Below are 57671 nucleotides of genomic sequence, written 5' to 3' on the forward strand. Positions count from 1 at the left end.
GGGATATGCGTTTTCGTGGCTACGCTCAGGAAGACCTCACGCGCTGGGTGACTACCGGCGTCGTAGAGGATGACGAGACTCCTAAAGACGAGCGGCAGGGCTACAAGCCAGTGAAACTGCTGCTCACCGAAGGTACTTTATTGGTTACGCTTATCGATAATAAAACTAATCGTGCCGTTTGGAATGGCTACGCCTCGGGCGTAACGGTGCCCCCAGGAGTACAGGGCGAAGTAGTGTTAAAGCGCTCCGTGCGGTCTATCTTCGACCGTTACCAGATCTTTACGGAAGGCTATCTGGAAAATAACGGGCAATAGCTGCCTTTATACTTTCCGCTGCTCCGTGGTTTCGGCCCAGCGTGGATTGTAGCGGATAAAGCCAAATAAATACAGCATTAGTGCCCGCGAATAGCGAAAGACCAGCGGCATGGTCAGTACCGTAGCGATGGCTACGGTCAGCACATATACCCACGCTGGCGGGTCGCCGGCCAGGTAGTACAGGCCCACGCCGCTGAGCGCAAAAATTGCGACCGAGAAGCCGTAGCTCATAAACATTGCCCCCCAGTAAAAGCCCGGCTCCGGCTCGTAGCCCTGCCCGCAAACCGGACACGAGTCCGGCATCTGGGAGAACTTGGTAATGCGATGGGTCGGGTACGAAAACAATGGGCCCTGATGGCAGCGCGGACAGCGCAAAGCCAGCATTGCGAAGAAGGAAGAGCGAACCGGTTTCATTGGATAAGCTAATATTTGCCCTCCATGCCTGATCGGCAAAGTCTGGGTATGACCAGCCGTAAGCGTAAAGTGCTGATCTTACTTTATGCTTACGAGACAAAAAAGCCGGGGTTGGAGCTAGCCCGTCCCGCTGCTGAGTTAACGACGGCTACTGGGTATGCGAAATTGCAGGCCGATAGAAGGCACGATAGTCACTCCTTTCAGCGTAGTTGAGCGGTTATTCAGCAACTGATATGTGCCGTAGTTTTGGTAGAACACCGACACGGCCGGAATAACGTAGGCGTAGCGGTAGCCGATTTTGGCATTGATAAAACCGCCGAAAGCGCCATAATCCTGCTTCTGACTTAAGCCTGCCAACAGGTTGTTGGTACCAATCTGATATACTTTATTGGAGTCGAAGCCATAGCGTACGAACGTGTGCGTATACACCACACCGAACGATAACGCGCCAATTTCCTCTTCCGGCCCAAACGATTTGCTGAACACCAGCGGCACGATTAGGTCGTTGCGGTTGGCCCGAAAGCTTAGCACATCCGCGATATTGTCGAGGAAAGGAATGTTGGGAAGCTTCGCGCGCTGGGTGGCAAACTGCAATCCGATGCTGCCGTACATGGCACCCGCTTGGCCACCAGGGCTTTCCGGCGTGCCTGTTGGACCCAAAAATTGGTACATAGCATCAAAAACGTGTGAGCCGAAAGCGTACTTGTAGCCTGCATCCACGCGGTCGGTGATGCCGTAGCGCACGTACAGGTCGGCGGTGGGCTGTACGGGGTCGAGCACATAGGCCAGGGCCGCAGACTGTAATCGGTCGACGGCAGCGCTATACTGCACCGTGTCTTTGCGGGCGGCAGCCGAAGCGGCATCCTTCAGCGTAGAGCCAGCCTGGTCGAGGGTTGAGGTAGCTACGTTGAAGGCCGTATTGCCGCCCACCCGAAACTCGCCGCGGGGCGTAACCTTGCCCGAGCTGGTGAAGGTGCGCGGCGCGGTGCAAGCCGTAGCCAGCAGCGCTAACAGGGTTAAATAGCGAAGAATGGAAAAGCGGTGCATAGCCATAGGGGAGAGGAATAAAGCGGAGCGAAGGTGGTGAAAAAGCTCCCAGCGCCAAAATCAGGCCGGAAGCCTAACCAATCGAACCATAGTACCATAAGGCTCCTGTCTCCCCCAGATTCAGAGGATCTTGCTGGTTTATCATCGCATCCTGGCATATTTGCCCCCCAATGCTGACTTTATTGCTTTCCTGGGTAATAACAGCCATCGTCACGACGACGGTGGGCCGGGCTGCGTGGGCTTGGCTGCGGAGCAGGGGCCTGCCCGGCACCGAGAACCCCTTGCCATTGGAATGGCTTAGTCTGTTGGGCCTATGTGTGCTGGCACCCATCGTGGGGGGCATTTCGCTGAGTTGGGCCATCAGTCCAAATATTCAGTTGATAGTAATAGTCAGTGTATTAGCTCTGATGCTGGCGCAACGAAAAGAAATAGCTACTGATTTCCGCCAAAGCTGCCGGGCGTTTTTACAGCCACCTAATCGATACTTATTCCTTACTGGCCTAGTGATTCTGGGCGTACTCGGCATTCGACTGCTCCACCAAAGTACTTTGGTGCCCGCCAATTTTGACTCAGGGCTGTATCATTTTCAGACGTTAAAATGGCTGAATGAATACCCAACGGTGCCGGGGCTGGGCAATCTGCATGGGCGGCTGGCCTTCAATTCTAGCTGGTTTCCGCTCCTTTCCTTATTTCGCTACGATAGTCCGCTGGGGCCGGTGTATGGGCTGGGGGGCTTTTTGTATGGGTTACTGCTGGTCGCATTGGTGCGGGCAACGACAGGGGCAAGGTGTGGTTCGCGGGAGGCCTGGGCACTGCCGCTGCTGTTCTTTCTGCTGCTCTGGAGCTTTCAGATCTGGCTGTCGTCGCCGGCCCCCGACTGCGTGCTGCCGGTGCTCTTGATTTTTGCCTTTCTGCGCTATGCCCGCAAGTGGGAGCTAGGCCACGGCCACCGCTTCGATACCGATACCGTGGTGGTCGGGCTGGTTATTTTGCTCGCTGTTACCATAAAGCTCTCGGCGCTGCCCGCCTTGCTACTGCCTCTGCACAGCCTGTGGGCCAGCCGCCGTGCTATGGTCAGTCGCCACTGGAGTGTAGTGGTGGGGCTCGTATTCTGTATGCTTACGCCCTGGCTGGTGCGCGGTATCCTGTTGTCCGGCTACCTGCTTTATCCCGTCGCCGCCCTCGACTGGATCAGTGTAGACTGGAAAATTCCGCTGGCCTCCGTTCAAAAGGAGCAGTACATGATTATGAACATAGGCCAATGGACAACGCACTACACCTGCCTGCCGCCTTACCAAACGGTAGTCGAATGGGTGCCTCACTGGTGGCTTACCCAAAGCAGCTTCATGCGGGGCGTTATGCTGCTGGCCGCTGGCTCGGTGGTGCCGGCGGTGGTGCGCTGGCGCAAATTGCCTTCCCACGAGTTGGGTAGTGCGGCTGGCTGGCTAACGGCGTGGCTGGGGTGCTTTTTTTGGTTCTGGGCCGCGCCTGACTACCGTTTTGGGGTAGGTTTTCTGCTGGTGGCTGGCTTGTGGCCCTGGCTGGGGCTTGCTCCAACGCAGCCGCGTAGCAGGACCGTCGCGTGGTTGCCGGTATTGCTCACATTGGCCTGGGGCCTTCATGCCCTGTGTGATCCACTGTACCAGTTGCGCACGCAGCCGCAGTCGTTCGCACGCCGCCTGCTGTGGCCCGCCCCGGCCCCCGCTGTGCCCACGCTTCTCCTGAAACCGAGCAAGGGCCTGGTGGTGCGCGTTCCGCAGGTCGGTATTCAGTGCTGGAATGCCCCTTTGCCCTGCGCTACCTGCCCGGAAATTGAGTTAGAAATGCGCGGTGCCACGTTGGCCCAGGGCTTTCGGCCGCCGCCGACCCCAACTGGTCGTATGTGCTGCTTAGAAGCACCGGATTAGGCGTGCCCAAAGCCTGACAGTTAGAAGTAAACCGCCGCCAGCGAACCTTGCACCTGCCAGCTGCCTGTTCCTAGCCATGAGCCTGATGATTCTGTTGCCAAAGCGCATAGCAAGCGAAAGGCGTATGACTCGTATCAAATGGAAGCTAGCACAGCTGCTTGCTTTAGTGGGCTTTGTATTCAACGCACCGCTAGTATCTAGTCAGAATCAGAGTCCAAAGCAGGGGGCTACGGTTTATGTATTTCTGGCCGAAACCTGTCCAACCAGCCAACAGGCCATGCTGGCGCTGCGCGACCTGAATGCGACGCGCTGGCCGCTATTACGGTTGGCAAACCGGTGGCCGTAGTTCGCACCGAAGCGATAGGCTGCTTTATGGCGGAATAAGGCAGCGAAGTAATTAGTTGAAGCGTCAATAGCACCTATTTTGATAAGTAGCTTTGCTTATCATCAATCACTTAGCGCGCACGCTAGTGTCAGCGTCATATTTTGGCTATTTTGGACAACAATGACCCATCCTCCCTTCCTTTCCCGCCTCACCAAACTGCTCGCCTTTGGCTGCCTGAGCTGTTGGCTGGGAGCTTGCACCACGCCGCGTACCAGTGCGCCAGGTACCGTTTCTAGTAATGCCATTAATAAATTTGCGGCTGACTCAGCCCTGCGACGCATTGCGACCGCGCAGGATGCCCGCCAGACGGCGTTGCTGCTGCCTTACCTCCGTCGGCCCGAAGCTGCTTATCGGCGCGAGGCAGCCTTAGCCTTTGCTTCGGTGCAGGACAAAGCCGCGACATCAGCCTTGGTTACCTGCCTTAGTGATACCGACCCCGGCGTGCGGCAGGCGGCGGCGTATGCCCTCGGCCAGACTGCCGATAGCACCGCTGCCCCAATGTTGCGGCAGCGCATGGCTACCGAGCCTGATCCGGGGGCGCGGCGGGCAGTCCTGGAAGCTTTCGGTCGCTGCTTCACCCGCGGCGAGCTGAACGCCCTGCTGCGTTTGCCCCCCGGCCTTGCCTTCGATACGGCTGCTTTAGCTGGCCAAGCCTGGGGACTGTATCGGGCCGGCTTGCGCGGCGTGACCTCGGAGGCGGCCGTGGCGCGGCTGATGCAGCTGCTGGAGCTTCCGAATCCGCATGGCGCGCGCCTGGCGGCGGCCAATGCCCTGGCGCGTACCCGCGGCCTTGATCTGGCCATCTACGCCGGTGCGCTTGAAAGAACAGCTCAGGCCGATCCGGCTTATGCCGTGCGTAGTGCCGCCGCCGCCGCGCTGGCCAAGGCCGCCGAAGCGCCATCCGTGCCCGGCGTGCTGGCAGCCATCACGCGCCGCGACCCGGAGTATCAGGTGCGCGTGAGTGCTTTGCGGGCAATGAACGCGGCGATGTACGTGCCGGTGAAAGAGGCGGCCTGGGCTGCCCTAATGGATAAAAATGATCAGGTAGCGCTTACGGCAGCCGAGTTTTTTCTGACGTACGCTACCGAGGAGCCCGGCACGTTATTTCTGGAAAAAGCCAACAAGCTAAAGCAGTGGCGGGTGCGGGCTACCTTGCTGGCAGCGGCACTCAAGCAGCGGGGCGAAGGCCGGGAAGCCATTCGGCGAGACGTACAGGCGCGCTACACCGCCGCAACCGATCCTTACGAAAAAGGCTACTTGCTGAAGGCCCTGGGTGAAGACCCTGACGCTTACGAGTTCGTTTCTACGGCCACATTTGCCCCCCGGCAGTCGGTCGTAGTCGGGACGTACGGCATGGAGGCGCTGGTAGCCATGCGGCGCGTGTCAGACTTTCCGGAAGCCCAATATCCCGCTTTCGTGCTGTTGTTGCAGCGAGCCGTAGGAAGTGGCGACGTGGCTGTTATGGGTATTGCCGCCGAGGCCATCCGCAACCCCAAGCTGAGTGTGCCGCCGTTGCTGGCCTCGGCGGATTTCCTGGTTCAGGCCCGCGACAAGCTCACGATGCCCCGCGACCTCGAAGCTTGGCAATCGTTGCAGCAGACAATCGATTACCTCAATAAAATGCCCCCCACGCCGCTGGTAACCTCTTCCATCGTAGCGCACCCGATTAATTGGACGACGGTAAACAGAATCCCAACCGGACAGCGGGCAATGGTGCGCACAAGTAAGGGTGATATCGTTTTTCAGCTGCTGGTAGAGGCCGCGCCGGGCTCAGTGGCTAACTTCGTGGAGCTGGTTGAGCAGGGTTTTTACAACGGCAAGAACTTTCATCGGGTAGTGCCCAACTTCGTGGCCCAGGGTGGCTGCCCCCGCGGCGATGGCTGGGGCAGCACCGAGTACAACCTGCGCTCCGAATTCGCCGATCTGCGCTATGGCGCGGGGGCCGTTGGGCTGGCTTCGGCTGGCAAAGACACCGAAAGCTGCCAGTGGTTTATCACCCACGCCCCCACGCCCCACCTCGATGGCCGCTACACTATTTTCGCTCAGGTCGTTAGCGGACTGGAGGTAGTAAGTCGCCTGGATATTGGAGACAAGATTGATCGGATTGAACTGGTGCGCTAGCGTCCAAAAAAAGCCCCCCAGAAAGATTCTGGGGGGCTTTTTGTAGTTCAGAAAAACATTCCTAAACCTGCTTGTCCTCGCGGCCATGGACCTGGGCCGGTGGAGTAGTAGCTTCAACAGCCGTGAAGCCTTCCAGAATTTTGTAGGTGTGCGCGGCGCCTTTGGGCACTACCCACGAGTTGCCGGGCTCTAGAACGACGACCTGGCCTTCTGAGTGAAGCTCAGCGCGGCCGCTGATTACGTAGCCCACGGTCTCATAGGGCCTGGATACGGGCTCCTTGTCATCGCTGGGCTGCTCGTTTTCCCAAAGGCGCATCGATACGTTCTTGCCCGAAGCGAGGTATTTCTCCCCATCATTGCCTTTGGGTGAGTGGTGAGAGTCGATTTTGATGATGGTGGAATCAGACATAGAAGGGGCGTTTTGGAGTGAAGTGTAGAAGATTGTATTTTCATAACGAGCAAGGCCGCGCCGCGGTTGTCCGCGCATAGCTACCCCCAAACCTTCGCCGCTGCCGATTGTTGGTGCTACTTCCACTGACGTTATTTTAGGACTGCCCAGGACCCGATGGCCGCACTAGGATCAAATATTCAGCGCCTTTACGCATATCCTTTATGTCCGAAGAATTTGTTCAGACGCTGGCTTTAGCGCACCATCAAGCCCCCGTGCCGTTGCCGGCGCACGCGTTTTGCCACTGGGCCGATAACTTACTGGCTTTGCTATTTCCGGAGCGCGCTGACCGCCAACTCTCCGGCGCGGATGCCGTGGCGGCTACGTTAAGCCAACTGCGTGCTAACCTGATTGCCCTGCTTCGGCCTGTTCTAACGTTGCATTCTCCCGATGCCGTGGCAGCGGCGTTAGACGCGCGGCTCCCGCACCTGCGACAGCGGCTGCTGCTTGATGCAAACGCCATTGTGGCCGCCGACCCCGCCGCGCAGGGCATCGCCGAGGTCGTATCCACGTATCCGGGCTTCTATGCTATTGCCCTGCACCGGCTGGCGCATGCCCTGCACCAGGCAGCAGTGCCCCGCGTACCACGCCTACTCAGCGAGTATGCTCATGCCCGCACCGGCATTGATATTCACCCAGGGGCCCACATTGGTCCTTCCTTCTGCATCGACCACGGGACCGGCATCGTGGTCGGCGAAACGGCAGTCATTGGGGCCCATGTCAAGCTATTCCAGGGCGTTACGCTCGGTGCTCTGAGCGTCGCTAAGCACCTGCAGGGCATTAAGCGCCATCCTACCATTGAAGACCACGTCGTGATTTATGCCAATGCGACCATCTTGGGGGGCAATACCGTAGTAGGTAGCCACAGCATTATTGGCGGCAACGTCTGGTTGACGGATAGCGTCCCTTCCCATTCCCGCGTTTATCACAAAGCGCAGCTTCACGTCACGCGGAGTGAAGACCCAAACGCAGATATTTCGTTTTCTATTTGAGAACAGAGAAGTGAGATAAGAGGAGCGAGAAATGGGACTTATTACACTACAAATCATCAAACCATACTATCACCTCTCACTTCTCTGTTCTCGCGCCCAAGTACTCACTTCTAAATACTTACTTCTAAATAATGAAAGCTAACACCATTCTCGACACCATCGGCAATACTCCCTTGCTACGCCTGAATCGTCTGTTTGCCGACCGCCCCGACGTGGAGGTCTGGATGAAGCTGGAGCGCGCCAATCCCGGTGGCAGCATTAAAGACCGCATTGCCCTCGCCATGATTGAGCAAGCCGAAAAAGACGGCATCCTCGGCCCTGATAGCCTGATTGTGGAGCCAACCTCCGGCAATACCGGCGTCGGTTTAGCCATGGTGGCCGCCGTAAAAGGCTATAAGCTTACCCTGGTAATGCCCGAATCAATGTCCATTGAGCGCCGCCGCCTCATGGCAGCCTATGGCGCCAGTCTGGAGCTGACGCCCCGTGAGAAAGGCATGAAAGGCGCTATTGAAAAAGCGAATGAAATCGTGCAGGGCACGCCCGGCGCCTGGATGCCCATGCAGTTTGATAACCCCGCCAACATTAAGGTACACGCCGAAACAACCGCCCAGGAAATTCTGCGCGACGCGCCCGAAGGCTTCGACTATCATATCACCGGGGTTGGTACCGGGGGGCATATTACGGCCGTGACGGAGGTGCTCAAGCCCTTATTCCCAAAGATGCTGACCTACGCCGTAGAGCCAGAACTGTCGCCGGTTATTAGCGGCGGCGCACCTGGCCCGCACCCCATTCAGGGCATCGGCGCTGGCTTCATTCCTAACAATCTGCACACTGATATTCTGGATGGCACCATTCAGGTAAGCCAGCAGGCCGCCTTCGATATGACCCGCCGTGCGGCCCGCGAGGAAGGGATTTTTGTGGGTGCCTCGTCGGGGGCTTCTCTGGCCGCCGTAGCCCAAAAGCTGCCCGAAATGCCGCAGGGTAGCCGCGTGCTCACTTTTTGCTACGACACCGGCGAACGGTATCTGTCCGTGGAAGGATTGTTCGTCTGAACCACGGATTGACGCGGATTTCGCAAACATCTTTCGCCCGTATACGCCGATGCAAAAAGCCCCCCAGAAAGATTCTGGGGGGCTTTTTCGTAAAGTAAGCGCGTCGTTTACAAAATCGGTACAATCCAAAAAATCCGCGCCAATCCGTGGTTCAGACAAAAGGCCCAGCTTGATAAGCCGGGCCTTTCGAATAAGTGGAGAATATCGGAGTCGAACCGATGACCTCTTGCATGCCATGCAAGCGCTCTAGCCAGCTGAGCTAATCCCCCATGTTGTATTTTACCATTCACCTTTCGTGTTTGGTGGGACAAAAGTACGGCGCGATTCGGATTCTGCAAGGCTAGGGGGCTTTTTTTGGCAAAATCTTTTCTTCTAATACCCAAAAAAGCGGCCGGAGAATTTCCCCGACCGCTTTTCAAATGAAGTAATCGCTTGGCTTAGTTGAAGATGTAGCGCAAGCCAAACTGCATGTAGTAAGTCGAAGCCAAGGCGTTATTATTTCTGAAAGTAGAAGTGATAGGCTGGCCGCGGTCCGTGGCAAGACGGAAAGTTGGGCGGGTTGTTCCACCTGGGGTAAGAGCAGCCGTGTTCGTTGGCACCAGGACGGATGCGTTGTTGATCGAACGTATGATACCCCAGTTCTCGTTGAGCAGGTTGCCAGCATTGAAGATATCAAGTGTAAACTGTAGGGTATTGCGCTTCTCGCCTAGGTTCAGGAAAATATCCTGAGCAAGCTTCACGTCTACCTGATGACGCCATGGCTGCAGAGCACCATTGCGCTCAGCATACTGACCTTTACGGTTCCGCAGGTAATCATCCTGCTCGATATACTGGAAGAACAAGTCTTTCTGACGAGCTCCGCTAACGACGTTAGGCGCAGCAGTTGTGCCATAGTTGAAATCGGTGAAGTCAATTTCCGACCCATTGGCTGGCACATAAATCAGGTCGTTATTCTGTCCGTCACGGTTAAAATCACCGCCGTACACATAAGAGAAGCGACCTTGTCTGGAACCCTCATAGAATAACGAAATCTGAGTACCTAAGTGCCCGAAATACTCCTTGCGGTAAGATAGCGAAGCAATTACCCGATCTGGTACTACGTAGTTAGCGTAGCTAAGCTCTGGGCTGTTCGAGTTGTTAACGATTTGAGTACCTGACCAAGTGTTCAGCAGCTGGTCGCCGCCACCATCAAACAGAACCTCGGCGGCGCTGCGTACATAAGCTACCGAAGCAAACAGGCCGTTGTCGAAGCGCTTGTCCAGCTTACCGGCCACCGACCAGTAGTAACCTTTATGGGCGTTGTCGAGAACAACTGTGTTGAAAGCCTGGGTGCCTCTTGTGTCGCCAGTAGCCACCGGCTGGTTAGGACCAGGGCTGGTAGCATTAGTAGGAGCGTTAGCCGGCGTCAGCGGATTAATAAACCTGTTAAAAACGGTACTTGGATAAATCGGGCGGCTGTCTGGGTAGCCAGCAACGTTCAGTGGCTGGGCTTCTACCAGGTTAGGGTTGCGACCCAGGGCTATTGTTAGGTCTTTGTTGTAGATACCTTCCAAGCTTCCTACGATACCGAAAGGCAATTGAGCATCAACAGCTAAGCTACTCTTCCAGGTCTGTGGGTTTTTGAAATTGCGATCAGTTGCGCTGAGCGTACCGGGAACTTGGGTGCCGGCAACTGGAGGCGTATCCGGACGGTAAGCGGCTGGATCTGGATTGAACGGACCAGGAGTGCTGGCACCTGATGAAGTGGTAGTGAACTGAATCAAACCAGCATCACCGGACTGAGATACAATCCACACGGTGGGAACACGGCCAGCGAAGATGCCGCTACCACCACGCACTTGCAGCGTGCGGTCACCCTTCACATCGTAGTTGAAGCCTAAGCGCGGCGACAACAACACCCGGTTCTTGGGCAGTACGCCAGTGTCGATTTGTTCGCCGTTAGCAAATGAAAGATTTGCTACTATCGGGTGCGTTTGAATCTCTTGTACATCCAAGTAGGCATTCAGTTCAGCCCGCAAACCGGCGGTTACCCGCAGCTTATCATTAACATTGATTTCGTCCTGAGCATATACTGAGCCCTGGGCTGTTTTGAAGCGAGGAAAAGCTTGCTCAAAACCGGGCAGGAGCGAATACGTGAGGGCAAAATCACGAGGCTTTGCTCCACTTTTAAATTCATCCCACGAGTTGAACGTGTAGTAGCTGGTAGCAAAACGCTGGAAGCCGTTTTTGGTATTCTGCAAGTCAAATTGCAAACCAGCCGTGAGGTTATGAATGCCCAGTGTGAAGTTGGTAAAGTCGACAACCGAATAGGTTTCTACCTCGCGCAGGTTACCAAACGTGAAGGGCTCGTAGCCAAACGAAGTGATTGGATTTACGCCAGCAGTGACAGCACCGGTAGTTGGGTTAACGCTGCCATCCAGAATATCAACGAACGGAAACGGCGCACTGTCGGAGCTGCGTGGGTCGTTCTGCTTGGTGTAGGTGGCTCGCAAGGTATTAAAGAACTTACTCGCGAAGGTAGAGTTCACCTCAGCGGCCAGCGAGTAGAAATTAGCCTCCTGGTAGTAGTTCGAATTCTTGAAAGGAAGAGCGAAGTTACTCGTACGGGCATTTGGGAAAGCGGTTAGCGGACTGCGCGAGGTGCTAACTGAGATTGGGTCTTTGCTTTCTACCTGGTTGTAGCGAACGCTAACGCGGTGATTGGTGCTGATATTCCAGTCCAGACGGCCCAGCATCGTCGTACGATTTCTCTCAAAGGGATAGGCTCCGTAGCCGCCGGTTTCGTAGTTATAGGTGTCGCGCAGGTAAGTGCTGACCTCATCTAGAAACTCAGCTCTAGGCCGTACAATATTAGAAGGGCTGTTAGGCCCGCCGAACGGCAGCGCGTCGGTAGAAGCCAAGTTTTGCTGTCCAGGAGTGGTGGCTTTTCTTTGCTCAGCATTCACAAAAAAGAACAGCTTGTCTTTAATGATCGGACCACCTAAGCGAAAGCCATACTGGTTTTCATCCAGCGTCTGTTTTGGGAAAGTTTCATCACCTACTTTATTTCCCTGCTGTTTGTCACCTCTCCAGTAGCTATAAACCGAACCGGAAAAATCGTTGGTGCCGGAACGGGTTACGGCGTTAACGGCGCTACCAATAAAACCCGACTGGCGTACATCGAAAGGAGTAACGTTTACCGTAATCTCCTGCACGGCATCTAGGGAGATGGGGTTACCGCCAGCCGGCAGGTTGCCGCCGATACCGAAGTTGTTGTTGAAATCGGATCCGTCGATAGTAATGTTGTTCTGACGGAAGTTGCCACCACCAATAGAGCCGGTAGAGGTAGACGAGGCCTGCGGCGTCAAACGGGTGAAGTCGTTCAGGCTTCGGCTGATCGTGGGCAGGCGCTCAATTTCCTGAGTGCTTACGTTGGTGGTAGAGCCAGCCCGGCCGGCGCTGAGCACGGAGCGGGAATCTTCCCCCGTAACAACCACACCAGCCAGTTGGGTAGTAGCCTCGCTCAGGTTCACGTCCAGGCGCAACACCTGGCCTAGGGTCAGAGTGATGTTATTCCGTACAGCCTCTTGGTAGCCAATAAACGTAATACGCACGTTGTAAGGCCCACCTACGCGCATGTTCTGCAGATTAAAGCGTCCTTCTGCGTTGGTAGGCGCTACGTACTGCGTATTGGTGGGGGTGTGAACGGCAATTACCGTAGCCCCTGGTAGCCCGGCGCCAGTCTGGTCGGTAATAATACCGGTCATGGCTGCCGTGGTAACGCCCTGCGCCCAACCCAGCCGCGCTGTGCAAACGCTTAACAGCAGCAACAACAGCAAGTAGCGTAAACGTAACTGTTTCATAAAGAGGAAAAAAGGTGAAAAAAAGAAGAAGCCAGACGACGGCGCTGCAAAAGTACTGATGACTTTCTAGCTATGCATTATCGAATCATTAACTATTCTAACAAAAGTTAATAGGTCCAATTTGCGGCCGCAAAGGTAAAAGGCAATCTCACAATTTAGGTCGCACAGCCTTAATAAATCTACTGAGGTAATAATCAGTATCCAAACTGTTCTCAGTGACTCCTAAAGAGCTGGAAGCGTGGATAAACTGTACACTTTCGGCGGTAGCTTCCGTGACCATGCCTACGTGCGTGATGCGATTGCTGCCCGGCGAAGCACCAAAGAAAACCAGGTCGCCGACTTGGAGCTCTTGGGGGCGAACGGGGGTTCCCCATTCGGCCTGCTCGTTGGAAGAGCGCGGAATATCAACGTTAATAGCACTAAACGAAGTAGCGAGCAGGCCTGAGCAGTCCATGCCGAGGCGAGTGGCGCCGCCCCACTTATAAGGAGTGCCCTCGTAAGAGCGAGCCGTTTGAACAACTGTAGCCAGCTCACGACTTATGTTAGCGGGTAGTTTACGCCGTCTGCCGCGCTTGGCTACTATCTTGGTTTTCCCTCGTGACGATGCGTATTTGCCCTTGGTTTTGGAGCCCCCTCTTCGTCTTTCTTCCGCTTTGATGCGGGCCATCTCACGGGCTGAGTGGTAGCGCCCATCGCGATAGTTTACTTTTTTTGCGCCACCGCAACTGGCTAGCCAAGCCAGCGTTATTAGTAGCAGCATAGCTACCTGGCGGCTATACTGTCTCGAAACATGTACCTTCGTAGGGTGTTTCTGCATTAGCTCAAAGATACGCGAATCAGTCATTTGCTTTCAAATTTCGATGAATTTTCAACCGCTCACCCCCGAATTACTGGTGGCTTTTGAGGCCATCGTGGGCCCCTCGCACCTTCTCACGGCTCAACGCGCTGAAGTGGCTGCTACCGCCGATGCCTACGCCGACTATGGCCGCGACCACACGGAGGACCTGCATTTCGCCCCTGACGTTGTTTTACGCCCTGCTAACGTTGAGGAGATAAGTCAGATTGTGCGATTATGCCACCAGCACCGCATACCTGTCACGCCCAGGGGGGCCGGCACGGGCCTGAGTGGGGGCGCTTTGCCTGTGCATCATGGTGTGGTACTAAGCACCGAGCGCTTCAATAAAATTATTGAAATTGACGAGCGCAACCTGCAGGCGACTGTCGAGCCGGGCGTTATCAACCAGGTATTTCAGGAAGCTGTACAAGCGAAAGGGCTGTTCTATCCGCCCGACCCAGCCAGCAAGGGCAGCTGCTTTCTGGGGGGCAATTTGAGCCAAAGCAGCGGCGGACCAAAGGCTGTTAAATATGGCGTAACCAAAGACTATGTCCTCAATCTGCAGGTTGTGCTGCCCACCGGCGACATTATCTGGACGGGGGCCAACGTGCTCAAAAACGCTACTGGCTACAACCTGACCCAGCTGATGGTCGGCTCAGAAGGTACACTGGGCATCATTACACGCATCGTATTTCGCCTGATACCCCATCCGAAGCAGGACATTGTATTGCTGGTGCCCTTCCGCGACCAGACGCAGGCGGCGGCGGCTGTTTCAGAGATATTCCGGGCTGGCATCGTGCCTTCCGGAATGGAGTTTATGGAGCGCGAGGCCATCGAGTGGTCGGCGCACTACTTGAGTATCCCGTTGAATTTGCCCCCCGACATCACAGCTCACTTACTTATCGAGTTGGATGGCAATGAGCTGGAGCAGTTGTATAAAGATGCTGAGCTGGTGTATGGCGTATTAGAGAAATATGACATCGGCGAAATACTGCTCGCTGACACTGCTACCCAGAAAGATGAGCTGTGGAAAATACGCCGCAATGTGGGTAATGCCGTGCGTTACAACTCCGTGTATAAGGAGGAGGATACCGTAGTTCCCCGCGCCGAATTGCCGACCCTATTAAAAGGAGTAAAGGAAATTGGTCGTCGCTATGGTTTTACCTCCGTGTGCTATGGCCACGCCGGCGACGGTAACCTGCACGTCAACATTATTCGCGGGAACTTGGATGACACAATGTGGCACGACGAATTACCGAAGGCTATTCGGGAGATATTTCAGCTTTGTGTGAAACTGGGTGGCACCATCTCTGGTGAGCACGGCATTGGGCTGGTGCAAAAACCCTACATCGGCATTGCGCTAGGGGAGGTGCAATTGAACTTGATGCGCGGTATAAAAACTGTTTTCGACCCACATGGTATTATGAATCCAGGTAAGATTTTTTAAATCGAATATACGGTCCATCAAAAAGCCCCCCAGACCTGGTCTGGGGGGCTTTTTGATGGATTGAGGCTTAGGGTAGAGTAAGTCAGCACAAAGCTCATTTGTTGAAACCAAGTCTTTAAATAGCCTCTTGGTCACCCTTCAGCTTATCCTCGCCACCATACGGTGAACCAGCCGTGATGTCGCCGCGCAGGCCGCCGGTAGAAACACCGGGTCCGGTACCAGGCTGTTGAGAGGTAGTCGTGTTCTCGGGGTTTACTTGGGAGCCGACTGCTGGCTGACCCGCACCAGTTATAACAGTAGGTTCCTCCCCAACGGGTCCGGCAATCTCGGTTACCTTTTCAATGTACTGGCGCTTTGCGTCGTCCTCACTTACGCCTTTAAATTTGCTCCAGGAATCCCACTGAGCCTGCGACATGCCCGGCGTGCCGCTAGGATTGTCGGGACTATCGTCGCCAACTACTTCGCCTTTGGTATCGTGGTCACCCTCAGTTGCTTGTTTATACAGGCCATAGAGTTCGGTCATGTGCGCGGCAGCCTGATCACCCGGAAGATTATCTACGCGGGAGATGGCGGCTTCAAATTGTTGCTGTAAGTCCATTTGCTGCTGAAGGTTCATGGCAAGAATGTCTGGGGAAGAAAGTTACGCTATGTACTACCGTGGCACGGCTTTGGTTGCGGACGCAGGCGGCTACTTTTTTGGGCACACGTCCTGATAGTTCGTACTTTTGCCCGCCTATTATGTGTGGAATTACTGGAATATTCGCTTTCTCCGACGCTGGCCGCAATTCGCTGGCCGCGTTGCCGGCTTCAACCGATGCTATTATCAGCCGCGGGCCCGACTCGCAGGGGCACTACGTGTACGATAACGTAGGACTGGGCTTCCGCCGGCTGGCCATTCTCGATCTTTCCTGCGATGGCAACCAGCCCATGACCGACGAGTCGGGTCGCTACACGATTGTCTTCAACGGCGAGATCTTCAACTTTCGGGAGCTGCGCCAGCGTCTTATGCGCAAAGGCCACCAGTTTCATTCCCAGACGGACACAGAAGCTATTCTGCGTCTCTACATTACCGAAGGGCGCAGCTGCTTGAAAAAGCTCAATGGCTTCTTCGCCCTGGCTATTTACGATAAAGAGGAAAACTCGCTGTTTATTGCCCGCGACCGGATGGGGGTAAAGCCTTTGCTCGTGTACCGCGACGAGGATAAACTCTTTTTTGCCTCCGAAATGAAGTCGTTACTGACTTTGGGCGTTCCGCGCAAGATGGACTATGTAGCATTGAGCCATTATCTGCAACTCAACTATATTCCCGGTCCGGCCACCATCTTCAAAGGGGTTAAAAAAGTATTGCCCGGCCACTACCTATATATAAAAGGTCGGAAGGTAGTGGGCAAGGCGTGGTATCGTATTCCCTACGATCCTAAAAAGACACAAAAGAATAAGCTTAGCTACGAGCAACAACAGAAAAAGCTAGTGGAGCTAATGGACGAGGCCGTCGCTCGTCGCCTGGTGGCTGACGTGCCACTAGGCTCCTTTCTGAGCGGTGGTATCGACTCTTCCGCCATTACCGCCCTGGCTGCCCGGCACACACCCCACCTGAATACCTTCAGCATAGGCTTTCGGGACGAACCTTTTTTCGACGAAACTAAATACGCCAATCTGGTAGCTAAAATGCACCAGACCAATCATACGGTCTTCTCCCTTACTAATCAGGATCTGTATGATCATATCTTCGACGTATTAGAGTATATCGACGAACCCTTTGCCGATTCGTCGGCCCTGGCAGTCTACATTCTGAGCAAGCGCACCCGCGAAAAAGTAACCGTTGCTCTGTCCGGCGATGGGGCCGACGAGCTGTTTGCCGGCTACAACAAGCACATGGGCGAGTTTCAGGTGCGGCGCGGGGGCTTCAAGGCCGAAGCCGTCACGGGCCTGAACCTGCTCTGGGACATCCTTCCTAAATCGCGCAATTCGTTTTTTGGCAATCGGATACGCCAGTTTCAACGCTTCTCACGCGGCATGCTCAGCGGCCCCAAAGACCGTTATTGGGATTGGGCTTCTTTCGTAAGTGAGCGCGACGCCCGTAACTTGCTAAGCCCTGCGGCGCGGCGTAAAGTGGGAAAGAGACTGGCTGAAAAGCGCCGACGTGATATTCTACAGCATTTACATGCTGACGGCGACCTAAACGAAGTGCTACTTACCGATATGAATCTGGTATTGCCTGGCGATATGCTTACCAAAGTAGACATGATGAGCATGGCGAACTCGCTGGAAGTGCGGACGCCGTTTCTGGATTATAAAGTTGTCAATTTTGCTTTCTCTCTGCCCGTTGAGAGCAAGATCAACGAGAGCATGAAAAAGCGCATTGTGCAGGATGCCTTCCGCCCAATGTTGCCCGAAGAACTCTACAAGCGCCCAAAACAAGGCTTTGAGGTGCCCTTACTCAAGTGGTTCCGCAATGAGCTGCGTCCTTTGATAACCGACGACTTACTTTCGGACGGCTTTATTGAATCCCAGGGCGTTTTTGACGTAGAAGCCGTCCGAGCCCTCAAAACACAGTTATTTTCTCGCAACCCTGGCGACGTTCATGCTCGTATCTGGGCACTCATTGTATTCCAGCATTGGTGGAAAAAATGGATGATGGGCTAATTTTTGCCCCCCAGTACTTACTCAGCATATAAACTCAGCTTTTCCTTACGCTTTCCTATTCATCCCTTATGAAAATTGCAGTAGTAGGCACCGGTTACGTCGGTCTGGTAACGGGTACCTGTTTCGCCGAAGTTGGTATTGATGTTACATGCATTGATATTGACCAGAAAAAAATTGACAACCTCAAGCAAGGTATCCTGCCCATTTATGAGCCTGGCCTGGAAGAGATGGTGTCGCGCAATGCAGAAAAGGGGCGCCTGCAATTTTCTACTAATCTCGCCGAGGGAATCCACGATGCCGATGTGGCCTTTATCGCGGTCGGAACGCCCCCCGGCGAAGATGGCTCAGCTGACTTGAAGTACGTGCTGGCCGTGGCTCGCGGCATCGGTGAGCATATGAATAGCTATGGCGTCATCGTAACAAAGAGCACGGTGCCCGTTGGTACAGCTGCCAAAGTGCGGGCTGAAATTGAGAAAGCGCTCGAAAAGCGTGGTGTTGACATTGAGTTCGACGTCGCTTCCAACCCGGAATTCCTGAAGGAAGGTGCCGCCATCGATGACTTCCTCAAGCCTGATCGGATTGTAGTGGGGGTGGCCTCCGAGCGGGCCGAAGAGGTGATGACCAAGCTATACAAGCCTTTCCTGCTTAATGGTCATCCCATTATCTTTATGGATATCCCATCGGCTGAAATGACGAAATACGCCGCTAATTCCATGCTAGCGACCAAGATATCGTTCATGAACGATATCGCTAATCTATGCGAGATAATGGGTGCCGACGTGAACAAGGTTCGCCAAGGTATTGGCTCCGATGCTCGCATTGGTACCAAGTTTATCTATCCCGGTATTGGCTACGGTGGCTCCTGCTTTCCCAAAGATGTAAAAGCCCTCATCAAAACAGCCGCCGAGAATGGTTATGATATGCAGGTGCTCAAGGCAGTAGAGAACGTAAACGAGGCGCAGAAGTCAGTGCTGTTCGACAAAGTGAATAAGCACTTTGCAGGCGATCTGCAAGGTAAAAAGATGGCTATCTGGGGTCTTTCCTTTAAGCCCAAAACCGACGATATGCGCGAGGCACCATCACTGGTTATTATTGAGCGCTTGCTGGAAGCTGGCTGCAAGGTATCGGCCTACGACCCGGTTGCTATCAAGGAGGCAAAGCATACACTAGGTGACCGAATTACCTATGCCAAGGACCAATTCGAGGCTCTGATTGATGCTGACGCATTGCTTATTGTTACGGAATGGCCTGAATTCCGCTCTCCAAATTTTGAAGTCCTAGGCCGCCTGATGAAGCAGAAAGCCATATTCGATGGTCGTAATATTTATGATGCTAAGGAATTAAGTGAGGTAGGGTTTACTTACCATTGCATTGGCATCCGCGCCGACCACAAGGAACCAGTAGTTCAGGCCTAACACTCATCAACATACATAACCAAGCATTCTCAAGCATCCCGTATGTCTGACAAGAAACGCATACTTATTACCGGCGGCGCCGGCTTTTTGGGTTCCCACCTCTGCGACCGGTTCCTGGCCGAGGGCTACCATGTCATTGCCATGGACAACCTGATTACCGGCAGCCTGGACAATATCGAGCATTTATTCGGCCGCGAAGATTTCGAGTTTCACCACGCCGACGTATCGAAGTTCGTTTTTGTGCCCGGCAAGCTGGATTACATCCTGCACTTTGCTTCGCCGGCTTCCCCCATCGACTACCTCAAAATTCCGATTCAGACGCTGAAAGTTGGCTCGCTGGGCACCCACAATCTGTTGGGATTGGCGCGCGTGAAGGGTGCCCGGGTCCTGATTGCCAGCACCTCCGAGGTATACGGCGACCCCAAAGTGCATCCGCAGGTCGAGGAGTACTTCGGCAACGTGAACCCCGTTGGTCCCCGTGGGTGCTACGATGAAGCCAAGCGTTTCCAAGAAGCCATCACGATGGCCTACCACACCCACCACGGCCTGGAGACGCGCATTATCCGGATCTTCAATACCTACGGTCCCCGGATGCGCCTCAACGACGGCCGGGTACTGCCTGCCTTTCTATCCCAGGCCCTGCGCGGCGAAAACCTGACTGTATTCGGTGATGGCTCGCAGACGCGCTCCTTCTGCTACGTCGACGATCTGGTGGAGGGTATATACCGCCTGCTGCTCTCCGACTACCCATTGCCGGTAAACATCGGCAACCCGTCGGAAATCACCATCAAGGAGTTTGGGGAGGAAATCGCGAAGCTGACGGGCGTCGAGTTCCGGCCGACCTACCAGGCCCTGCCCGAAAATGACCCCATGAAGCGTAAGCCCGACATCACGAAGGCCAAGGAGATTCTGGGCTGGGAACCCAAGGTAGACCGGGCCGAAGGCCTGCGCCGGACGCTGGAGTATTTCAAGGACCGCGTATGAGCCTTATTGCATGACACAACCGTACCTCATAGAATTTCCTAAACTGGGCGATTCTACCATTGGGTTTATTTCCGTAACCGAAGAGCTGCGCTCGATTCCCTTCGAGGTAAAGCGCACGTTCTGGACGTACTATACGCCGGAGAGCATCGTGCGGGGGCGGCACGCGCACCACCTCACGGAGCAGGTGCTGGTAGCGGCCGCCGGCCGCATCATCGTCACGACGGAAATGCCCGATGGTACGGTAAATGTGCATCGTTTGGAGGATCCACACGTGGGCCTGTACGTACCACCATGCACCTGGCACACCATGCAATACTCGCATTCGGCAGTGCAGCTGGTTTTTGCCTCTCACCCCTATGACGAGCAAGATTACATTCGCCGGTATGATCAGTTTCGGGAGGTATGGAAAGCGTAGATTCCGCCCTGCTTGCGCAACGAGCAGCAGCACTGGCTTTCTATTCTCCTTATAATTTCTTGCGGAAGGTAGTTCCGACTGAGCCCCAGCAGGAGCTGTTCGGGGCGGGCAGAGCGGCGCGCTTCGGCACCGGGTCGGCGAATGAAGTGGTGTTTACCCACGAGGCAGGGCAGCTGCTGTACGCGGCCCTGCCCTGGGATTCGGATTTCTTCGCCACGCCTACCTACCGCTTGTTTACCGGGCTTTTTGCGGAGAAATGCCCCCCAGCCGACCGGGTGGCTGCCGTGCGCTCCTTTCAGCGCCAGCTGGCGGCCACAGGCGCGTACTACTGCTTTAGCGAGGTGCCATGCGAGGATACCATGCTGCTCCAGACCCTGACGGCCAGCGGCTGGCGGCTCGTGGAGACGCGCCTGCTCTACTACCGCGACAACCTGCTGGCCTTCGGGCAGCCGCGCTATCCGGTGCGCCTGGCCCGCCCGGAGGAAGCGGCCCATATGGCGCAAATCTCGGCCGCGGCTCGGAATGAGTACGACCGCTTTCACGCTGACCCCTGGTTTGGCGCGGCGCGGGCCGATGCTTTTCTGGCCCGCTACGCCAGTGCCGCGGTGCAAGGCTATTGCGACGCCGTGCTGGTGCCCAATGAGCCCGGCCTGCCCCTCGACTCCTTTCTGGCTATCAGCGACTTGCCCGCTGATTCCGCTGCGCTGGGTGTCGACTTGTCCAGGGTCGTGCTCACCGCCGTGGGGCCAGAGAACCGGGGCTGGCACGTGCGATTGGTGTCCGAAACCGTGCACAGGGCCCGTGAAAGAGGCGCGCAGGCGGTCCTGATGACCACGCAGGCCACCAACCGGGCCGTCGTTCGCACCAGCGAAAAGCTGGGATTTCAGCTGGGGGGTAGCAGTCATGTGTTAGCTTGCCATGGCAACCTGACCGCCACCACCTGACCGCCCTTTTCCCGCACTCTGATGCCTAAGCTTTCCGTTATTATTCCCTGCTACTTCAACGAGGAAAACATCCCGATCACCGTACGGGAGCTGGTAGCCAATGAGGCCCGCTTTCCGGCTGAAGTGGCGTTTGAGTACGTATTAGTCGACGATGGCTCGCGCGACCAGACGCTGCGGGCATTGCTTGCCGCCCGCGCGCAGTACCCCGACCGGATCAGGGTAGTGGAGCTGGTCAGCAATGTGGGTTCGTACAATGCCATCGTGGCTGGCATGGCCCATGCTACCGGCGACTGCATGGCCGTTATTACCGCCGATATGCAGGACCCCCCCGAGCTGATGGTGCCGATGTACGCCCACTGGCTCAACGGCTTTAAGCTGGTCATTGGCAACCGGCAGGACCGAGAGGAAACCGGCCTGGCCAAAACCTTCGCCGAGACGTTTCACTGGCTGATGAAGCACCTGGCGCTAAGCAATATTCCTGACGGGGGCTTCGACTTCGTGTTTTTTGACCGGCAGGTTGCCGATGAGGTCCTGAAAATGCACGAGCGCAACAGCAACGTATTTTATCTGATGATGTGGCTGGGCTACCCCTACGTGAATATCCCGTATGTGCGCCGCAAGCGTACCGTGGGCAAATCGCGCTGGACCCTCCAGAAAAAAATTAAGCTCTTCATCGACTCCCTGCTCTCTTTTTCCTATTTCCCCATTCGCGCTATCTCGGTGGTGGGCCTGCTTTTGGGCCTGGCCGCGCTTCTTTTCGGGCTGTACGTCATCGCCCTGAAAATATTTGCCCCCCAGGGTCCCACCGGCTGGACGACGCTGATGGTCGTGGTGCTGTTCGTGTCCGCTTTTCAGATGATAGCGCTGGGCGTCATCGGCGAATACGTCTGGCGCGGCCTTGATGCCTCCCGTAGCCGGCCCTTGTATGTTGTCAAGCAGACGCACGACGCCACTACCGGGCAATAAAAGACGTGGGTCAGGTCAGCAGCCTTGCCATTGCTGAGCGCTGCGGTATCATTACTTGTCAGAAAAGCAGTTTTCGCCTAATCTATGCGTGTTCCCTTCCTCTCTTTTGCCCCCCAGCATGATCCCCTGCGGGAACAAATACTGGCCGCCATCGCTGCCGTGTATGATAAGCAGTGGTACGTTTTGGGCGACCAGGTAAAGGCCTTTGAGGCAGCCTATGCCGACTTTAACCAGGTGCGTCACTGTGTTGGTGTCGCTAACGGTCTCGATGCGCTGCATTTGTCGCTGGTAGCCTTAAATGCTGGCCCTGGCGATGAAGTACTGGTACCCAGCAACACTTACATCGCTACCTGGCTGGCTATTTCATTTGTTGGTGCTACTCCAGTGCCTGTAGAGCCAAATCCTGCAACCTATAATATAGATCCAGCCCGGTTAGAGGCCGCCATTACCCCACGTACGAAAGGCATAATGCCGGTTCACTTGTATGGGCAGGCCTGCGAGATGGGCCCCATTATGGAAGTAGCCCGACGTCATGGTTTGTGGGTGGTAGAGGATAATGCCCAAGCACAGGGGGCTACTTGGCAGAGAAGCGTTACGGGCAGCTTTGGTGATGTAAATGGCACGAGCTTCTATCCCGGCAAAAATCTGGGCGCACTCGGTGACGCAGGCGCTATAACCACAAATGACGACGCACTGGGGGGCAAAATTCGCACGCTGCGTAATTACGGATCTCAAAAAAAATACTACAATGAAGTCATAGGCTATAATTCCCGTCTCGACGAGTTGCAGGCCGCCGTGCTCAGCGTAAAGCTGCCACACCTGATGGAGTGGACGCAGCAACGCCAGGCCATAGCCGCTCTCTATAATCAACACCTGGCCGGCCTGGGTGACCTCGTGCTGCCCACCGTAGCCCGCGGGGCAACGCACGTCTATCATCTATACGTAGTCCGGACTGCCCACCGCGACGCACTCCAGCAGCACCTGCAGGAGCAGGGTATCGGCACGCTGATTCATTATCCCGTGCCTCCCCACCGCCAGCAGGCTTATGAGCACCTGGGTATCCGCGAGGGCGTGTATCCCATCGCGGAGGCGCTGGCCCGCACCTCCTTAAGCCTGCCTATGTGGCCGGGAATGCAGGGAGAGGAGGTAGCGGCAGTAGCGGCTGCCGTGGGTGGTTTTTTTGAGGGCGTGTAGCTTACACTTGGTTAACAGGCTATTCGGACATGACTTACCCAATTGCACCCGTAAAACCGTTTCAAAAGCACCTGGGGCTTCTTGAAGCTTCCTAAGCTGCCTTTGACACTTCAGCAACTGCTTTATTTCATGATATTTAACATTAATTGCGTAAATCCCGCCTGATAAGCTCTAAGCAAATCACCCAATATCATATAGTGTATGCGGGCAACCTTTCCGCTAAAGACAAAGTAAAACGCGCCTAACTTTGCCCTCTCAGCCTCTGCAATAACGAACTGGCCGCACTTTTGCGGTTCCTCTATCGCATCAAACTGTTGACTAACCAAGGTCTGCGTCAAAATCTACTACACATGAAGCGTGCATTAATTACTGGTATCACCGGTCAGGATGGGGCCTATCTGGCTGAGCTGCTATTGAGCAAAGGCTATGAGGTACACGGCATTAAACGCCGTTCTTCCCTGTTTAATACCGAGCGTATTGACCACCTCTATCAGGACCCACACGAGCGGCACGTTCACTTCAAGCTGCACTACGGCGACCTGACCGACTCGACCAACCTGATTCGCATCGTGCAGGAGGTGCAGCCGGATGAGATTTACAACCTGGGAGCGATGTCGCATGTGAAGGTGTCATTTGATACGCCCGAGTACACAGCAGATGTGGATGGCATCGGCACGCTGCGACTGCTGGAAGCAGTACGCATCCTGGGGCTGACCCAGAAGACCCGCATTTACCAGGCTTCGACCTCGGAGCTGTACGGCTTGGTGCAGCAGGTGCCCCAGTCGGAAACCACGCCTTTTTATCCCCGCTCGCCCTACGCCGTGGCCAAGCTCTACGGCTATTGGATTACGGTTAACTATCGCGAGGCCTACGATATGTATGCCTGTAATGGCATCTTGTTCAACCACGAAAGCCCCCTGCGCGGCGAGACCTTCGTGACGCGCAAGATCACGCGCGCCGTAGCCCGTATCGCACTGGGCCTCCAGGAAAACCTCTATCTGGGCAACCTAGACGCCAAGCGCGACTGGGGTCATGCCAAAGATTACGTGGAGGCTATGTGGCGGATGCTTCAGCAGGAAAAAGCCGAAGACTTTGTCGTTGCTACCGGCATCACGACTACCGTGCGCGAATTTGTGCGATTGGCGTTTGCCGAAGTAGGCATTGAGGTAGCCTTTAAGGGCGAAGGAATTGAGGAAAAAGGCCAAGTAGTAGCCTGTCATAACCCCGACTACCAAGTAGCCATCGGTACTGTCGTGGTGCAGGTCGATCAGCGGTATTTCCGGCCAACGGAAGTAGAACTGCTCATCGGCGACCCCACGAAAGCCAAGCAAAAACTGGGCTGGGTACCGCAGTACGACCTGCAAGGCCTGGTAAAAGAAATGATGCAGTGTGACGTAGAAAGCTCGCGCCGCGATGAGTACCTGCGCGAAGGCGGCCACACCATTCTTAAAAATTACGCCGAGTAGTCCACTAGGGCTACTAACGGTAACATAGTTATGGAACTGAACGCCAAAATTTACGTGGCCGGCCATCGGGGCATGGTCGGTAGCGCCTTAGTGCGCCGCCTGCAGCAAGCCGGCTATCACAACATCGTTACGCGCACCTCCCAGGAGCTCGACTTGCGCGATACCGTAGCCGTGGGGGGCTTTTTTGCCCAGGAAAAGCCGGAATACGTGTTCCTGGCCGCGGCCAAAGTGGGCGGTATTCATGCCAATAACGTCTACCGGGCTGATTTTCTCTACGACAATCTCCAGATTCAGAACAACGTCATTCACGCCAGCTTTGAGCAGCGCGTACAGAAGCTGCTCTTTCTGGGGTCCTCCTGCATCTACCCCAAATTAGCCCCCCAGCCCATTAAAGAAGAGTACCTGCTGACCGGTCCGCTGGAATCTACCAATGAACCCTACGCCCTGGCCAAGATTGCCGGCCTCAAGCTCTGCGAAGCCTACCGCGACCAGCACGGCAGTAACTTCATCTCCGCCATGCCCACTAACCTTTATGGCCCCGGCGACAACTACGACCTGCAGAACTCCCACGTACTACCGGCTCTGTTGCGCAAGTTTCACGAGGCCCACGAAAGCAACGCGCCGGAAGTAGAGGTGTGGGGCACCGGCACGCCCCGCCGCGAGTTTCTGCACGTCGATGACCTAGCTGATGCCTGCCTGCACCTCATGCGCCACTACGATGGCCGTGAGCCCGTGAACGTGGGCACCGGCGAAGACCTGACCATCCGCGAGCTGGTCGAGCTGGTGCGCGACACCATTGGTTACAAAGGCAACATCCGTTTCAACACCGACAAGCCCGATGGCACCCCGCGCAAGCTGCTCGACGTATCGAAGCTGGCGCAGGCTGGCTGGCGGTATAAAATAGCGCTGCCGGAAGGCATCCGGGCGGTTTATCAGGAGGCGTTTCAACCGGCGTCGATAGCCTAGCGTAATTCCCGCGAAAGCTTTGTCCCCTTGTATGCTTACCTTTGCGCCCGCAAGTAGCTGCTTGCGGGCGTATTTTTTATTAACTCACTTAGTGTGGATACCACAAACGTTCTAACCAAACCAGAGCAGCTATCCACTGAAAGCAGTGCCCAGGAGGACAGCTGGACCGAGGTGATCCAGCCCCGCACGGGCCTCCTGGACCTGGGCCTGGCAGATGTGTGGCGCTATCGCGACCTGGTAATGCTATTCGTGCGGCGTGATTTTGTGTCGACGTATAAGCAGACCATACTAGGCCCTATCTGGTTCTTTATTCAGCCTCTGCTTACCACCCTCACGTATGTGGTCATTTTTGGGAATATAGCACAGCTCTCCACCGATGGTATGCCGCAGCTGCTGTTCTACATGGGGGGCATTACCATCTGGAATTACTTTGCCCAAACCCTGACCAGTACTTCCACGGTATTCACGGCTAACGCTCACATTTTCGGCAAGGTCTACTTCCCCCGTCTGACTATGCCCTTATCCATTGTGCTGTCGAATCTGGTGCGCTTTGGGATTCAGTTTGCGCTGTTTCTGATGTTCTGGGTCTACTTTCTGGTAACAACCGAGGTAGTAAGACCCAATGCCTTTATCCTGCTCACCCCGCTACTGGTGGTCCTGATGGGGTTGCTTTCCCTGGGGCTAGGGATGATTTTCAGCTCCCTGACCACTAAGTACCGCGATTTGGCCATGCTGCTCACCTTCGGCGTGCAGCTGCTGATGTATGCTACTCCGGTTATCTACCCCTTGTCCAGCCTTTCCCCCAAATACCAGTGGCTGATTATTGCCAATCCCGTCAGCTCCATTGTTGAGACGTTTCGCTACGCCTTTCTCGGGGCTGGCACCTTCAGCTGGGGTATGCTGGGGTATAGTGCCCTGATGACTCTGCTCATCCTGATGGTGGGAACCATCGTTTTCAACAAGGTTCAAAAGAGTTTTACGGACACCGTATAGCCGCTTCATAACAGCTCGCCGGCACAGAGCATCATCTGGCTCCGGCACTTTAGTAAAGAAGAACAATGAGTAGTTCGCTAGCAATACAAGTAGAAGAGTTGGGTAAGCTCTACCGGCTGGGGGAGATCGGCACGGGCACGCTGAGCCACGATCTGAGCCGCTGGTGGGCGCGGGTGCGAGGCCGGGAAGACCCGTTTGCCACTGTCGGGGAAGCCAACGACCGCACCCAGAAAGGTCAGAGCGACTATGTCTGGTCCTTGAAAGACGTCAACTTCGAAGTAAAGCAGGGCGAGGTGCTGGGCATCATCGGCCGCAACGGGGCGGGCAAGTCCACGCTGCTCAAGATTCTCTCCAAGGTGACGGCCCCCACCACGGGGCGGGTGAAGGTGAAGGGGCGCATTGCCTCGTTGCTGGAAGTGGGCACGGGCTTTCATCCCGAGCTGACGGGCCGCGAGAACATCTTTCTCAACGGGGCCATTCTGGGCATGAGTAAAGCCGAGATCCGTAGTAAATTCGATGAGATCGTGGACTTTTCGGGCGTGGAGCGCTACATCGACACGCCGGTCAAGCGCTACAGCAGCGGCATGTACGTGCGCCTGGCTTTCGCCGTAGCCGCCTTCCTGGAACCTGAGATTCTGATCGTGGACGAGGTGCTGGCCGTGGGCGACGCCGAGTTCCAGAAGAAGTGTATTGGGCGCATGAAGGATGTGAGTATTAACGATGGCAGAACCGTCCTTTTTGTAAGCCATAATATGGGCGCCGTGTCGCAATTATGCACTCGTGGTCTACTTATGAAATTTGGTTCGGTACTAGCTTCAGGACCACTTGATGAGGTAATGAACCGCTACTTGCGTGAAGGAACCATCAGTAGCTCCGAGTACCATACCTTAGACGACCAAGCTAAGCCTGTCCAGATCTTGGATTTCACCATTGAAGATGCTAATAATGAGATCAGTAGCAGCTTTGGTCACGAAGATCAAATTATAGTTGGATTTCGGATTAAAGATATCTCCAATGATATAGGCGTTATATGTTCTTTAGGACTACAGGATATCCATGAGCGCAAAATCTTCACTGAGCAAATAGATTTAGGTAAAGGCTACACCTCGCACATGGTCCAATTACCAGTGGGATTACTGCGACCTAATAGCTTTCGCCTTAGCGTAGCTATTCATATTCCTAATGTTAAGGTGATTGAGATTCTAGACTCTATGAGCTTTGAAATAGTAGATAGAGGTTCAGAGTTTTCGATTTATGGAAACACCGACAACGGCTTCCTTTTCTCGCGACTCGGCTGGAAGATCACAAATGAGTAAGAACATTGTTGTACTCTCAACAAACGATTTTGGGGGAGCAGGTGAGTCAGCTTTTCGAATTACGCGTGGTCTAAGGGATTTAGGTCATCAAGCTCTGCTGCTGGTGCAACACAAGTTGAAAAGCGAAGATTTTGTCACACAAATAAATGAGAAACCTACCCCGCCGCAGCCATTAGCTGTACGGATTTCACGCAAGGTTTATGATAAAGTTCAGCAAAGTGTAGCTCGACTGACTGATAGAGAGCTTGGACCCGCTTTGCGCACCGATTCAGACTATTACTTCTTCAACACCGATGAGGCAATTGGACTACGTAATATCACCAGCCTCATGGAGGCTATACCCTTTCAGCCCGACCTGATTTTAGTTGGTTGGGTAAGCGGTTTTATAAATACCTGCAATATGCAGGATTTAGGCCGGGTAACGCAAGCTCCTGTCTACTGGATAACTACCGATATGGCTCCCCTGACTGGAGGCTGTCATTACGCCTGGGACTGCCCCGGCTACACCCGCGATTGCGCCAACTGCCCTGCAATCCTAACCGAGGAATTTAAGCAGCTCGCCCGGCGAAATTTAGCTCTGAAGACACACCACGTACAGGAAGGAAAAATTAGGGTGATGGCTGGCTCGGAATGGTGTCGCCGTCAGGCTGCAGCTTCTACGCTATTTGGTCACCAGCTAAATATTCCAGTGCTGAATGGGCTGATTGACCAGAAAGTGTTTAACGACCGAAGCCGGTTTATTGCTAAGCAGGTGTTTGGTGTCGCCACTACCGATAAGCTAGTGTTTACAGGGGCTACTTTTACCCACGAAAAACGCAAGGGTATTGAATACTTAGTAACCGCTCTGCAACAATTATATGCCCGTCTGACAACTGCCGAGCAGACTACAACCCGGATTTTAGTAGCTGGGAATAATGTTCTGGAGAATGAGTTAATCAAGCAAATACCGTTTGGGATAGTGCCTATTGATTTTATAAAGGACGACCGATTACTTTCTCTGGCTTACCAAGCTGCCGATTTATTTGTGTGTTCGTCCATTGAAGATTCGGGGCCCATGATGGTGAATGAAGCTCTAGCCTGTGGCACCCCAGTAGTAGGCTTTGAATTAGGCTTTGTAGCTGACATCGTGGAGCACGGACAAAACGGATTTCGGGTGCCGTTAAAGAATACGCAACTTATGGCTGAGTATATGCAGGCTGTGTTGGCGCTATCACCTACGGAGGCAGCGCAATTTTCTCGCCGGGCCATTCGGGCAATTGATGAGAAAGTATCTCTGCAAAAACTACATGAAGTCATTACTCAGCTAACTAACTAAAGCTGTGAAGAAAGTTGTTATACTGCAATCGAATTATATTCCTTGGAAAGGATATTTCGACCTTATTAAGGCCGCTGATGAGTTTATTTTGTATGATGAAGTGCAGTATACTAAAAACGACTGGCGGAACCGAAACAAAATAAAGAGCCCTTCAGGTCTGCACTGGTTAGCCATTCCGGCCAAGCAGGAGTTTCTAGCTCAGCGTATCTTGGATACGAAGGTGATGGATGATAGATGGAGGAAAAAGCACTTTCAGACTATACGGCAGTTTTATGCCAAAGCTAACTGCTTTGCCAGTGAAATCGAGTTTGTAGAAGACCTGTATGCTACCTGCGCGTTTGACTCCATTAGCGAAATTAACTATCATTTTATTTCGCGGATTTCAGACCGCTTAGGTATTACTACCAAGCTTTCTTGGTCACAAGAATACGGCTTAATAGAGGGAAAGACAGAACGGCTAGTAGATTTAGTACAGAAAGCTGGCGGCACCGAATACATATCGGGTCCAGCTGCCAAGGACTACCTCGATGAATCTTTGTTTGACGCAGCTGGCATTAAAGTAACCTGGGCTGATTACTCTGGTTACGCCGAATATACACAGGTACACTCACCATTTGTCCATGGCGTATCCGTGCTCGATCTGTTGATTAATACCGGCCATGAGGCTAAGCAATATTTGAAATCAGTAATCTGATATGCGGGTAGTATTGATTGGCGGCGGCGATTTGGCTCAACAATTAGCCCACTACATTCAAACTTATGACTCCCAGGCGGAAGTAGTAGGCTTTGTTGATGACTTCGCAGTTGAAGGCGAGCAGCGGTTTGGAATACCGTGTTTAGGCCCCATAGCGGCTCTACCAGATTTATACGCACAGCGGCAATTAGACGCAGTGTTGCTAAGCATTGGCTATAACCATCGGGAAACCCGCCAACAGCTATTTGAGGAGCTGCGTCTGATGATTCCATTCTATACCTTCGTTCACCCTACGGCCTTTATCGATGCTTCGGCTACAGTAGGGGAAGGATGTTGCATAGGTCCACATACCGTTCTCGAACAACGTACCATCATTGAGCCCAACGTCTTTTTATATGGCGGCGTCAACGTGTCGCACGATAGTAAAATAGGAGCACATACTTTTGTAGCTCCTTCAGTTGCCATTGCTGGATTCGTCCGAGTTGGTCGTCGTTGCTTCCTAGGACTTCACTCTACTATTGTTGAAAGGGTGAATATTACTGACGATGTAGTGATTGGTGCTGGAGCTTTGGTGCTACGCCACTTGACTAAGCCAGGTCTATATATGGGCGTTCCTGTCTTCAAAAGATAAAACTCTATGATCACCTTCAATAAACCTTTTCTCACGGGTAAGGAAACTGTCTACATTCAGGATGCAGTAGCTAGTGGGAAAATTTCAGGTGACGGTATTTATACCAAAAAGTGCCACGAATTTTTAGAAGCACGTTACGGCTTCAAAAAGGTGTTGCTTACTACCTCTTGCACTGACGCCTTGGAAATGGCGGCTATTCTGCTAAACATTCAGCCTGGCGATGAGGTCATTATGCCAGCCTATACCTTCGTGTCCACAGCCAATGCTTTCGTTTTGCGTGGAGCCCATATCGTATTTGCTGATAGTAGCCCTGATAATCCTAATTTAAACGTAAGCACTTTAGAAGCTCTGATTACGCCTCATACTAAAGCTATCGTTCCTGTACATTATGCGGGTGCCGCTTGCGATATGCCACAACTCATGGCTCTTGCTAAGAAGTACAGCTTGTGGGTGGTAGAAGATGCTGCCCAGGCTATTGAAAGCTACTGCAATGGGCAACCCTTAGGTAGCTTCGGCCACTTGGCAGCTTTCTCATTTCATGAAACTAAAAACATAATTAGTGGTGAAGGGGGGGCACTAGTCATCAATGATGAACAGTTCATACGACGGGCCGAAATTATCCGTGAGAAGGGGACTAATCGGTCAGAGTTTTTTCGAGGCGAAGTGGATAAGTATGGTTGGGTGGACATTGGCTCGTCCTTCCTGCCTTCTGATATCATCGCAGCTTTTCTGTATGCCCAACTTGGAAATATTGATGCTATCCAAGCAAAGCGCGTCAGCCTCTGGGAGCGCTACCACGCTAACTTGGCAGTTCCACTAGCGGCTTATGACGTACATGTGCCGCACCTGCCTCCGTATGCCACCAATAACGCCCATATGTTCTACCTCGTGTGCCAGGATTTAAACCAACGCAGCGAGTTAATTGCTTATTTAAAGGAGCGTAGCATTCAGACGGTGTTCCACTATCTTTCATTGGAAAAAAGCCCTTTTTACGCCGCCAAACATGACGGCCGCCCATTGCCCTGGTCCGACTACTATGCTGACCGGCTCGTACGTCTGCCTATGTATTATGAGCTGACTTTGGCCGATGTCGACATGATTTCAAGAGAAATTCTGAGCTTTTTTGAAAACACTAAGTAGCCATGTTCCTGCTATTTTTTTGTAAATTATAATACTTAATATATGCCGTTTGCTGTACCGAGTCTGTTGCCTAAAACAGCTGATAAATCAGGTTGGCCTTGGAGTGGGCAGCTGCCGGTAATGTATCCATGTACCACATCACTTCCTAAAATCTCAATCATTACCCCAAGCTTTAACCAAGGAATATACCTGGAAGAGACTATTCAATCCATCGTAGCGCAAAACTACCCCAATTACGAGTTGATTATCATTGATGCTGGTAGCACGGACAATACACTAGAGGTAATTCATAAGTATGAACCCTGGATAACTTATTGGGTTAGTGAAAAAGATAGGGGGCAAAGTCACGCTATCAGTAAAGGATTAGATCAAGCTACTGGCGATATTATCAACTGGCTCAATAGTGACGATTTATTAGCTCCCGGAGCTTTTTACGCGCTGGCCGAGGAGTTTGATTTGAATCGTTACGATGTATTGTGTGGCTATTGCGATTACTTCCTTGAGGACTTAAACCACCTTGATAAAAGGAACGAGCGTATGGGTGTGTTTGGTACTGTTGGCGATACCTTATTAAAATGCCACATCAATCAACCGTCTACTTTTTTTAAAGCATCCGTTATAAAGGAACTAAACATTGATGAACAGTTTCATTATACAATGGATGTAGATCTTTGGTATAGATACTTACTACGTGCTGGGCATAACCGGATACAATTGTCAGATAAACTACTAACCTACTTTCGCCTACATGGCACTTCCAAATCGGTTGCGGAGCATACACGCTTTCAGGAAGATCTTCACAAAGTCTTCTATAATGTAATGTATAGTTTGAATCAACCTGCTTCACTTATGCATTATATGAGTTTAAAAATTGCGCATTTTGAGCGCTTTGTGCCTAAACGCTACAAGGTTGGTATTCCTGAGGGTGCCATCAATATTTTTATTCGCACATACGCATGGCAAGCGTTATGCTATTATAATCAAATACGTAATTATCAATCTGCTTATCAATGTTTGGAGATTGCTCGGCGACATGGCAAAACTCTCGATATTGATTTGCTGAGGCAAATTATTAAATTAAGTCTACTTTCAAGAAAAGTACTTAAATAATATTTAAAAAAAGTATTGTAACTAATTGGTGCATGTGAATACGACCACTGAACACACAAAGCTAATGGTATCAATCATCGTCATTGATACTAGTGATGAATTATATGGTCTTGAGTTAACGCTTAAATCAATAATTAATCAGACCTATAAAGGTATCGAGTGTCTTGTTGCTGCTAATAGTATACTTAACCGTTCAGTTATCGATCAATCCTTTATAGTTATTGAGGACGGAGGCGTAACAGCAATTAACCTCGTAGGAGCAGCAATTCAGAGGGCATCTGGAGAATACGTGCTTTTATTGAATAGTGGCGACGTTCTGGCCGACAATGAGGTGTTATCAACTTTGCTCAATAAATTTAGAAATAGTGTAGATTTCATTTATGGAAACATGGTGCGCCTATTTCCGAGCGGTTTCGAAGATATTATCAAAATGCCAAGCAATATCAAAGTGGAAGATTTATTATATAAACCGCTGCCTCTTATTCCAGTTGCACTAATTCGTAAAAGCGCGCTAATTCTTTACGATTTTTGCGACGCTAATTTACGGCATGCAAATGACTGGGCATTTCTTGTTAAGGCTTTATTGCTTGGCACTGCCGATTATATATATGTAGATAAGAATGTCGCTATCGTTAAAGTGGGCAGAAGTGGTGATATAAATAAGCTTTCTGTTGGGCACCTTAGAGCTATTGAGCAAACATGGTTTTTTAATCATTATCTATCACATTCATTAACCATTTTTTTTAAAGAGAAAAAAGAAATCGAAGATTTTTATCATTACTCGCGCGTTGTTCGATTATTTAGGTATATACGCTCAATTCAACAAAAATTCGATGGTTTTGTTGCTCCAATTATAATGGAGGGAAAGTATACATATAATACTTATAAGTCTCGACTTGAATTGCCTTTTTATAAAAAAAGTATTTAGATGAGACGTTTAAAACACCAATTATTATCAATAATCGTAATCACGTTACCTATCTTAAACGGTTGATTTCTTCATTAGAAAAGAGAGGGTACAATAATATTTATATACTTGATAATCAATCGAGTTATCCTGAGCTTTTAGAGTATTATCATACTACTCCTTATAAAGTTTATCACTTAGGCAAAAATGTTGGTTTCTGTGCATTGTGGGATACAAATATTTTTGATGAATTTAAAGGTCAATATTACGTTTATACAGATAGCGATTTGGAACTTGTGGATGAATGTCCACATGATTTTTTGATCGTGTTACGTTATATTCTTGACCGCTATTCATTGGGTAAAGTTGGTCTTTCCCTTCTCACTGATGACCTTCCTGAACATTACGATAGCAAGGATGAGGTAGTAAGCTGGGAAAAAGAGTTTCAAAAAAACCAGGTAGAAGCATTAGCATTTGCTGCTCCGGTTGATACTACATTTGCTTTGTATAAACCAGATAGTTTTGGGCATGCTGGAATGCTGCATGCATTTCGTGCCAGCTTTCCCTATAGTGCGCGTCATTTACCTTGGTATGAAAATTCGAAATCGCTAACATATGAGCAAGATTACTATTATAGGAACTCCAAAACTTCAACTCACTGGAGTAAAAAGGTGATTGTTGAAGAGGGATAAAGCCGTTGTTATTGTTTAAAGCAGTGTAACTGTTTTATTTGATGTTATATATGCTTGATTTAACGTATATGTTCATGATTTCAAATTGTTTTAAATATAAAGAGCGCTTGTATACTAAAACTATTGACTTTATAGCGCTTTCGTATCTAGCTTACCTGTTTTAAGGTAGTTATGCATTGATAATCAGCTATTTGAAATGAATAAAAAGTGTACATCGTTCACGAAACCGCTATAACTAGCTATAAAAAAATAATATATATCAAAATTGTGAGCCAATTCAGTCCACTCTGTTTTAATTATAAATATTAGCTTTTAATCATGTTAGCTTCTTCTGGACTTCCTATCGTCACGGTTATTATTCCGAACTACAACCACGCGCAATACTTGTCGCGGCGCATCGAGAGTGTGTTGCAGCAGACGGTGCGCGAGCTGGAGGTGCTCATCCTGGACGACTGCTCCCCCGATAACAGTCGCGAGGTGATCGAGCACTATGCCCGACTGGATGCCCGGATTCGCACCGTGTATAATGAGCAGAACAGTGGTAGCACGTTCAAACAGTGGAACAAGGGCCTGGCCCTAGCCCGGAGCAAGTACGTGTGGATTGCCGAGAGCGATGACTACGCCGACCCTACCATGCTCGAGACGCTCCTTGCTCGGCTCGACGCGAATCCGGCCCTGGGACTAGCCTATTGTGACTCCTGGATTGTGGATGAACACAATATAACCATTCGTCAGTGTACATATTTAGAAGACGAGCCTGACACGCTCCTCTGGGCAAAGGATTTTGAAATAGATGGCATACATCTTATCAGAAAATACATGTCTTATGAAAATATTATTCCCAATGCCAGTGGCGTTGTAATGCGGCGTGATGTAGTGGCAATGGTAGGTCCCGCCCCCGAGAACTACCGCATGCTGGGCGACTGGCTGTTCTGGGCCAAGATTCTGGCGGTGTCGCAGGTAGCTTATGTTGCCCAGCCGTTGAATTACTTCCGCCAACATACTAACAACGTGCGTAGCAGCGTGCGTACCAACGGGGTAGGGCTGCTCGAGGAAACCTTCATGCTAAAAGCCATGCAGCAATATGGCCCACCCAATGCCCACTTTTACGGCCGGAAAGTAGACTATATCCTTCGCACCTGGTTCAACTCATTGATTTACCATCAGGTGCCCAGAGAAATGTATCGGACGATGGAGCAGAACATGTGCGAAGTCGACCCCCATTTCAGGCAGCTGTTCCGAACCGAGTGGCTTAAGTTTCTGGTGCGCAACAAGTGTAGCGGCCTGCGGCAGCTGGTAGGGGAGGGAGTCCTTTATCCGCTGTTGCGCAGAGTGAAGGGCAACACCGCTCGCCGCTCGTAAGCTGAATGCCGACCGCCGGAGCACCCGCGCCGTAGGAATACTCTTTCCAATACATGTATCCTCTGTGCCTACTTCTTTAGCTGATAATTTGCCCCCCGCCATCGCCGTGCCCTTAGTGACGGTGATTATTCCGAACTACAACCACGCACGGTATCTGCCGCGGCGCATCGAGAGCGTGCTGAGCCAGACGGTGTCAGATATGGAGGTGCTTATCCTCGACGACTGCTCACCCGACCAGAGCCGGACCGTGATTGAGGGCTACGCCCGGCAGGACGCGCGCATCCGCACCATCTACAACGAGCAGAACAGCGGCAGTACCTTTAAACAGTGGAACAAGGGCCTGGCCCTGGCCCGGGGCAAGTACGTGTGGATTGCCGAAAGCGACGACTACGCCGCCCCCACGCTGCTGGCCACGCTGCTGGCCCGCCTGGAGGCCAACCCCGCCCTGGGCCTTGCCTACTGCGACTCCTGGATCGTCGATGAAAAAGACAAGCAGCTAGGCACCTATGAGTATTTGCCGGGTGAGCCGGCTGATGAGCGGTGGCAGACAGATTTCGAGGAAAACGGGCTGACGACAATTCGCGAGTACCTGTCTTATCGCAACGTAATTCCCAATGCCAGCGCCGCGGTGCTGCGCCGGCGGGTGCTGGAGCAGGTAGGTCCGGCCGATGTGTCGCTGCGCTTAATGGGCGATTGGCTCTTCTGGGGCAAAGTGCTGGCTGTATCGGATATGGCCTTCGTCGCCCAGCCGCTGAACTACTTCCGCAAGCACTCCAATAACGTGCGCAGCGCCTCCCTGCTAAATGGCGTCGCGCTGCTGGAAGAAACGCACCTGCTACGCGCGATGCTGGGGTATGGCGCGCCCAATCCGCTGCTCCTTGAGAAGAAGATAACTTTTATCCTACGAAACTGGTACCTGTCGTGGGCATACAATGACGTCCCGGCCGACCGCTACCGGCAGATGCGCCACAACATGCAGGTCGTGGTGCCTGGCTTTCAGGGCAGGTTTGCCAGGGAGCTGGGCAAGTTCCTGGTCAGCAATAGGCTGGGCGGCCTGCGGCAGCTCATTGGCGATGGCTTGATCTACCCCTGGTTGAAGCGCAAACGAGCCTAGCAGTAAGGCCGCATCCTCCTTCCCGGAGCGCGCGTAGAGCAGTGTCGGTTCCGGCAGGTAGGCTCTCCCGAGATTATTTCTAGCTAGTTTTGCCCTCAGCCCGCATCGGGCTGGCATTCACGGCGGCAGTTGCCAAGCCTGTGTCTGCTCTGGAGAGACTCTGGGCTACGGGTAGGCCTGACAGTTGATTTTCAGAGTCCTATCTCTTATTAATGCGCTTGAACCATGGAAAAGACGGTTTTACAAAATAGCTATCGAATCAAGCGGAAGCTGCCCCTGAACTACGACGAGATTGTTGACCGGGACAAATTCATTACCGAGTGCTACGAGTACGGCGAAACCTACCTATACCGGTTGAAAAATGCCTATGTGACGCCCTATGGCGTAGTAATGAGTAACTGGCGGGTAGTAAAGGAGGCTATCTACTCGTATCAGGAGAAAATCAATTTCTATCCGACCTTCTTCAAGAAGATTCTATTTAATAAAGTCAGGAAGGTGCCCGGACTCAGTGTTACGGCCACCCATGTATGGTTTCCCAACTACTATCACTTCACCACGGAGTGCTTGCCACGTCTTTACAGTTTGCGCGAGTGGGCAGATAAAGCCACGCTGCTGCTGCCGGAAGGTACCCCAGCCTTTGTGGATGAATACGTGAAGCTGACCGGCTTCAGCAAAGTCGTAAAGATTCCTATAAATGAGCTGGCTCAGGCCGAAGAGCTGCTGTTGACGACCCATACGGCCACCAGCCTCGACCATAACGATGCGCTGATCCGGGAAATGGCCGGCTGGTACAAAGCCAGGGTCAATGCGGGCAGTTCCAGCTTCAGGGGGTACGAAAACCTTTACATCAGCCGGCAGCGGGCCACGTACCGCAAGCTGTTGAATGAGGACGAGCTTATTGCCGCACTGGCTCCCTACAACTTTAAGGTGGTCAACATGGAGGACTATACCGTGCAGGAGCAGATTGCGCTGCTTAGCCAGGTGCGCAATCTGGTGGCCGTGCACGGGGCTGGTATGACTAATCTGATGTATATGCCTGAGGGTGGACTAATGGTAAATCTTATTCACGAACACCGCTACGATCCGGCCTTCTTTACCTTGGCCAATGCTCTTAATCATGATACTGTTATTATCCAGGGCAAGGCTGCTAATGACGATGCCCGCGGCCCCGCCTTCGATAGCTTCTCCGTAGACGTGCCGAAGATCAGGCACTACCTGGATCTATACCTGAAGAGGTAGCCAGAAGCCGCGCATCAAGCCATACTGCTTCTTACTTCTTGGGGGCCTCATATTTGGGCGCATACCCCATGCCGGGGGGCTTTTTTGTCCTGGACGGAGGACGTAAGGTAAGTATGTATACAACCCTGATTCCTGTCAGCCGCACTGAGGGCAAAGACAAGGGCACTAAGAACGTATCCGAATAGGACGTCATGCTGAGGAATCGAAGCATCTCTACCGCTTCGTTGAACGGTGCTGACGAAGCGGTAGAGATGCCTCGGCAAGCGAACGCCAGATCAATCATGACCGTGCTTATTTAGCCTATTTAGATAGGCTTTAAGAGTAAAAGGTTGATCAGGTAACTTGTCAGCCTGTTTTTTTGGTTCTTAACTTAGGCTATTGGAATATTTTCTGAATACTGACTAATTTTTGTAGGGTATCTTTGTACCCGGTTTTTATTCCCCAGCTGAACAGGCAGTACGGGTAGCTTGCTTCAGGTTAGAAGCTCAGCGTATCAACAGTATACGCCCTGCTAGCCCTGAGGCCCAGAGGGGCAACCGATTGAGGCAGAAGGGTAAAGCAGCTATGTGCATTAGGCATGATCAGTCAATCAAACTATAAGAACATTGTCCGGGAGGCCCTGGATAATGTCATGCATTACCTTTCCCCGGCCGAGAAGCGTCAGTCGATCTGGATGTTCCTGCTATTGCTTCTCGGCTCCTTGCTGGACGTCTTTGGGCTGGCTTCGCTGGTGCCGGTTATTATGGCGGCGTCCAAGCCCGGCTCTGTCTTTGAAAACAGGTATTCTGTGGCCCTGTATCATCTTTTAGGCTTTAGCTCAGAGAAAGCGTTTCTTATATTCCTGATTCTGGCGCTGCTTGGCTTCTTTCTCCTTAAGAATGCTTTTGTTACGCTAATCAACTATCAGCAGGTGCGGTTTACGGCCCGCCTGGCTTTGAATATTGTCAGAAGCCAACTCAATAAGCATAATAATCTGCCCTTCTGGCAATTCAATAAACTAGGGTCTGCGCACCTGATTCATACTACCATTGGAATACCAGGTTCTTTTGTCAACTCCATCATCCGGCAGCTCTTTACACTGTTTTCAGAGGGCCTGATCGTTGTTGTTATCGTATTAGGCATCTTGGTGTATCAACCCGTGCTGTTTTTCATCCTGGCGCTGGTGCTGGTGCCTACGACGCTGCTGACCTACCGCTTTTTGCAGAAGCGGTCTATGAAAATCGGCGCACGATTAGATAGTTTGAAGCCCTTATCATATGCCCTGCTGGGTGATATATTTGCCGGGTTTATAGAACTCAAGCTCGCAAACAGACAAGAGCAGTTCAAAAAACGAGTTCTGGAAAATCAGGAGGAGCATCAGGGTCTCGAGGCAGTCTTGTACCTGTTCTCCTTGCTGCCCCTGAAAGTAATAGAAATGGCCGCTATTCTGGCCGTGGTCACTATTTACCTTTACTCGCTGCTGTTTGCGGGAAGCGCCCAAAACCTGGTGATGATCATCGGGCTGTTTGCCGCCGCTGCGTATCGACTGATGCCTTCAGTAAACCGACTTATCACGGCCCTGGTCGCGATGAAGCAGCACCGCTTTACGTTCGAACATTTAAATAACCTTCGGGAATATGCCAGCTGGCAGCTGCCGGCTCAGGTTCCGCTACGCTTCTCGCACAGTATTACGTTCGAGAACCTTTCTTTTAGCTTTCCGGAATCCGAAAAGCCGGTTCTGCATAACATTAATCTGACCGTGCGCAAAGGCGAGAAAATCGGCTTGATCGGGGCCTCCGGCTCCGGAAAAACTACGCTTATCAATATATTATTACGCTTCTACATAGAGCAAAAAGGCCGGGTGCTGGTTGACAGGCAGCCATTGACCGACGAGAACCTGCTGGAGTGGTATAAGCTGGTGGGTTACGTAAAGCAGGACACGTTTCTGATGGAAACTTCAATTAAGGCCAATATTACCTTAAATGATGAAAGCGTTGACGAAGATCGGCTGAACTATGCTATTGACCAGGCTTCGCTACGGGATTTTATTGACTCCTTGCCGGAAGGCATCAATACCCTGATCGGTGAGCGAGGCTCACGTCTGTCCGGTGGACAGCGCCAGCGCATTGGTATTGCCCGTGCGATGTATAAGAGAACGGAAGTATTATTAATGGATGAAGCTACGAGTGCACTGGACAACCAGACGGAGCGGGAAGTAAACGAGGCTATTGCAAAGCTGGCGCACACCGACATTACTATCTTTATCATCGCACACCGCATCACAACTCTGCGTGACTGTGACCGCATCTACGAGTTGAAGGATGGGAAGCTCTATGCTGAGTACCAGTATGAAGATCTGATAGATAAAAGTCTGATACAATAACTAATTCTGCAACAGCGTTTCCCTCTGCTCTATTCCGTTGTCATGACCGTTTCTATTATTGTCCCAACCTACAATGGAGCACACAAAATTCTTGCTGCACTCCAAGCATTAGAGCAGCAGACATATCCCATTACCGAGGTGATAGTGGTAGTAGATGGGTCCACTGATCAAACTCTTGAGCTACTCAAGAATAATACAACTACCATCCGCAGCTTGCAGATAGTAAAGCAACAGAATCAGGGCCGCGCCGCCACGCGCAACCGCGGGGCCCAGGAGGCTACCTCCGACCTGCTGGTTTTCTGTGATGATGATATGCGCCTGCTACCTGGTTGCATTGCCGCTCATGTAAAGCACCACCAGAAGGAGCTTGATACTATTGGGGTCGGAACCCAAGTGGAAGACTTGGCTAAGGTGACTACTGACTTCTTGCATTACAAAGCGTTAATGAGCAGAAGCTGGATGACAAAGTATAGCGGGGCAGACACGGTTCTGATGCCGGCTACCGAGCCATTCATCACTGCTGCTAACTTCTCAATAAGCAAAAAAAAATTCGTAGCACTAGAAGGCTTTGAGCGTGGCCTTCGGGATGCAGAAGATTTTGACCTGGCCATGCGGGCCGCTGAAGCCCTAGTGCCCATCTACTTTCTTAACAAGGCTGAAGCATGGCACGATGACTTGGTCAATTGTGCCTCTTACATAAACCGGCTTAGAGAATACCAGCAGGCCCAGCAGAAATTGGCTCAGCTTAGGCCCAGCCTTTATGCTAAATACGGACGTTTCGGGACACAGCCACAAAATAAGCTAAAGATGAAAACGTTTTCGATGTTTGCCAACCGAAGTTTAGTAAAGCTAATAGATAGGGGTTCGCTAACGAATCTGCTACCCCAAGCTCTCCGGTATAAGGTATATGACATCGTAATTACGGCTCTGGGAGTCTATTTTCCTGAGCGATGAGTTATATCTTGCTCGATTTCTCCAGTCTAATCAGTATTAAGAAGAAAGTACCGCTGGCTGTTTGAGTGTTTTATTAGGCATTATTCATTGCCCTACGCATTTTAAGCCACTAATTCATTGAGTTCCACGTCTGGTATTGGTAAACAGCCGCGCAATCAGCTGCTAGGATCTGACATTATCTCAGGCCCTTACTCTTCGGAATAGCTTTATATCTGTCGATACCTCTCTTTCAATTAAAATTGTAGGAGATCTATGCAAGTATCCGGTGCTGTGCTTTGTACGTAAATATTCGAATTTTTGACCCAAATCTGGTTGCAGACCAGATCTATATGCACCGCGAATTACTATGAACCTGTTAGTCATCCAGTCATTTGGCCGAGAAAGTGAATATAGGAGAGCCTTATTTTCTGTTTTGAGCTTCATAACATTTTATAGAGGTGATCTTGCACTCTTTGAAATTGTAGTATTCACAGACAGACCTAAATACTTCGAGCCATATTTAAAAGGAGTAAGGGTTCAATATATATGTCTTACTCAAAATAAAATCGCTTCTATGCGTGGTCATATTGATTTCGTCCATAGAATGAAGATTGCAGCTATCGAGGAAGCATTTGGCTTGTATGCAGAGGCAAACATTCTATATGTTGATTCTGACACTTTTTTTTAAAGGATGCTACACCTTTAATTGAAGCAGTGAGCAAAGGATCCATATTCATGCATTTATTTGAGTACAACTTTGAGCATGACACGAGTATTAAAATGCCTACTTATACTAAATTTTTAAGTTTAATAAAGCAAGGGAAGTTCACTACAAGCAAGGGCCTTATTAAAGTAACTTCCAAAGATGAATCGTGGAATGCTGGGGTTATGGCCTTGCCAGCGTATGTAGTCAACCTATTACCTGATGTGTACGCCTTAACAGAACAGTTTTATCCAGCAACCCTCCATAAAACATGTGAGCAATACGCATTCTCATTAGTATTGAAGAATGCCTCAGAACTGCATCCCTGCGATTCATACGTATATCATTATTGGGAGCATGGGCAAAAAATTACGGCTGACTCGTTATTCAATAAGTTATTTACTTCTTCATTTAAGCAACTATCTTTGGTCGAGAAGGAAGCGAAAGTCTGCGTTTTGGCCAAGCAACTACCTGGGCTTTTAGAAGGACACATTTTGTTGTTACGAGATAGAGCGCTCCAAGCCTTCTCTCATGATCAATTCTCGGAGGGATATAGATATGCTTGGAAAGTATTGAAGAAGGAGCCTTTTAATGTTCAGTTCGTAAGAGATCTCTTATATCATGCGAAGCGTCATTTAAAAATTAGATAAAATGAAGCAACAAATAAAAGTAGGAATTTGCGTTGCTTACGATTGGTATTTTTTAGCCCAATCGATTCCTTTGATTTATGACTCGGCAGATATCATCTGCTTAGCTATAGATAAGGATCGTATTAGTTGGGCCGGCAATCCTTTTTCATTCGACGAATCTGGTTTCCGGGATTTGATCAAACGTCTAGATCCAAACAAGAAGATTAATATTTATGAAGATGATTTCCACCTTTCTCACCTTTCTGCTATAGATAATGATACGCGGCAGAGAAACCTTCTGGCCCAATATATGGGTCCTGGTGGCTGGCATATTCAATTAGACTCTGATGAATATTTCTTGGGGTTTAATAAATTTGCTAGTTGGCTTAAAAAACAATATTTCAATCGGTCGGTGAACATCCGCTGTCAGTATATTATGTTGTTTAAGCAATTAGATTCAGGTTTTCTGGTAATTAACAATAATGATTATTTTAAACTTGATGGTAATCCAGTCGCTACAAATGATCCAGCTTATGAGTATGCTCGTGTTAATAGATGGTTTAATATTTATGCGCCTTTTTATATCTTACACCAGTCTTGGGCCCGACCGGAGCGAGAGATAACGGAGAAAGTATACAACTGGGGTCATACCGATGATTTTGACAAAGAGCAATATTTAAGATTCTGGCTCAATTTAAATAAAAATAATTATCATTGTGCCAAAAATTTTAATCCATTACACCCTATCAAATGGCCTTATTTAGAATACGTACCTGCAAAAAACGTTTTGGAACTAATGAATTATTATAACGATAATCCTCCTTTCATGCCTAGCAAATTTAGGTTTGGGATTCAAAATTCTATCTGGGCATCTAGAATGCGTAAGGTGGTAGCAATGATTGTGCAACGATCATAAAGCGCGGCCGTAATTTTTGTTTGTTTTTGCTGAAAAAATTAGCCATGAATATAGTAAGGCTTTTCTATAAATTAAATATATACAAAAAAATGTATAATACTTGGCGTTATACAATTGCGTCATCAATTGATAAGCCAGTACCCTGTGAAAATAAGAAAAATATTATTTTCGAACTTCGAAGCAGAAGGGATGAAAGAATTGCTATTATTCTTTTCTATTTTTTTGATCAATGTTTTGCAAATTCTTATTTAATTAAAAATAATTTGCACCTTTCCTCTTTTCTGAATTTTAAAAGTGATTTAGTAAAGATTAAATCTGTTTTTATTGTCAAGAAGCCAGTAATGCGCATCGATCTGGTATTATGTGATACGGGAAAAATTGCTCACGAATACATGGTTAAATATCCAAACATACCAGTATTGTACTATGATGTCTGTTGCTTTAAGCGTACAATCTCTGGAGTCAGGTTGAAGCAGGACTTCATTGTGATGCCTTATGCTATGCACCCTACTATTTATAAGCTAAACCAAATATCAAAAATTTCATATCTGCGGAAAAGCGATAGATTGTTCAGGATATTTTTTTCTGGCAATAGTATTATGCCTTTATACGATAATTATAATTTGAAATCGTTGTTTGAAATACTAAGTCGCGCACAGATTATATCTAGTCTGCAACAAGAGCTAGACGCTTCTTCTTTAGTGCCATTTGATAAATGTATGTGCCTTACTAAATCTGGGTACATAAATAAATTGGTTTTGCACGTTTGGACTGAGCAAACCAGGCTTGCGCAATCAGAACTCATTAAGTACGATGAGTGGCTTGATACATTAGCAAAAGCTGACTTTTTTTTACATTGTCCGGGAATTGCGGTGCCGCAATGCCATAATCAGATCGAATCTATGGCAGTAGGTTGTATTCCTATTACTGAGTTCCCACATATGTTCGAACCCGCCTTAGAGAATGGGATTAATTGTATATCCTATAAGGGTGAAAGCGGTTTGCTCACTGCCATACAAATGGTTTTATCGATGCCTACAAAAGAAATAACTAACCTTAGAAATAATGTTATTAATTATTACGATAGTTGGCTCTCACCCCAAGCTTTTGTAAGCAGGCTTGAGGCCAAGATACAATACAGTAATTCCGATAGGCAGAAATTCTATATTATAAGTGATTACTCGGTAGAGTATTTGCTACGAGAAATTTAGTTGTTTTTTATGCAAAAGGAGGCATCTCCTAGTTGGACATGAGAAGATGCTAGATTGCCTTATAGTGGTTTCATAGGCAGTGTACACTTTTTAGCGGCGGGCTCGTAACTACGAAGATGCGTGCTCACTCCCTTAATTTACGCGAAAAAATCGCCGCTGCTTACCGACAGCTGGTGCGGCGGCAGTACGTAGTAAAGGTTCAGATCGGGGTGAACCTATCGTGTGTGACCAAGTTGCTGCGCCCGCTAGCGGCACGGTGGCGGCCAAGCCGCCGGGGCGGGCCGCCACCGTGCCAGCACGTCGATCAGGTGGCGACGCGCCGGGACGTGCATCGGTTTTATTTCCTAGACGGGACGGGGCTGTGCCTGGATTACACCCGTCGCTACGCCGGCGCCTGCGGCAGCCGGCGGGTAGGCCAAGGCGCACCGCTGCGGCGGGGGCGGGGCACTGGGCGTGAATGGGCTGCGCGGCGTACAGGTGCTGGACGCTAACCCAGCGCAGCTTCGCCTTCTACATCGCCCGCGTGCTGGTAGCCCCGTAGTTGCGCCGCGGCGACGTGTTAGTCTCGGACAACCTGGTTGTGTATAAATAAGTGGTTTGGCGCAGCAATTGGTTAAGCGCGGCGTGCAGATACCACTTTTACCGCCATACTCGCCTGATTTCTCGCCCATTGAACAAGCATGGAGCAAGCAAGCTCAAAGCCAAGCTGCGCCAGACGCAGGTCCGCACGCGCGAAGCCTTGGAAGAGGCTATCCAAGCAGCCATCAATTGGATGACCGACGACGATGCCAACGCGTGGTTCAACTACTGTTGCTATCGCGTAGCATGTACAAGAGTCATAAAACTGCTATAAAGAGGTAAAACACGAATTACCCTTGAGCTAGTTTAAACGACGGGATAGTTAAATACAAAAATTATTTGATAATTATCATCCTATGATCTAATGCTATTCCAAATGCGAGCGAATAGCCTTATTTCTAAGACGTTTCTTTTAGAAATATTTATCAATTGATTTATATATCCTTTGAAATAATATTTCCTGAGTAAAGATAAGTTTCGGTCGTATTGATGAACTATATTAACAGGTTGTCCAGATTTGTTAATTATAGATCCATTGTGAAATAATACTTTATTGAAGTTTTTGAAGTATGAGAGAGTCGTTATCGGACCTTCATCATCATTTATCAAATTGAGCGAATCGAGTTTGTTATTATATATGAGATAGTTATGAATGCCTTGATCAAGCCCGCCTACATTTTTTAATTTTATGATATGATTTATCATTTTTTCTAGATAGTCTATTATCGATACATAATCCCCAATTGTTACCCCAGAGCAGCATATAGTATTGTGCCCTATTTTAGACAATTCCTCTGGCCCAAAGCCGTGCTGTATCCAAAAAGAGTTGTGCTTTTCATCTTTTATCTTAGTGTCGGCATCCTCTAAGAAACAATATAGCCCAGGCTTATAATTATAATCAAATGGATTTTTCTGAAAAATGACATCTCGGATATCGGAGAACATTATACGATCTATTTGCTCACTGCCAGCGTTCTTCAGATAAAGGTAGTACAATATATAGCGCAAGCTATTGGGCGATAATACTTCTTTGCTCTGGTCTACGATGTTGCTAGGGATTTCTGGATTATTTGGTAAATAAGGATAGTTATCAGAATAATGAATCAACGTAATGCCGCGCCTTTCTAGGCTGTTTAAAGCTTCCTTCGTAATATTTGAAACAAATAATATAAACTTGCCTGTGTAGCCACTACTGTATAGGGTATCGATAAAAGGCTTAAGCTGACTATAGGAATAACCACTTGCCAAAGACATAATAATGTTCTGCTTCTTCATTGTCGGTGGAAAAATGCCTGATTGAGTTTCCGTGCTGCGCGATAGACAGTTATTTTGAACTATTCTATTAAAAAGGCCGAATACTCTGTGTTATAGATATCTAGTACGAAGGTAGTATAAACACACCAATACCCAGATTGAGGCTGAGTATTTAGATTTAAATATAATTGCAGTCGTAGCGTGATACTAGACGATTACATTACTTTGTTTAAGGCGACCAATACAGTAACCATTCTCTTTTAGTCGGAAACCATGCGGCTAATATTCAGCCGATTACAGCATATATAGCGCTTTCGTATCTAGCTTACCTGTTTTAAGGTAGTTATGCATTGATAATCAGCTATTTGAAATGAATAAAAAGTGTACATCGTTCACGAAACCGCTATAGCGGTTTAACTTATTACTGATGTTACGCACGAAGTAGGGCGAGTTGCTGGTACATGGCTTTTAGCTCCACGGCGTAGAGTTGAGCTTTGAGGCGAAAATGCCCCAGGCCACACTTTACTTTCAGGACTTCGAGTTTGGTGTAGGCCAGCACGGCAGCCAGGAAATGGTTAGCCTGCGTGGCCAGGGTTTTGGTGGGCGACTTGCCCATGGACGCGTTCTGTTTGAGCGACTTATGATACTCTTCCACTTTCCACCGTCTCTGGTAGATCATGGTCAATTGCGCCTGATTCAGGTCGGTGTCGCTGCTGACCAGATACAACACGCCCTGGCTGCCGTCCTGGTTTGTCAAGACTTGCCTGGTCACGAGTACCGCTTCTTTCACGGCTCGCAAATAGACCCGCAGGGGGTGGGTGTCGGGAAACGTCAGCGACTGCACGGCGTGAAACTGGCCTTGCGCCCGCCCGGCTTCGCTCAAGGCGACAGTGCGGCTGCTTTCCAGGGCAAAGACGAAGTGGTGGCCTAAGGCCCGCACCAGGGTCATGTTCTCGGCCGAGGCGTACCAGCTGTCGGCCAGCAAGTAGCGGTAGGCCACCTGCTGCTGGACCACGCGCAACAGGTGCTGGAGGTACTCGTTTTTAGTAAAGGGGCTTTGGTACTTGGTTTGCTGCGTTTTCGGGTCCCACACGGCCACGGTTTTGCGCACCAGCTCGACGGCCAGGGGCAGGGCCAGCCCCCCGGCCTGGTAAAGCAGGCTGACGACATTCAGGCCCTTCCCGTAGCGCTACTGGCCGTGGTCCCAGTGGGTGCCAATCACCTCGTTGGCATCGGTGTGGGCCTTTTCCAGGATGAAATCATCCACGATGAGCACGGCAAACTCTTCCGCCAGCCGCTGGGCTTCGGCTTGGCGAATCAGCGGCTTGGCCTGCCGCCAAATGTCCGCCGAACCCCACGCGGCGCTGCTCAGCCAGCGCGGGATGTGGTCGTGGCTCAGGGTCCCGTCCAGCAGGCGCGACAAGCCCGTGGCCGTCGTCGGGCCCGTCGAACTCAGCAAATAATGCGTGTACAGGTCCAGCGTGCAAGTTTCCATACCCATCCTAAACGAGCAGAACCATCCTTCGACTGCGTAACATCAGTGAATCATGTACTATTTACCCATGAGGGTTCAACTGCTCATTGTAGCGGGCTGTTCCTGCGACTGAGAATGGGCAATAATATGATATTCCAGTCAAAGTCAGCTATAGTTCTTTCATGAACGAAACAGCCATTTCTGAGTGGTTTGCGTAGGCTGATTTATGCAACCCTACTCACTTGACTTATATGCACGGGTGGAGGCTGCCTGCCGCAAACCGGACGCCCGCCAAACGCAGACCGCCAAACCCTTTAGCGACAGCCGCACCTTTGTCAATACGTTCTTGTCGCTCCGAGTGGGAAGTCGGCTCGCTAGCCCCCACGCCGGCCAGAGGTGGCATGGCTCATTATCTAGACGTTAAGATCAGGCATACCTTTTTCACTAGGACTTACGCAGCCACAGGTAGTAAAACAGGGATAGAGGACTTTTGCAATTGTTAACGTAGCCCCTCTGTCCACGGCAGGCAAGCGGCTTGATATATCGTTCGGCCGATGGGGCGCACGTATTGCCGCAACGATACCCAAGCTAAATAACAACAGGTCAAATGGTTTCGCTGTGCCTGCGCTTTGCGGCACTGACACCTCTCCGAGCCGGTCAATTGCTTAAAACTGCGGTGCAGCTCTTCTACGTGCCAGCGTACCTGCGCGGCGTCAATCACCATTTCCCGGCTCAGATGTGCGGCCATGTGATTGGTAATGCCCCATTCAGTGCTGCCGTCTGTGGCAACCAGCTTGAAGAGTTTGACGCCAAAAGGTACTTGTTGGACGCGTACCTCCACGCCCCGGCTCCAGCCCCCCTGCCGGCGATTCCAGCGTGCCGAGGGTCTGGTAGCCCGTTTCTTTGCCCACGCTTGCCAACTAGTTGCTTTTCAAGGTGGTAGAAAACGTCCAGCCCGCCCGGTGAATCACTTTCAGGTTCTCGCTGCTGGCGTACCAGCTGTCGAAGTGCATGGTGCGCGCTTGGATGGTTCCCTCGGCTACTACCTGGGCGAACATGGCCTGAAAATGGTCGTTTTTGGTCTTGCCGTTCTGGCCCGGCGCGTACACCCGAAAATCCAGGGGCAGGAAATACCCGCTTTCCCCGCTGCTGTGCACCAGATTCACCAGCCAAATGCCCGTGACCACGCGGTGGACGTTGCCCGAATACTGGCGCTGAGCTAGTTCAATAAAGCGGCTATAGCGCTTGTCTTAGACGCTGTCGTCCTCGAGCAGAAACACTTCGGGCGAATCGGCCAACAGGGGCGCAACCAAGGTGCGCAACTGGCTGAACGAGAACGTATTGTCTTGTAAAAATCGATTCACCTGGTCATGGCCTACCTCCGGTAGGTAGGCCGCCAAATGGGTGCCGGTATAATTGCGCGTCGTGTTGAGCAAAAAATCAATATACGTGCTTTGAGTTAGCATAAGAGGCCATTTTTAGTCTAATGTACAGCCCGTGCGTAAGTCCTAATAATAAAGTTTGGAGTAAGCTAAATACCTTGCTGGCTAAAGATTATTCTACCCTAGAGTGTATGAAGGGTGATTATGTAAACTCTTGAAGAGAGCAGGATGTCTGGATTTAAGGCTTAGAATCTGCTCACTTTAACTGCTAAGAGCCTGTTAAAATTTTCAGATGAGGTGCCGGATACTGGATAACAACAAGGTTGCTTCGGCGCTGCTGGTTTCGCATTCGTAGTCCCAGCTTAAGCGTCGGTCCCAGTGCAACCAACTGATAGAACGCTCGACGACCCAGCGGATGGGCTGGGGCGTGAAGCCGCCGTCTCCGCACAGGCCGGGGGCGGTTTCGAGCCGCCAACTGCAGCGTTCATGCACCCACTGAGCCAGCGGACGGCATAGCCCGCGTCCGTTAACACGATAAAAAGTCGCTTATAGCCCTGTATGAGCAGCTCTTACAACGCTTGACGGCCGCCCGTGCGCTCGTTCTCGTGCGCCGGCCCCCACTGTCAACGACGAGTTGGCGCTTGCGGCCCTTCCCTTTCTTGTGGCCGTCGACGCCTGTCTGGCCCACGTCCCGCTCGCTGGATTTGATGGATTGCGCGTCCAGAATGGCGACGCTCGGGCTGGCCTAGCGCTAAGGCGCGGGCTGCTGACGCTCTTGCTGAACTAGGCTTTTATTGAGGTGCGCCCAGCGTCCGTCGGCCTGCCAGCGCTGGAAGTAATAAAAGCAGATCGGGTAGGGTGGAAAGTCGTTGGGCAACAGGTGCCACTGGCAGCCACTCTTCTTCAAATAGAGCAAGGCATTGAGAATGAGGCGTAACCCACACTTACGGTGGCGTTTGGTGGGCAAGTTTTTCTCGATAACTTACCATTGGGAGTCGATCAGGTCGGTTTCGTACATCTTTGGTCGGATTGACGAAAATCATCAACCTGGCCGGCTCCCCTTTGTCGTTCAGCTACTTACATTCTTTAACATGTTCTAAGAAGACCTTCGCAATCAGGATAAGAGGTCCTGGCCCTGCGAAAGTGAAATGCTGATTTTTAACAGTCTTTAACAATCTTGTTCAGTAGGTATATCTTTGCAGGTATCTATTAGCTATCGAATTCAATTGATTATGGATGAGTGCGTACAGTCCTTTAGTCTATAAAGCCTGTTGAAAATTAGAGTTTTCGGATGTTTATCCCACTGGAACAAGCCAGAAACGGCCATTTTTCACGGACGGCCAGGAAAGCCCATTGCACAAGAGTGCAATTTGTTCCAACGGGGGTATTTCAGAACATAGTATCTCGCTAATTTTTAACGGCTTCTATATACTAAACAAATAAACACCCAATGAGAATAGCATATGTTGTTTCTGGTGTCGATAGAATGCTGATTCTTGAGCGCACCTTGCTTGAGTTATCCTTTTCTGTTGAGCATTTAGTCGTTATTCAATTAAATCCAGCGAGTAAAAAGCTCTCCGAATTCTTGCAAAAGCAAGCTATTAAGACAGAGATAATTACTACTGAATCGATTGTTTCGTGGGTATTGGTTATCGCTCGTATACAAAAGATACTGCGTAAAGAGGCTGTAGATATAGCTCATGTTCACTTTTTCCTCGCTGGTTTGCTTGGGATTACTGCCGCGTGGTTAGCAAGAGTGCCCTATAGAATATATACTCGACACCATGGTAGTGAGCATCATATGCACCATCCGAAAGGAGTAGTGATGGATAAATATATTAATTGCTTTTCTACTGATATTATAGCTATATCGCCGGCGGTTCAGGATATTTTAGTGCATAAAGAAAAGGTAAGTGTTGACAAAATATCTTTTATCCCGCACGGCCTCGATTTTGAGACTTATATAAATACGTCTGATGCAAGAATTGAGGGCCTGCGTAATAAGTACGAAATTAAAGGAGATGATTTTCCTGTAATAGGAGTAATTGCGCGATACGACGAACCCAAAGGGCATCAGTATATAATACAGGCGTTTCAGATGGTGCTTGAGCAATTTCCACGTGCTAAGCTTGTCCTTGCAAATGCACGTGGACCGTATAAAGGACAAGTACAACAGTTTTTGAAAACCATTCCCACAACTAGCTTTACTGAAATTGAATATGAGTATGATGTTATATCCATGTACAAACTCTTTGATGTGTTCATGCATTTACCTACTTCTGCTGATTATGAGTCCTTTGGCTTAGTATATTTGGAGGCTTTGGCTTTATCAATTCCATCTGTATTTACTATCTCAGGTATTGCGAGTGAATTTTTGAAGGATGGAGAGAATGCCCTTATAGTGCCATACCGCGATGCAACAGCGGCAGCAACGGCTATTCAGCAGCTTATTAATGATCCTGATTTGGCTGCCCGACTGAAAAGTCAGGGCAAAGCTGACGTGTTGGGAAGGTTCAGTTTTGACAACTACTTCTCGCAGCTGCTACAGTTATATAGAGGAAAAACTGCTGCCTAACGCTTACTTTTGAAAGTCTGATTAGAAAATAAAACTTCGTATGTGTGGTATAAGCGGTTTCCTGAACCGACGACAAGTAACATTTCGTGAGGATGCTCTCCGGAGCATGACTACTTGCCTGGCCCACCGAGGGCCAGATGCAGACGGCTTTTACTTTAATGGCCATGTTGGGTTGGGGCATCGGCGTCTAAGCATTATGGATCTCTCGTCGGCGGCCAACCAGCCGATGCTTTCTCACGATGAGCGGTATATTGCTATCTTCAACGGCGAAGTCTATAACTTCCAGGAAATCAGGCAGGAATTGGGACTACGAACGCGTACTGCCTCTGACACAGAAGTCATTCTGGAGGCATATGTGAAGCTAGGGCCGGCCTTTGTCCATAAGCTCAATGGTATGTTTGCCATTGCCATTTATGACAAGCAGGCCGGAACATTGGATGTTTTCCGTGACAGGATGGGTATTAAGCCTGTTTACTACTACCTGAGCGATGACATCTTCGTATTTGCTTCAGAACTGAAGTCTCTGGTGGCACTGCCGGAAATTCAACGGCAGTTATCGGTCAATGCAGTTGCGGTCAACCAATTTCTGCATATAGGCTACATCCCACGGCCGCACACTATTTACACGCAAATCCAGAAGATGGACTCGGGGGCTCACATTCGTGTGACCAACGAGGAGTTTAAGCAAATGCGTTATTGGAAGCTGGAAGATCAAATAGAGGCCGAGCCTATTCGCGACCCAATCCAAGCTAAGCAGGAACTTGGTGACTTGCTTAAGAGCTCGGTCCGCTATCGTATGATTGCTGATGTGCCCTTTGGTACCTTTCTCAGCGGTGGTATCGACTCGTCAGTAGTGACTGCCATCGCGCAGTCAATATCGAGCAAGCCAGTGCGCACGTTCTCGATCGGGTTTGAATCAGCTAAACACAATGAGTCGAGCTACGCTGCTGCGGTGGCAATGCACCTGGGTACGGATCATCATACCTTTACGGTAACTGAGCGTGAAGCCCGGGACATGGTGGCAGAGTTAGCCACTATCTATGACGAGCCATTTGCTGACTCATCGGCGTTGCCCACATTAATGGTTTCCAAACTAGCTCGCCAACACGTAACAATGACGCTGTCCGGCGATGGAGGCGATGAACTGTTTCACGGTTACGGTATGTATACCTGGGCTAACCGGATGAATAAAACGGGTTTTGATGCCCTACGCCATCCGGCTAAGTTTTTGCTGCGTAACATGGGCAGCCGCTACAAGCGTGTGGCCGAGTTGCTCGATTATCCTGCCCGCGAGCGGATGCGGAGCCACATCTTCTCCCAGGAGCAATATATGTTTTCAGAAGGTGAGATCAGCAAACTGCTCCAACCCAACGTAGCGGGTCTGCCGGCACTACAGGAGCGCTGGTTGCTACCAGAAGGCCGCACGTTCACGGCTGCTGAAGAGCAAGCCCTTTTTGATATGCAGTATTACCTCCAGGATGATCTGCTGGTGAAGGTAGATCGGGCGACGATGAAGTACTCCCTCGAAACGCGCGTACCATTGCTTGATTATCGCATCGTGCGCTTCGCTCTAAACGTGGCGCCTGAATTAAAAGTCACGAAGCAAGGTAATAAACACCTGCTCAAACAGGTACTATATGATTATGTGCCTCAGCACATCTTTGACCGGCCCAAATGGGGTTTCTCCGTGCCGTTAGGCACCTGGCTGCGTACCGACTTACATTATTTGATTGATGAATACCTTTCCGAAAAAGCAGTGAGTGAAGCAGGTTTCGTGCATTTTGGCGTGGTAAAGAATCTGCTACAACGCTTTGAGGCGGGGGGGGACTACCTCTACAACCGTGTGTGGCTCCTCATTGTGCTACACCAGTGGGCTGCTACACATAGGCTCAGTAATCAATAATCCCGCACCTTTCGAGCTACATGAGCGATTCCGCCAAGGCCCCGCGGGTCCTATTCATCTCATATGATGGTATGACCGACCCTTTAGGCCAATCTCAGGTACTACCCTACCTAGTGGGCCTTGTTAAGCAAGGCTATCAGATTACTTTGCTGTCAACAGAGAAAAAAGATCGTTTTGAGCAATATAAAGCCATTATTTATGATATCTGTCAACAAGCTGGCATTCATTGGGAATACATCTTCTTTACAAAAAAGCCGCCGGTTTTGGCCAAATTCTACGACCGCTACCAGTTAAGGAAAAGGGCAGTGAAGCTGTATCACAAGCATCAATTCGACTTGATTCACTGTCGTAGCTACGTAAGTGCGGAGGTAGGTGTGGTGCTGAAGCGAAAGTACGGAGCCAAGTTTTTGTTCGATATGCGCGGATTTTGGGTTGATGAGCGTGTAGAAGGTGGTATGTGGGACCTGAAGAATCCAGTGTTTCGCCAAGCTTACCGTGTGTATAAGCGCAAAGAAGCAGCCTTCATTGCTGCTGCTGATGGTATTATCAGCCTGACAGAAAATGGGAAGCGTGAAATTCAGACTTGGAGTTCGTACCACGGAGCACCTATTACAGTCATTCCATGCAGCGCTGATTTTTCAGTCTTTCCGCTCGTGACGCCCGCCGCGCGACAGTCAGCCCGGCAGAAGCTGGGATTATCACAACAAGATCTAGTAGTTAGTTACTTGGGGGCTATTGGTACCTGGTATCTGCTGGATGAGATGCTACAGCAATTTGCTGCTATCAAGCGCCAGTATACAACGGCTAAGATGCTGTTTGTAACCCAGGAACATAAGACTTTAGTGCTGGACGCGGCCCACAAGGTATCAGGCGTTCAGGATGATGACTTCCTAGTAATGTCGGCTACACGCAGGCAAGTAGCCGAGTTTGTTGCTGCCTCAGATCTTAACTTATTCTTTATTAAACAGAGTTATTCCAAAAAGGCTAGCTCTCCTACTAAGCTTGGGGAGATTCTGGCTATGGGTCTGCCGGTTCTTTGTAATGCAGGGGTAGGGGACGTAGCTGAAATAATTGATCATACTAATGGTGGCTTAGCATTATCCGAACTCAATGAGCAACAATATGAAAAAACAGCGCGGCGTATTCCGGAGCTGTTAACTAAGAACGGCGCGCACCTACGCGAAAAAGCCCGGGAGTATTACGATCTGGACGCTGCTATTGGGCGCTATGCTGAAATGTATCAATTTCTACTGAGCTAATACTTATGCAGTGCAGTTGCATTTGCAAAACCGCTTTTGCAGCACCGGGGGGCTTTTTTAAGTTTGTCAGTAGTTTTTATCTTCGTAATAACCGTTTGACTATCAGTGGTTTTCGTCAAGCGTATAGGTCTTGTTAATATTGTTCTTAAAGGAAGTATCATACAAGCCCAGTCAAAGTGAGCACAGGCTTCTGCCATAGGCAGAGGGCTCGTTTGAGGTTTGCTGGGATTACGGCGGAACCAATCAGAAAAACACCTGCTGTTGCATAAAAGGGAGATATAGCGATTTCGCGTCTGGTGTACGCATTGTTAGCTTCACTTGAATGACTAACAAAAAGTTGCATGAATAAATGTGCGTACACCGTTCATAAAATCGCTACAACACACCCTAAGCGGACCCGAACAGCGTAGTCTCGATCTTGCAGTACCTTTGTAGAAGGGGAAGTAGCTACGGCCGCACGATTTTTTCATATGCATATTTTATTTCTGATACCTTATCCGTTTGGTAAAGCTCCTTCGCAACGATTCCGTTTCGAGCAGTATTTGGGTTTCCTGTCCGGCGCTGGGCATACATGGTGTATGGAGCCGTTCTTATCTGCTAATACTTGGGATATTATCTATAAACCAGGACACACAGTATCTAAAGTACTGGGAATCCTGCACGGTTTTTTGCGGCGCACAGGCGTGTTGTTAACCCAAGTGCCTAAGGCTGATTTCGTATTCATTCACCGTGAAGCAGCTCCTGTCGGGCCACCGGTGATTGAATGGCTAATAGCTAAACTGTTCGCTAAGAGGATTATCTATGATTTCGATGATGCCATCTGGTTGAAGGATCCGGCGGGTGAACAAACGTTTATCAGCAAGCTGAAATGGCAGCAGAAAGTGGGACAAATATGCTGTTGGGCGTATAAGGTGAGCTGCGGCAACGCTTATTTACGTGATTATGCCCGGCAGTTCAACCCCCATGTTATTATCAATCCCACGACGCTTGACACTGAGCATCTCCACAATCAAATGCGTGATCAACACCACTCTGAGCGTCCGATAATAGGCTGGACGGGCACACACACGACCCTACGTCATCTGGATTCAATATGGCCCGTGCTGAGGAGGCTGCAGAATGAGGGGTACGACTTTGAATTTCAGGTCATATGCAACCAGCGGCCTGAGCAGCAGCACCTAAATAATCTAAAGTTCGTGTCCTGGCGCAAAGAAACCGAAATAGAAGACTTATTGCAGCTTCACGTAGGGTTGATGCCGCTAGTAGACGACCCGTGGGCGCGAGGAAAGTGTGCCTTTAAAGCCCTACAATATATGGCCCTTGGTATCCCGGCACTGGTGTCGCCGGTAGGTATGAACACTGAGGTGGTGCAGGAGGGACACAATGGCTATATATGCGATACTGAAGAGGAGTGGTGTGCTGGTCTGCGCAAGCTGCTGGATAATCAGCAATTACGCACCCAACTGGGTAAAGCAGCCCGTTGCACTATTGTGGAGCGTTACTCAGTAAAATCAAACAAAGACAATTTTCTGGCTCTTTTTTGCTGAGTTATTGATTATATGACTACTACGATTGAAGTTATGCCGCGTGAATCGGGGAAATTTGTCATCTCTCTTGATTTTGAACTCAACTGGGGGGTGCGCGACCAGCAAACATTAGAGCAGTATGGGACCAATATTCTGGGAGTCAGGCAAGCTATTCCGGCTATGCTGGACGTATTTACGGAATACGGTTTGCGCGTAACCTGGGCTACTGTTGGTTTCTTGTTCTGTAAAACTAAGCCTGATCTTCTGGCACACTTGCCTGTAGTGCGCCCCAACTATATTGATCCCAACCTTTCGCCTTATTTAGCGCTGGACAGTATTGGTGATGACGAGGCAACCGACCCTTACCACTTTGGCTATTCACTGTTGGAACAGGTGCGTCACACACCAGGGCAAGAGTTGGCTACGCACACCTTTTGTCATTACTACTGTCTGGAGCAGGGTCAGACAAGCGAATCATTTCGCCACGACTTGCAGGCAGCCATTGATGTCGCTCAGGAACATGATTTAGAGCTGCGCAGCCTGGTTTTCCCTCGCAATCAATACAATCCAGCTTACATGGGTATATGTGAGGAGGTAGGTATCACGAGCTACCGGGGAAACGAATCATCCTGGATCTACAAGGAGCGCAACG

General features: G+C 50.6%; 48 protein-coding genes, 1 tRNA gene and 2 pseudogenes (2 of these 51 cut by a window edge). 40 read left to right on the forward strand and 11 right to left on the reverse strand.

What is annotated here, in order from left to right; all coding sequences use genetic code 11:
• Window positions 1-314: the 3' portion of a DUF4136 domain-containing protein gene (locus tag B9A24_RS06445; RefSeq protein ID WP_084444358.1), read on the forward strand. 277 nt of this gene lie to the left of the window's left edge; only the last 314 of its 591 coding nucleotides appear in the window; its start codon lies off the left edge, out of view; the stop codon is at window positions 312-314.
• A gap of 6 nt (window positions 315-320) precedes the next feature.
• Here the strand turns inward: B9A24_RS06445 and B9A24_RS06450 are convergent, their stop codons facing one another.
• Window positions 321-728: a DUF983 domain-containing protein gene (locus B9A24_RS06450; RefSeq protein ID WP_234997041.1), complete on the reverse strand. Its 408-nt coding sequence runs from the start codon at window positions 726-728 to the stop codon at window positions 321-323.
• Between the two features lie 138 nt (window positions 729-866).
• Window positions 867-1775, reverse strand: coding sequence for a hypothetical protein (locus B9A24_RS06455; protein WP_143434794.1), 909 nt, complete (start codon window positions 1773-1775; stop codon window positions 867-869).
• A 170-nt stretch (window positions 1776-1945) separates the two neighbouring features.
• Here B9A24_RS06455 and B9A24_RS06465 point away from each other — a divergent pair, with 170 nt between their 5' ends.
• From B9A24_RS06465 to B9A24_RS06475, 3 genes are all read left to right on the forward strand, one after another.
• Complete coding sequence (locus tag B9A24_RS06465; protein ID WP_143434795.1) at window positions 1946-3682, forward strand: LIC_10190 family membrane protein; 1737 nt, start codon at window positions 1946-1948, stop codon at window positions 3680-3682.
• A 76-nt stretch (window positions 3683-3758) separates the two neighbouring features.
• Window positions 3759-4028 (forward strand): hypothetical protein, encoded by a 270-nt coding sequence (locus B9A24_RS06470; protein WP_143434796.1) that lies wholly within the window; start codon window positions 3759-3761, stop codon window positions 4026-4028.
• A 159-nt stretch (window positions 4029-4187) separates the two neighbouring features.
• Window positions 4188-6188, forward strand: a complete 2001-nt coding sequence (locus B9A24_RS06475) for a peptidylprolyl isomerase (RefSeq protein ID WP_084444363.1) — start codon at window positions 4188-4190, stop codon at window positions 6186-6188.
• A 61-nt stretch (window positions 6189-6249) separates the two neighbouring features.
• Here the strand turns inward: B9A24_RS06475 and B9A24_RS06480 are convergent, their stop codons facing one another.
• Entirely contained in the window at window positions 6250-6597 is a 348-nt protein-coding gene (locus B9A24_RS06480; RefSeq protein ID WP_084444364.1) for a cupin domain-containing protein, read from the reverse strand.
• Between the two features lie 203 nt (window positions 6598-6800).
• Between B9A24_RS06480 and B9A24_RS06485 the strand changes: the two genes are divergently transcribed.
• Both B9A24_RS06485 and cysK read left to right on the forward strand, forming a co-directional pair.
• Window positions 6801-7628, forward strand: coding sequence for a serine O-acetyltransferase (locus tag B9A24_RS06485; protein ID WP_084444365.1), 828 nt, complete (start codon window positions 6801-6803; stop codon window positions 7626-7628).
• 131 nt (window positions 7629-7759) lie between these two features.
• On the forward strand, window positions 7760-8680 hold the full coding sequence (gene cysK, locus B9A24_RS06490; RefSeq protein ID WP_084444366.1) for a cysteine synthase A: 921 nt from the start codon (window positions 7760-7762) through the stop codon (window positions 8678-8680).
• 195 nt (window positions 8681-8875) lie between these two features.
• Here cysK and B9A24_RS06495 read toward each other — a convergent pair.
• The 3 genes from B9A24_RS06495 to B9A24_RS06505 form a co-directional block, all read right to left on the reverse strand.
• Window positions 8876-8949: transfer RNA gene (locus B9A24_RS06495), tRNA-Ala, on the reverse strand.
• 168 nt (window positions 8950-9117) lie between these two features.
• The gene (locus B9A24_RS06500; protein ID WP_084444367.1) at window positions 9118-12522 is read right to left on the reverse strand and encodes a TonB-dependent receptor; all 3405 of its coding nucleotides are present in this window, start codon (window positions 12520-12522) and stop codon (window positions 9118-9120) included.
• Between the two features lie 148 nt (window positions 12523-12670).
• Window positions 12671-13282, reverse strand: coding sequence for a C40 family peptidase (locus tag B9A24_RS06505; RefSeq protein WP_234997043.1), 612 nt, complete (start codon window positions 13280-13282; stop codon window positions 12671-12673).
• 100 nt (window positions 13283-13382) lie between these two features.
• Here B9A24_RS06505 and B9A24_RS06510 point away from each other — a divergent pair, with 100 nt between their 5' ends.
• Window positions 13383-14804 carry an FAD-binding oxidoreductase gene (locus B9A24_RS06510; protein WP_084444368.1) on the forward strand — a complete coding sequence of 474 codons (1422 nt, stop codon included), beginning with the start codon at window positions 13383-13385 and terminating at the stop codon, window positions 14802-14804.
• Between the two features lie 115 nt (window positions 14805-14919).
• On the opposite strand, the gene B9A24_RS06515 is transcribed toward B9A24_RS06510, so the two are convergent.
• Window positions 14920-15420: an acyl-CoA-binding protein gene (locus B9A24_RS06515; protein WP_084444369.1), complete on the reverse strand. Its 501-nt coding sequence runs from the start codon at window positions 15418-15420 to the stop codon at window positions 14920-14922.
• 122 nt (window positions 15421-15542) lie between these two features.
• Here B9A24_RS06515 and asnB (B9A24_RS06520) point away from each other — a divergent pair, with 122 nt between their 5' ends.
• The 28 genes from asnB (B9A24_RS06520) to B9A24_RS21540 all read left to right on the forward strand — a co-directional run bounded on the left by asnB (B9A24_RS06520) (window position 15543) and on the right by B9A24_RS21540 (window position 45558).
• Window positions 15543-17450, forward strand: a complete 1908-nt coding sequence (gene asnB / locus B9A24_RS06520; RefSeq protein WP_084444370.1) for an asparagine synthase (glutamine-hydrolyzing) — start codon at window positions 15543-15545, stop codon at window positions 17448-17450.
• 68 nt (window positions 17451-17518) lie between these two features.
• The gene (locus tag B9A24_RS06525; RefSeq protein ID WP_084444371.1) at window positions 17519-18865 is read left to right on the forward strand and encodes a UDP-glucose dehydrogenase family protein; all 1347 of its coding nucleotides are present in this window, start codon (window positions 17519-17521) and stop codon (window positions 18863-18865) included.
• A gap of 42 nt (window positions 18866-18907) precedes the next feature.
• Complete coding sequence (locus B9A24_RS06530) at window positions 18908-19849, forward strand: UDP-glucuronic acid decarboxylase family protein (protein ID WP_084444372.1); 942 nt, start codon at window positions 18908-18910, stop codon at window positions 19847-19849.
• A gap of 10 nt (window positions 19850-19859) precedes the next feature.
• Window positions 19860-20264, forward strand: a complete 405-nt coding sequence (locus B9A24_RS06535; protein ID WP_084444373.1) for a sugar 3,4-ketoisomerase — start codon at window positions 19860-19862, stop codon at window positions 20262-20264.
• A gap of 59 nt (window positions 20265-20323) precedes the next feature.
• Window positions 20324-21208, forward strand: a complete 885-nt coding sequence (locus B9A24_RS06540; RefSeq protein ID WP_143434797.1) for a GNAT family protein — start codon at window positions 20324-20326, stop codon at window positions 21206-21208.
• A 21-nt stretch (window positions 21209-21229) separates the two neighbouring features.
• A complete protein-coding gene (locus B9A24_RS06545) occupies window positions 21230-22174 on the forward strand; it encodes a glycosyltransferase family 2 protein (RefSeq protein ID WP_084444375.1) in 945 nt (314 codons plus the stop codon).
• Between the two features lie 84 nt (window positions 22175-22258).
• Window positions 22259-23368, forward strand: coding sequence for a DegT/DnrJ/EryC1/StrS family aminotransferase (locus B9A24_RS06550; protein WP_084444376.1), 1110 nt, complete (start codon window positions 22259-22261; stop codon window positions 23366-23368).
• A gap of 350 nt (window positions 23369-23718) precedes the next feature.
• Entirely contained in the window at window positions 23719-24834 is a 1116-nt protein-coding gene (gmd, locus tag B9A24_RS06560) for a GDP-mannose 4,6-dehydratase (RefSeq protein WP_084444378.1), read from the forward strand.
• Between the two features lie 30 nt (window positions 24835-24864).
• A complete protein-coding gene (locus tag B9A24_RS06565; protein WP_084444379.1) occupies window positions 24865-25800 on the forward strand; it encodes a GDP-L-fucose synthase family protein in 936 nt (311 codons plus the stop codon).
• Between the two features lie 93 nt (window positions 25801-25893).
• The gene (locus B9A24_RS06570; protein WP_234997045.1) at window positions 25894-26793 is read left to right on the forward strand and encodes an ABC transporter permease; all 900 of its coding nucleotides are present in this window, start codon (window positions 25894-25896) and stop codon (window positions 26791-26793) included.
• A gap of 65 nt (window positions 26794-26858) precedes the next feature.
• Window positions 26859-28109: an ABC transporter ATP-binding protein gene (locus B9A24_RS06575; RefSeq protein ID WP_084444380.1), complete on the forward strand. Its 1251-nt coding sequence runs from the start codon at window positions 26859-26861 to the stop codon at window positions 28107-28109.
• Window positions 28102-29424 (forward strand): glycosyltransferase, encoded by a 1323-nt coding sequence (locus tag B9A24_RS06580; protein ID WP_159451967.1) that lies wholly within the window; start codon window positions 28102-28104, stop codon window positions 29422-29424. Before B9A24_RS06575 ends, B9A24_RS06580 begins: the two co-directional genes overlap by 8 nt.
• Before the next feature lie 4 nt (window positions 29425-29428).
• Window positions 29429-30118, forward strand: a complete 690-nt coding sequence (locus tag B9A24_RS06585) for a WbqC family protein (RefSeq protein ID WP_084444382.1) — start codon at window positions 29429-29431, stop codon at window positions 30116-30118.
• A gap of 1 nt (window position 30119) precedes the next feature.
• Window positions 30120-30749 (forward strand): acetyltransferase, encoded by a 630-nt coding sequence (locus tag B9A24_RS06590; RefSeq protein ID WP_084444383.1) that lies wholly within the window; start codon window positions 30120-30122, stop codon window positions 30747-30749.
• 6 nt (window positions 30750-30755) lie between these two features.
• Complete coding sequence (gene rffA / locus B9A24_RS06595; RefSeq protein WP_084444384.1) at window positions 30756-31889, forward strand: dTDP-4-amino-4,6-dideoxygalactose transaminase; 1134 nt, start codon at window positions 30756-30758, stop codon at window positions 31887-31889.
• 42 nt (window positions 31890-31931) lie between these two features.
• A complete protein-coding gene (locus B9A24_RS06600; RefSeq protein WP_084444385.1) occupies window positions 31932-32999 on the forward strand; it encodes a glycosyltransferase family 2 protein in 1068 nt (355 codons plus the stop codon).
• A 34-nt stretch (window positions 33000-33033) separates the two neighbouring features.
• Window positions 33034-33927, forward strand: a complete 894-nt coding sequence (locus tag B9A24_RS06605; protein WP_143434798.1) for a glycosyltransferase family protein — start codon at window positions 33034-33036, stop codon at window positions 33925-33927.
• Between the two features lie 62 nt (window positions 33928-33989).
• On the forward strand, window positions 33990-34598 hold the full coding sequence (locus tag B9A24_RS06610; protein WP_159451968.1) for a glycosyltransferase family 2 protein: 609 nt from the start codon (window positions 33990-33992) through the stop codon (window positions 34596-34598).
• Window positions 34599-34916: 318 nt separating this feature from the next.
• Window positions 34917-35960, forward strand: a complete 1044-nt coding sequence (locus tag B9A24_RS06615) for a glycosyltransferase family 2 protein (protein WP_084444388.1) — start codon at window positions 34917-34919, stop codon at window positions 35958-35960.
• 64 nt (window positions 35961-36024) lie between these two features.
• On the forward strand, window positions 36025-37074 hold the full coding sequence (locus B9A24_RS06620) for a glycosyltransferase family 2 protein (RefSeq protein ID WP_159451969.1): 1050 nt from the start codon (window positions 36025-36027) through the stop codon (window positions 37072-37074).
• 225 nt (window positions 37075-37299) lie between these two features.
• Complete coding sequence (locus B9A24_RS06625) at window positions 37300-38313, forward strand: glycosyltransferase family 61 protein (protein ID WP_084444390.1); 1014 nt, start codon at window positions 37300-37302, stop codon at window positions 38311-38313.
• A 577-nt stretch (window positions 38314-38890) separates the two neighbouring features.
• On the forward strand, window positions 38891-40675 hold the full coding sequence (locus B9A24_RS06630) for an ABC transporter ATP-binding protein (RefSeq protein WP_084444391.1): 1785 nt from the start codon (window positions 38891-38893) through the stop codon (window positions 40673-40675).
• Window positions 40676-40717: 42 nt separating this feature from the next.
• Window positions 40718-41629 (forward strand): glycosyltransferase family 2 protein, encoded by a 912-nt coding sequence (locus B9A24_RS06635; RefSeq protein WP_084444392.1) that lies wholly within the window; start codon window positions 40718-40720, stop codon window positions 41627-41629.
• 346 nt (window positions 41630-41975) lie between these two features.
• Window positions 41976-42296 (forward strand): hypothetical protein, encoded by a 321-nt coding sequence (locus B9A24_RS06640; protein WP_143434800.1) that lies wholly within the window; start codon window positions 41976-41978, stop codon window positions 42294-42296.
• A 47-nt stretch (window positions 42297-42343) separates the two neighbouring features.
• A complete protein-coding gene (locus tag B9A24_RS06645) occupies window positions 42344-42961 on the forward strand; it encodes a hypothetical protein (RefSeq protein WP_143434801.1) in 618 nt (205 codons plus the stop codon).
• Between the two features lies 1 nt (window position 42962).
• On the forward strand, window positions 42963-43856 hold the full coding sequence (locus B9A24_RS06650; protein WP_084444395.1) for a hypothetical protein: 894 nt from the start codon (window positions 42963-42965) through the stop codon (window positions 43854-43856).
• A 26-nt stretch (window positions 43857-43882) separates the two neighbouring features.
• Window positions 43883-45067: a hypothetical protein gene (locus tag B9A24_RS06655; protein ID WP_143434802.1), complete on the forward strand. Its 1185-nt coding sequence runs from the start codon at window positions 43883-43885 to the stop codon at window positions 45065-45067.
• A 116-nt stretch (window positions 45068-45183) separates the two neighbouring features.
• Window positions 45184-45558 (forward strand): hypothetical protein, encoded by a 375-nt coding sequence (locus B9A24_RS21540; RefSeq protein WP_143434803.1) that lies wholly within the window; start codon window positions 45184-45186, stop codon window positions 45556-45558.
• A gap of 442 nt (window positions 45559-46000) precedes the next feature.
• On the opposite strand, the gene B9A24_RS06665 is transcribed toward B9A24_RS21540, so the two are convergent.
• The 4 genes and pseudogenes from B9A24_RS06665 to B9A24_RS06685 form a co-directional block, all read right to left on the reverse strand.
• On the reverse strand, window positions 46001-46921 hold the full coding sequence (locus B9A24_RS06665) for a hypothetical protein (RefSeq protein WP_084444397.1): 921 nt from the start codon (window positions 46919-46921) through the stop codon (window positions 46001-46003).
• 409 nt (window positions 46922-47330) lie between these two features.
• Window positions 47331-48395: pseudogene (locus tag B9A24_RS23350) on the reverse strand (IS701 family transposase).
• A gap of 478 nt (window positions 48396-48873) precedes the next feature.
• Window positions 48874-49840: pseudogene (locus B9A24_RS23355) on the reverse strand (IS701 family transposase).
• A 667-nt stretch (window positions 49841-50507) separates the two neighbouring features.
• On the reverse strand, window positions 50508-50723 hold the full coding sequence (locus B9A24_RS06685; protein WP_159451971.1) for a transposase: 216 nt from the start codon (window positions 50721-50723) through the stop codon (window positions 50508-50510).
• A 483-nt stretch (window positions 50724-51206) separates the two neighbouring features.
• Between B9A24_RS06685 and B9A24_RS06690 the strand changes: the two genes are divergently transcribed.
• The 5 genes from B9A24_RS06690 to B9A24_RS06710 all read left to right on the forward strand — a co-directional run.
• Window positions 51207-52331, forward strand: coding sequence for a glycosyltransferase family 4 protein (locus B9A24_RS06690; RefSeq protein WP_084444401.1), 1125 nt, complete (start codon window positions 51207-51209; stop codon window positions 52329-52331).
• Between the two features lie 40 nt (window positions 52332-52371).
• Entirely contained in the window at window positions 52372-54234 is a 1863-nt protein-coding gene (gene asnB / locus B9A24_RS06695; protein ID WP_084444402.1) for an asparagine synthase (glutamine-hydrolyzing), read from the forward strand.
• 71 nt (window positions 54235-54305) lie between these two features.
• Window positions 54306-55493 carry a glycosyltransferase gene (locus B9A24_RS06700; protein ID WP_159451972.1) on the forward strand — a complete coding sequence of 396 codons (1188 nt, stop codon included), beginning with the start codon at window positions 54306-54308 and terminating at the stop codon, window positions 55491-55493.
• Window positions 55494-55963: 470 nt separating this feature from the next.
• Window positions 55964-57040, forward strand: a complete 1077-nt coding sequence (locus tag B9A24_RS06705) for a glycosyltransferase family 4 protein (RefSeq protein ID WP_084444404.1) — start codon at window positions 55964-55966, stop codon at window positions 57038-57040.
• Window positions 57041-57052: 12 nt separating this feature from the next.
• Window positions 57053-57671 carry the 5' portion of a polysaccharide deacetylase family protein gene (locus B9A24_RS06710; protein WP_200813876.1) on the forward strand. The gene runs 443 nt beyond the window's last position, so 619 of the gene's 1062 nt are visible here — the first part of the coding sequence; the start codon lies at window positions 57053-57055; its stop codon lies beyond the right edge, outside the window.

It is taken from the genome of Hymenobacter roseosalivarius DSM 11622 (assembly GCF_900176135.1).
Taxonomy (GTDB): domain Bacteria; phylum Bacteroidota; class Bacteroidia; order Cytophagales; family Hymenobacteraceae; genus Hymenobacter; species Hymenobacter roseosalivarius.

What these genes read in the sequence shown, in the direction of transcription:
- B9A24_RS06470 (WP_143434796.1), top strand. Translation starts at nt 3,759, where the DNA reads ATGAGCCTGATGATTCTGTTGCCAAAGCGCATAGCAAGCGAAAGGCGT.
- B9A24_RS06575 (WP_084444380.1), top strand. Translation starts at nt 26,859, where the DNA reads ATGAGTAGTTCGCTAGCAATACAAGTAGAAGAGTTGGGTAAGCTCTAC.
- B9A24_RS06645 (WP_143434801.1), top strand. Translation starts at nt 42,344, where the DNA reads ATGCATTTATTTGAGTACAACTTTGAGCATGACACGAGTATTAAAATG.
- B9A24_RS06615 (WP_084444388.1), top strand. Translation starts at nt 34,917, where the DNA reads ATGTTAGCTTCTTCTGGACTTCCTATCGTCACGGTTATTATTCCGAAC.
- gmd (WP_084444378.1), top strand. Translation starts at nt 23,719, where the DNA reads ATGAAGCGTGCATTAATTACTGGTATCACCGGTCAGGATGGGGCCTAT.
- B9A24_RS06690 (WP_084444401.1), top strand. Translation starts at nt 51,207, where the DNA reads ATGAGAATAGCATATGTTGTTTCTGGTGTCGATAGAATGCTGATTCTT.
- B9A24_RS06455 (WP_143434794.1), bottom strand. Translation starts at nt 1,775, where the DNA reads ATGCACCGCTTTTCCATTCTTCGCTATTTAACCCTGTTAGCGCTGCTG.
- B9A24_RS06630 (WP_084444391.1), top strand. Translation starts at nt 38,891, where the DNA reads ATGATCAGTCAATCAAACTATAAGAACATTGTCCGGGAGGCCCTGGAT.
- asnB (WP_084444402.1), top strand. Translation starts at nt 52,372, where the DNA reads ATGTGTGGTATAAGCGGTTTCCTGAACCGACGACAAGTAACATTTCGT.
- B9A24_RS21540 (WP_143434803.1), top strand. Translation starts at nt 45,184, where the DNA reads ATGCGTGCTCACTCCCTTAATTTACGCGAAAAAATCGCCGCTGCTTAC.
- B9A24_RS06485 (WP_084444365.1), top strand. Translation starts at nt 6,801, where the DNA reads ATGTCCGAAGAATTTGTTCAGACGCTGGCTTTAGCGCACCATCAAGCC.
- B9A24_RS06580 (WP_159451967.1), top strand. Translation starts at nt 28,102, where the DNA reads ATGAGTAAGAACATTGTTGTACTCTCAACAAACGATTTTGGGGGAGCA.
- B9A24_RS06665 (WP_084444397.1), bottom strand. Translation starts at nt 46,921, where the DNA reads ATGAAGAAGCAGAACATTATTATGTCTTTGGCAAGTGGTTATTCCTAT.
- B9A24_RS06480 (WP_084444364.1), bottom strand. Translation starts at nt 6,597, where the DNA reads ATGTCTGATTCCACCATCATCAAAATCGACTCTCACCACTCACCCAAA.
- B9A24_RS06625 (WP_084444390.1), top strand. Translation starts at nt 37,300, where the DNA reads ATGGAAAAGACGGTTTTACAAAATAGCTATCGAATCAAGCGGAAGCTG.
- B9A24_RS06475 (WP_084444363.1), top strand. Translation starts at nt 4,188, where the DNA reads ATGACCCATCCTCCCTTCCTTTCCCGCCTCACCAAACTGCTCGCCTTT.
- B9A24_RS06450 (WP_234997041.1), bottom strand. Translation starts at nt 728, where the DNA reads ATGAAACCGGTTCGCTCTTCCTTCTTCGCAATGCTGGCTTTGCGCTGT.
- B9A24_RS06565 (WP_084444379.1), top strand. Translation starts at nt 24,865, where the DNA reads ATGGAACTGAACGCCAAAATTTACGTGGCCGGCCATCGGGGCATGGTC.
- B9A24_RS06700 (WP_159451972.1), top strand. Translation starts at nt 54,306, where the DNA reads ATGACCGACCCTTTAGGCCAATCTCAGGTACTACCCTACCTAGTGGGC.
- B9A24_RS06600 (WP_084444385.1), top strand. Translation starts at nt 31,932, where the DNA reads ATGCCGTTTGCTGTACCGAGTCTGTTGCCTAAAACAGCTGATAAATCA.
- B9A24_RS06705 (WP_084444404.1), top strand. Translation starts at nt 55,964, where the DNA reads ATGCATATTTTATTTCTGATACCTTATCCGTTTGGTAAAGCTCCTTCG.
- B9A24_RS06505 (WP_234997043.1), bottom strand. Translation starts at nt 13,282, where the DNA reads ATGCTGCTACTAATAACGCTGGCTTGGCTAGCCAGTTGCGGTGGCGCA.
- B9A24_RS06640 (WP_143434800.1), top strand. Translation starts at nt 41,976, where the DNA reads ATGAACCTGTTAGTCATCCAGTCATTTGGCCGAGAAAGTGAATATAGG.
- B9A24_RS06650 (WP_084444395.1), top strand. Translation starts at nt 42,963, where the DNA reads ATGAAGCAACAAATAAAAGTAGGAATTTGCGTTGCTTACGATTGGTAT.
- cysK (WP_084444366.1), top strand. Translation starts at nt 7,760, where the DNA reads ATGAAAGCTAACACCATTCTCGACACCATCGGCAATACTCCCTTGCTA.
- B9A24_RS06530 (WP_084444372.1), top strand. Translation starts at nt 18,908, where the DNA reads ATGTCTGACAAGAAACGCATACTTATTACCGGCGGCGCCGGCTTTTTG.
- B9A24_RS06545 (WP_084444375.1), top strand. Translation starts at nt 21,230, where the DNA reads ATGCCTAAGCTTTCCGTTATTATTCCCTGCTACTTCAACGAGGAAAAC.
- B9A24_RS06525 (WP_084444371.1), top strand. Translation starts at nt 17,519, where the DNA reads ATGAAAATTGCAGTAGTAGGCACCGGTTACGTCGGTCTGGTAACGGGT.
- B9A24_RS06635 (WP_084444392.1), top strand. Translation starts at nt 40,718, where the DNA reads ATGACCGTTTCTATTATTGTCCCAACCTACAATGGAGCACACAAAATT.
- B9A24_RS06550 (WP_084444376.1), top strand. Translation starts at nt 22,259, where the DNA reads ATGCGTGTTCCCTTCCTCTCTTTTGCCCCCCAGCATGATCCCCTGCGG.
- rffA (WP_084444384.1), top strand. Translation starts at nt 30,756, where the DNA reads ATGATCACCTTCAATAAACCTTTTCTCACGGGTAAGGAAACTGTCTAC.
- B9A24_RS06500 (WP_084444367.1), bottom strand. Translation starts at nt 12,522, where the DNA reads ATGAAACAGTTACGTTTACGCTACTTGCTGTTGTTGCTGCTGTTAAGC.
- asnB (WP_084444370.1), top strand. Translation starts at nt 15,543, where the DNA reads ATGTGTGGAATTACTGGAATATTCGCTTTCTCCGACGCTGGCCGCAAT.
- B9A24_RS06465 (WP_143434795.1), top strand. Translation starts at nt 1,946, where the DNA reads ATGCTGACTTTATTGCTTTCCTGGGTAATAACAGCCATCGTCACGACG.
- B9A24_RS06590 (WP_084444383.1), top strand. Translation starts at nt 30,120, where the DNA reads ATGCGGGTAGTATTGATTGGCGGCGGCGATTTGGCTCAACAATTAGCC.
- B9A24_RS06510 (WP_084444368.1), top strand. Translation starts at nt 13,383, where the DNA reads ATGAATTTTCAACCGCTCACCCCCGAATTACTGGTGGCTTTTGAGGCC.
- B9A24_RS06535 (WP_084444373.1), top strand. Translation starts at nt 19,860, where the DNA reads ATGACACAACCGTACCTCATAGAATTTCCTAAACTGGGCGATTCTACC.
- B9A24_RS06515 (WP_084444369.1), bottom strand. Translation starts at nt 15,420, where the DNA reads ATGAACCTTCAGCAGCAAATGGACTTACAGCAACAATTTGAAGCCGCC.